This window comes from Pseudomonas morbosilactucae (assembly GCF_023241665.1).
GTDB lineage: Bacteria > Pseudomonadota > Gammaproteobacteria > Pseudomonadales > Pseudomonadaceae > Aquipseudomonas > Aquipseudomonas morbosilactucae.
The window spans coordinates 1-55,048 of the sequence record NZ_JALQCX010000021.1 but is presented as its reverse complement, the minus strand read 5'-3'; the positions used below and the strand labels follow the sequence as shown (position 1 = coordinate 55,048).

54 protein-coding genes and 2 pseudogenes (1 of these 56 cut by a window edge) are annotated in these 55,048 nt (G+C 64.9%); 26 read left to right on the top strand and 30 right to left on the bottom strand.

What is annotated here, in order from left to right:
- Nucleotides 1-43, top strand: the final stretch of a protein-coding gene (locus tag M1B35_RS12965; protein WP_268262113.1) for a L,D-transpeptidase family protein. It extends 1,691 nt beyond the left edge of the window; only the last 43 of its 1,734 coding nucleotides appear in the window; its start codon lies beyond the left edge, outside the window; the stop codon is at nt 41-43.
- A 63-nt stretch (nt 44-106) separates the two neighbouring features.
- On the opposite strand, the pseudogene M1B35_RS12960 reads toward M1B35_RS12965, so the two are convergent.
- From M1B35_RS12960 to M1B35_RS12950, 3 genes and pseudogenes are all read right to left on the bottom strand, one after another.
- A pseudogene (locus M1B35_RS12960) lies at nt 107-2,547 on the bottom strand (TonB-dependent siderophore receptor).
- Nucleotides 2,548-2,638: 91 nt separating this feature from the next.
- Entirely contained in the window at nt 2,639-3,616 is a 978-nt protein-coding gene (locus M1B35_RS12955; protein WP_268262112.1) for a FecR domain-containing protein, read from the bottom strand.
- Nucleotides 3,613-4,119, bottom strand: coding sequence for a sigma-70 family RNA polymerase sigma factor (locus M1B35_RS12950; protein WP_268262111.1), 507 nt, complete (start codon nt 4,117-4,119; stop codon nt 3,613-3,615). Before M1B35_RS12950 ends, M1B35_RS12955 begins: the two co-directional genes overlap by 4 nt.
- A 143-nt stretch (nt 4,120-4,262) precedes the next feature.
- Here M1B35_RS12950 and M1B35_RS12945 point away from each other — a divergent pair, with 143 nt between their 5' ends.
- The 4 genes from M1B35_RS12945 to M1B35_RS12930 all read left to right on the top strand — a co-directional run bounded on the left by M1B35_RS12945 (nt 4,263) and on the right by M1B35_RS12930 (nt 7,218).
- Nucleotides 4,263-4,634, top strand: a complete 372-nt coding sequence (locus tag M1B35_RS12945; protein WP_268262110.1) for a hypothetical protein — start codon at nt 4,263-4,265, stop codon at nt 4,632-4,634.
- Between the two features lie 3 nt (nt 4,635-4,637).
- The gene (locus M1B35_RS12940; protein WP_268262109.1) at nt 4,638-4,820 is read left to right on the top strand and encodes a DUF1289 domain-containing protein; all 183 of its coding nucleotides are present in this window, start codon (nt 4,638-4,640) and stop codon (nt 4,818-4,820) included.
- 214 nt (nt 4,821-5,034) lie between these two features.
- Nucleotides 5,035-6,204, top strand: coding sequence for a p-hydroxyphenylacetate 3-hydroxylase oxygenase component (locus M1B35_RS12935; protein ID WP_123331586.1), 1,170 nt, complete (start codon nt 5,035-5,037; stop codon nt 6,202-6,204).
- A 72-nt stretch (nt 6,205-6,276) separates the two neighbouring features.
- Nucleotides 6,277-7,218 (top strand): p-hydroxyphenylacetate 3-hydroxylase reductase component, encoded by a 942-nt coding sequence (locus M1B35_RS12930; protein ID WP_268262108.1) that lies wholly within the window; start codon nt 6,277-6,279, stop codon nt 7,216-7,218.
- Nucleotides 7,219-7,236: 18 nt separating this feature from the next.
- Here M1B35_RS12930 and M1B35_RS12925 read toward each other — a convergent pair whose 3' ends face one another.
- Nucleotides 7,237-8,889: a sensor domain-containing diguanylate cyclase gene (locus M1B35_RS12925; protein WP_123331590.1), complete on the bottom strand. Its 1,653-nt coding sequence runs from the start codon at nt 8,887-8,889 to the stop codon at nt 7,237-7,239.
- A gap of 230 nt (nt 8,890-9,119) precedes the next feature.
- On the opposite strand from M1B35_RS12925, the gene yfcF reads away from it, so the two are divergent.
- A complete protein-coding gene (gene yfcF / locus M1B35_RS12920; RefSeq protein ID WP_259740375.1) occupies nt 9,120-9,758 on the top strand; it encodes a glutathione transferase in 639 nt (212 codons plus the stop codon).
- A 30-nt stretch (nt 9,759-9,788) separates the two neighbouring features.
- Here the strand turns inward: yfcF and M1B35_RS12915 are convergent, their stop codons facing one another.
- On the bottom strand, nt 9,789-10,346 hold the full coding sequence (locus tag M1B35_RS12915) for a thioesterase family protein (RefSeq protein ID WP_268262107.1): 558 nt from the start codon (nt 10,344-10,346) through the stop codon (nt 9,789-9,791).
- 105 nt (nt 10,347-10,451) lie between these two features.
- On the opposite strand from M1B35_RS12915, the gene M1B35_RS12910 reads away from it, so the two are divergent.
- The gene (locus tag M1B35_RS12910; protein ID WP_268262106.1) at nt 10,452-11,417 is read left to right on the top strand and encodes a GlxA family transcriptional regulator; all 966 of its coding nucleotides are present in this window, start codon (nt 10,452-10,454) and stop codon (nt 11,415-11,417) included.
- 24 nt (nt 11,418-11,441) lie between these two features.
- Here M1B35_RS12910 and M1B35_RS12905 read toward each other — a convergent pair whose 3' ends face one another.
- Nucleotides 11,442-11,870, bottom strand: coding sequence for a GNAT family N-acetyltransferase (locus tag M1B35_RS12905; protein ID WP_268262105.1), 429 nt, complete (start codon nt 11,868-11,870; stop codon nt 11,442-11,444).
- Between the two features lie 139 nt (nt 11,871-12,009).
- Between M1B35_RS12905 and M1B35_RS12900 the strand changes: the two genes are divergently transcribed.
- Together M1B35_RS12900 and M1B35_RS12895 are read left to right on the top strand one after the other, a co-directional pair.
- Entirely contained in the window at nt 12,010-12,735 is a 726-nt protein-coding gene (locus M1B35_RS12900; protein ID WP_268262104.1) for a transporter substrate-binding domain-containing protein, read from the top strand.
- A gap of 260 nt (nt 12,736-12,995) precedes the next feature.
- Nucleotides 12,996-13,937 (top strand): Ppx/GppA family phosphatase, encoded by a 942-nt coding sequence (locus tag M1B35_RS12895; RefSeq protein WP_123331599.1) that lies wholly within the window; start codon nt 12,996-12,998, stop codon nt 13,935-13,937.
- A gap of 59 nt (nt 13,938-13,996) precedes the next feature.
- Here M1B35_RS12895 and M1B35_RS12890 read toward each other — a convergent pair whose 3' ends face one another.
- The 3 genes from M1B35_RS12890 to M1B35_RS12880 form a co-directional block, all read right to left on the bottom strand.
- Nucleotides 13,997-14,923: a sugar ABC transporter substrate-binding protein gene (locus M1B35_RS12890; protein WP_123331601.1), complete on the bottom strand. Its 927-nt coding sequence runs from the start codon at nt 14,921-14,923 to the stop codon at nt 13,997-13,999.
- 101 nt (nt 14,924-15,024) lie between these two features.
- Nucleotides 15,025-15,813, bottom strand: coding sequence for a TIM barrel protein (locus M1B35_RS12885; RefSeq protein ID WP_123331603.1), 789 nt, complete (start codon nt 15,811-15,813; stop codon nt 15,025-15,027).
- Complete coding sequence (locus tag M1B35_RS12880; protein WP_123331606.1) at nt 15,810-16,832, bottom strand: Gfo/Idh/MocA family oxidoreductase; 1,023 nt, start codon at nt 16,830-16,832, stop codon at nt 15,810-15,812. Before M1B35_RS12880 ends, M1B35_RS12885 begins: the two co-directional genes overlap by 4 nt.
- Nucleotides 16,833-17,028: 196 nt before the next feature.
- Between M1B35_RS12880 and M1B35_RS12875 the strand changes: the two genes are divergently transcribed.
- Both M1B35_RS12875 and M1B35_RS12870 read left to right on the top strand, forming a co-directional pair.
- Nucleotides 17,029-19,038, top strand: coding sequence for a sigma-54-dependent Fis family transcriptional regulator (locus M1B35_RS12875; RefSeq protein WP_268262103.1), 2,010 nt, complete (start codon nt 17,029-17,031; stop codon nt 19,036-19,038).
- An 86-nt stretch (nt 19,039-19,124) separates the two neighbouring features.
- Complete coding sequence (locus M1B35_RS12870) at nt 19,125-19,574, top strand: NUDIX hydrolase (RefSeq protein ID WP_268262102.1); 450 nt, start codon at nt 19,125-19,127, stop codon at nt 19,572-19,574.
- Nucleotides 19,575-19,626: 52 nt separating this feature from the next.
- On the opposite strand, the gene M1B35_RS12865 is transcribed toward M1B35_RS12870, so the two are convergent.
- Both M1B35_RS12865 and M1B35_RS12860 read right to left on the bottom strand, forming a co-directional pair.
- The gene (locus tag M1B35_RS12865; RefSeq protein ID WP_123331612.1) at nt 19,627-20,043 is read right to left on the bottom strand and encodes a GFA family protein; all 417 of its coding nucleotides are present in this window, start codon (nt 20,041-20,043) and stop codon (nt 19,627-19,629) included.
- Nucleotides 20,030-20,725, bottom strand: a complete 696-nt coding sequence (locus tag M1B35_RS12860; protein ID WP_268262101.1) for a YwqG family protein — start codon at nt 20,723-20,725, stop codon at nt 20,030-20,032. Before M1B35_RS12860 ends, M1B35_RS12865 begins: the two co-directional genes overlap by 14 nt.
- A gap of 166 nt (nt 20,726-20,891) precedes the next feature.
- Here M1B35_RS12860 and M1B35_RS12855 point away from each other — a divergent pair, with 166 nt between their 5' ends.
- Complete coding sequence (locus M1B35_RS12855) at nt 20,892-21,773, top strand: LysR family transcriptional regulator (protein WP_268262100.1); 882 nt, start codon at nt 20,892-20,894, stop codon at nt 21,771-21,773.
- A 15-nt stretch (nt 21,774-21,788) separates the two neighbouring features.
- Here the strand turns inward: M1B35_RS12855 and M1B35_RS12850 are convergent, their stop codons facing one another.
- The 4 genes from M1B35_RS12850 to M1B35_RS12835 form a co-directional block, all read right to left on the bottom strand.
- A complete protein-coding gene (locus M1B35_RS12850) occupies nt 21,789-22,409 on the bottom strand; it encodes a LysE family translocator (RefSeq protein WP_268262099.1) in 621 nt (206 codons plus the stop codon).
- A 115-nt stretch (nt 22,410-22,524) separates the two neighbouring features.
- On the bottom strand, nt 22,525-23,316 hold the full coding sequence (locus M1B35_RS12845) for a nucleotidyltransferase domain-containing protein (RefSeq protein ID WP_268262098.1): 792 nt from the start codon (nt 23,314-23,316) through the stop codon (nt 22,525-22,527).
- Nucleotides 23,317-23,336: 20 nt separating this feature from the next.
- Nucleotides 23,337-23,978, bottom strand: coding sequence for a LysE family translocator (locus M1B35_RS12840; protein WP_268262097.1), 642 nt, complete (start codon nt 23,976-23,978; stop codon nt 23,337-23,339).
- Nucleotides 23,979-24,141: 163 nt separating this feature from the next.
- Nucleotides 24,142-25,368 carry a DUF1444 domain-containing protein gene (locus M1B35_RS12835; RefSeq protein WP_268262096.1) on the bottom strand — a complete coding sequence of 409 codons (1,227 nt, stop codon included), beginning with the start codon at nt 25,366-25,368 and terminating at the stop codon, nt 24,142-24,144.
- Between the two features lie 236 nt (nt 25,369-25,604).
- On the opposite strand from M1B35_RS12835, the gene M1B35_RS12830 reads away from it, so the two are divergent.
- The 4 genes from M1B35_RS12830 (at nt 25,605) to argE (ending at nt 29,377) form a co-directional block, all read left to right on the top strand.
- Entirely contained in the window at nt 25,605-26,945 is a 1,341-nt protein-coding gene (locus M1B35_RS12830; RefSeq protein ID WP_268262095.1) for a flavin-containing monooxygenase, read from the top strand.
- Nucleotides 26,945-27,355 (top strand): RidA family protein, encoded by a 411-nt coding sequence (locus M1B35_RS12825; protein ID WP_123331628.1) that lies wholly within the window; start codon nt 26,945-26,947, stop codon nt 27,353-27,355. Before M1B35_RS12830 ends, M1B35_RS12825 begins: the two co-directional genes overlap by 1 nt.
- A gap of 120 nt (nt 27,356-27,475) precedes the next feature.
- Entirely contained in the window at nt 27,476-28,150 is a 675-nt protein-coding gene (locus M1B35_RS12820) for a DUF1028 domain-containing protein (RefSeq protein ID WP_268262094.1), read from the top strand.
- 69 nt (nt 28,151-28,219) lie between these two features.
- The gene (gene argE / locus M1B35_RS12815; protein ID WP_268262093.1) at nt 28,220-29,377 is read left to right on the top strand and encodes an acetylornithine deacetylase; all 1,158 of its coding nucleotides are present in this window, start codon (nt 28,220-28,222) and stop codon (nt 29,375-29,377) included.
- A 37-nt stretch (nt 29,378-29,414) separates the two neighbouring features.
- Here the strand turns inward: argE and M1B35_RS12810 are convergent, their stop codons facing one another.
- Nucleotides 29,415-30,338 (bottom strand): LysR family transcriptional regulator, encoded by a 924-nt coding sequence (locus M1B35_RS12810; RefSeq protein WP_123331635.1) that lies wholly within the window; start codon nt 30,336-30,338, stop codon nt 29,415-29,417.
- 314 nt (nt 30,339-30,652) lie between these two features.
- Here M1B35_RS12810 and M1B35_RS12805 point away from each other — a divergent pair, with 314 nt between their 5' ends.
- The 5 genes from M1B35_RS12805 (at nt 30,653) to M1B35_RS12785 (ending at nt 36,882) form a co-directional block, all read left to right on the top strand.
- Nucleotides 30,653-32,035 carry an aspartate aminotransferase family protein gene (locus M1B35_RS12805; RefSeq protein ID WP_268262092.1) on the top strand — a complete coding sequence of 461 codons (1,383 nt, stop codon included), beginning with the start codon at nt 30,653-30,655 and terminating at the stop codon, nt 32,033-32,035.
- Nucleotides 32,036-32,210: 175 nt separating this feature from the next.
- A complete protein-coding gene (locus M1B35_RS12800; protein WP_268262091.1) occupies nt 32,211-33,251 on the top strand; it encodes an ABC transporter substrate-binding protein in 1,041 nt (346 codons plus the stop codon).
- A gap of 204 nt (nt 33,252-33,455) precedes the next feature.
- Nucleotides 33,456-33,836, top strand: a complete 381-nt coding sequence (locus M1B35_RS12795; RefSeq protein WP_268262090.1) for a RidA family protein — start codon at nt 33,456-33,458, stop codon at nt 33,834-33,836.
- A 135-nt stretch (nt 33,837-33,971) separates the two neighbouring features.
- Nucleotides 33,972-35,972: a peptidase U32 family protein gene (locus M1B35_RS12790; RefSeq protein WP_123331643.1), complete on the top strand. Its 2,001-nt coding sequence runs from the start codon at nt 33,972-33,974 to the stop codon at nt 35,970-35,972.
- 208 nt (nt 35,973-36,180) lie between these two features.
- Complete coding sequence (locus tag M1B35_RS12785; RefSeq protein WP_123331645.1) at nt 36,181-36,882, top strand: DUF3053 domain-containing protein; 702 nt, start codon at nt 36,181-36,183, stop codon at nt 36,880-36,882.
- A gap of 68 nt (nt 36,883-36,950) precedes the next feature.
- Here M1B35_RS12785 and M1B35_RS12780 read toward each other — a convergent pair whose 3' ends face one another.
- On the bottom strand, nt 36,951-38,342 hold the full coding sequence (locus tag M1B35_RS12780) for an aldehyde dehydrogenase family protein (RefSeq protein ID WP_123331647.1): 1,392 nt from the start codon (nt 38,340-38,342) through the stop codon (nt 36,951-36,953).
- A 102-nt stretch (nt 38,343-38,444) separates the two neighbouring features.
- Here M1B35_RS12780 and ptrR point away from each other — a divergent pair, with 102 nt between their 5' ends.
- Nucleotides 38,445-39,326, top strand: a complete 882-nt coding sequence (gene ptrR, locus M1B35_RS12775; RefSeq protein WP_268262089.1) for a putrescine utilization regulator PtrR — start codon at nt 38,445-38,447, stop codon at nt 39,324-39,326.
- 67 nt (nt 39,327-39,393) lie between these two features.
- On the opposite strand, the gene M1B35_RS12770 is transcribed toward ptrR, so the two are convergent.
- The 12 genes from M1B35_RS12770 to M1B35_RS12715 form a co-directional block, all read right to left on the bottom strand.
- The gene (locus M1B35_RS12770) at nt 39,394-40,209 is read right to left on the bottom strand and encodes an HpcH/HpaI aldolase/citrate lyase family protein (RefSeq protein WP_123331651.1); all 816 of its coding nucleotides are present in this window, start codon (nt 40,207-40,209) and stop codon (nt 39,394-39,396) included.
- The gene (locus M1B35_RS12765; RefSeq protein WP_185039196.1) at nt 40,206-41,048 is read right to left on the bottom strand and encodes an HTD2 family dehydratase; all 843 of its coding nucleotides are present in this window, start codon (nt 41,046-41,048) and stop codon (nt 40,206-40,208) included. The genes M1B35_RS12770 and M1B35_RS12765 overlap by 4 nt, the downstream gene beginning before the upstream one ends.
- 26 nt (nt 41,049-41,074) lie before the next feature.
- Nucleotides 41,075-42,019, bottom strand: a complete 945-nt coding sequence (locus tag M1B35_RS12760) for an electron transfer flavoprotein subunit alpha/FixB family protein (RefSeq protein ID WP_268262088.1) — start codon at nt 42,017-42,019, stop codon at nt 41,075-41,077.
- A gap of 16 nt (nt 42,020-42,035) precedes the next feature.
- Nucleotides 42,036-42,785, bottom strand: coding sequence for an electron transfer flavoprotein subunit beta/FixA family protein (locus tag M1B35_RS12755; protein ID WP_268262087.1), 750 nt, complete (start codon nt 42,783-42,785; stop codon nt 42,036-42,038).
- Nucleotides 42,786-42,847: 62 nt separating this feature from the next.
- A complete protein-coding gene (locus M1B35_RS12750) occupies nt 42,848-44,050 on the bottom strand; it encodes a CaiB/BaiF CoA transferase family protein (protein ID WP_123331657.1) in 1,203 nt (400 codons plus the stop codon).
- Between the two features lie 66 nt (nt 44,051-44,116).
- Nucleotides 44,117-45,280, bottom strand: coding sequence for an acyl-CoA dehydrogenase family protein (locus tag M1B35_RS12745; protein WP_123331659.1), 1,164 nt, complete (start codon nt 45,278-45,280; stop codon nt 44,117-44,119).
- A gap of 65 nt (nt 45,281-45,345) precedes the next feature.
- Nucleotides 45,346-45,942, bottom strand: coding sequence for a thiamine pyrophosphate-dependent enzyme (locus tag M1B35_RS12740; RefSeq protein WP_123331661.1), 597 nt, complete (start codon nt 45,940-45,942; stop codon nt 45,346-45,348).
- Nucleotides 45,930-46,469 (bottom strand): thiamine pyrophosphate-binding protein, encoded by a 540-nt coding sequence (locus M1B35_RS12735; protein WP_123331663.1) that lies wholly within the window; start codon nt 46,467-46,469, stop codon nt 45,930-45,932. Before M1B35_RS12735 ends, M1B35_RS12740 begins: the two co-directional genes overlap by 13 nt.
- Before the next feature lie 262 nt (nt 46,470-46,731).
- Entirely contained in the window at nt 46,732-47,946 is a 1,215-nt protein-coding gene (locus M1B35_RS12730) for a pyridoxal phosphate-dependent aminotransferase (RefSeq protein ID WP_268262086.1), read from the bottom strand.
- Nucleotides 47,943-48,581 carry an RraA family protein gene (locus M1B35_RS12725; protein ID WP_268262085.1) on the bottom strand — a complete coding sequence of 213 codons (639 nt, stop codon included), beginning with the start codon at nt 48,579-48,581 and terminating at the stop codon, nt 47,943-47,945. Before M1B35_RS12725 ends, M1B35_RS12730 begins: the two co-directional genes overlap by 4 nt.
- Nucleotides 48,581-49,243, bottom strand: a complete 663-nt coding sequence (locus M1B35_RS12720; protein WP_268262084.1) for an RraA family protein — start codon at nt 49,241-49,243, stop codon at nt 48,581-48,583. The genes M1B35_RS12725 and M1B35_RS12720 overlap by 1 nt, the downstream gene beginning before the upstream one ends.
- A complete protein-coding gene (locus tag M1B35_RS12715) occupies nt 49,240-49,908 on the bottom strand; it encodes an RraA family protein (RefSeq protein WP_123331672.1) in 669 nt (222 codons plus the stop codon). The genes M1B35_RS12720 and M1B35_RS12715 overlap by 4 nt, the downstream gene beginning before the upstream one ends.
- A 105-nt stretch (nt 49,909-50,013) precedes the next feature.
- On the opposite strand from M1B35_RS12715, the gene M1B35_RS12710 reads away from it, so the two are divergent.
- Both M1B35_RS12710 and M1B35_RS12705 read left to right on the top strand, forming a co-directional pair.
- Nucleotides 50,014-50,907, top strand: a complete 894-nt coding sequence (locus M1B35_RS12710; RefSeq protein ID WP_268262083.1) for a LysR family transcriptional regulator — start codon at nt 50,014-50,016, stop codon at nt 50,905-50,907.
- A gap of 151 nt (nt 50,908-51,058) precedes the next feature.
- Nucleotides 51,059-51,877 carry an alpha/beta fold hydrolase gene (locus M1B35_RS12705; RefSeq protein WP_268262082.1) on the top strand — a complete coding sequence of 273 codons (819 nt, stop codon included), beginning with the start codon at nt 51,059-51,061 and terminating at the stop codon, nt 51,875-51,877.
- A gap of 78 nt (nt 51,878-51,955) precedes the next feature.
- Here the strand turns inward: M1B35_RS12705 and M1B35_RS12700 are convergent, their stop codons facing one another.
- Nucleotides 51,956-53,323 (bottom strand): MFS family transporter, encoded by a 1,368-nt coding sequence (locus M1B35_RS12700; RefSeq protein WP_123331678.1) that lies wholly within the window; start codon nt 53,321-53,323, stop codon nt 51,956-51,958.
- A 517-nt stretch (nt 53,324-53,840) separates the two neighbouring features.
- Between M1B35_RS12700 and M1B35_RS12695 the strand changes: the two genes are divergently transcribed.
- Nucleotides 53,841-54,782 (top strand): LysR family transcriptional regulator, encoded by a 942-nt coding sequence (locus M1B35_RS12695; RefSeq protein ID WP_268262136.1) that lies wholly within the window; start codon nt 53,841-53,843, stop codon nt 54,780-54,782.
- A gap of 40 nt (nt 54,783-54,822) precedes the next feature.
- A pseudogene (locus tag M1B35_RS12690) lies at nt 54,823-55,048 on the top strand (alpha/beta fold hydrolase); the annotation flags it as partial.

Below are 55,048 nucleotides of genomic sequence, written 5' to 3'. Positions count from 1 at the left end.
CCGTGACGGGCCGTTGCTCAGCGCCTTGGGCAGCGTCCACTGAGGCGGTGCCTCAAGAACGCTGAACGGCGCTCCTGGAGTCAGGGGCGCCGCTTGCGGGGGCGGTTCAGAACGTCGGTGTGTATTTCACGCTGAACATGAAATTGCGCGGGTCACCGAAGTTGTTGTTGCCGTTGAGCTGGTTGTAGGCCGAGACGTAGTAGTTTTTGTCGAACAGGTTGTTGGCGTTCAGCGCCAGGCTGATTTCCGGGTTCAACTGGTACGCCACGCGGGCACTCCAGACGGTGTAGCCCGGCACGTCGTAGAAGCGCTCGTAGCCCAGGGTATGGCTTTGGCTGGTAAAGCCCAGGCCGGTGCTGACCGCCTTCCAGTCGCCGTTGAACTGGTAATCACCCCACACCCGCAGCATGTGCTTGGGCGTCCATTGGCTGAACACGCGGCCTTTGTTGTCCGGGTCTTCGAGGTACTGGGTGGTGTTGTAGGTGTAGCCGGCAAAGAGTTGCAGGCCGCTGAGCACTTCACCGCTGATTTCCGCTTCCAGGCCCTGGCTGCGAACCTTGCCCGACGCCATGGAACAGTTGCTGCCGCCGCAGGCACCGTTGGAGCTAGGGTCTTCGATGGCGCGGTTTTCCTGGTCGTAGCGGAACAGCGCCAGGGAGGTGTTGACCTGGCCGTCGAGCAATTCGCCCTTGAGGCCCACTTCATAGTTGCTGCCGACGATCGGCTTGAGTATCGAGCCGCTGGTGCTGCGGTTGGTTTGCGGCTCGAACACATCGGTGTAGCTGGCGTATACCGCCCATTCCCGGCTCAGGTCGTAGACCACGCCCGCGTAAGGCGTGACCACCCCGGTCTCGGTCATGTAGCTCGGCTCGTTGACGCTGATGGCGTGGGTGATAGCCGTTTCGTTGCTGGCTTTGTAGCTGTAGTTGAACCAACTGACCCGTGAGCCGAGGATCAGGGTCAAGGGCTCGATGGGCTTGACCCGCCAGCTGCCGTACAGGCCTTTTTGCCGCACATCGTACTGGGAGTAGGTGGCGCGGCACCCGCGGTGTTGAGCAGGTTGTCGAAGCTGATCTCCGGACGGTTGTGGTCGATGTCGAAAATGTTATCGGTGCCGTCGTTGAAGGTCCGGGCAAAACGGTCGTCGGTGGTCAGCTTGGAGTAGTTGCCCCCCAGGGTGATTTCCTGGTCCATGGACAGGGCTTCAAAGCGCCCGGTGACGTTGACGTCCAGGCCGACCTTGGTGTTGCTGAAGTCGGTGACCCAGTCGGCATAGCTCACGCCGGAGCCGTCGGGGTTGAGCCCGTCATCCACGGTCTGCACCCGCTGGTGGGTGGAATCGTTGTCTTCGCTCATGCGCAGGGCGCCGACCTTCAAGGTCCAGTCATCGTTGAAGCGATGCTCGACATCGGCCTGGAGCGTGGTCACGTTGATCTGCGAGTGGTTCCAGCGCGAGCCGGTGAAGGTCGAGCGCGAGATGTCCACCGGTTCGCCGTTGGCGTAGCGCGGCAGGCCCCGCAGCATTGGCCGTGACTCGGCTTCGGTGCGGCTGACCGCCAGGCCCAGGGTGGTGGCATCGCTCAGGTCGAAGTCCAGGGCCCCGTACAGCGAGTGGGTCTTGCTCCATTCGTAGTCGATGAACGAATCGCTCTGGTCCTCATCGGCGACCAGGCGGCCGCGAATCGTGCCGCTGTCGTTCAGCGGTCCGCCGGCGTCCAGTTGCAGGCCGTAGTGGTCCCAGGACCCGGCCTTGCCGGTGAGGGTCACGGTGGGGGTGGCCTGGCCGCGCTTGCGCACCAGGTTGATGGCGCCGCCCGGGCTGCCGGTGCCTTGCAGCAGGCCGGAGGCGCCACGCAGCACTTCCAGGCGGTCGTAGAAAATCAGGTCCTGGGTGGCCCAGTTGCCCAGGGAATAGGTATTACGCGGGATCGGCACCCCGTCGTATTGCCAGTCGTCGATCTGGAAGCCGCGCGACGTCAGGATCATGCCTTTGCCCACACCCTGGACGCCCACCAGGCCGGTGGTCAGGTTGGCCGCGTCCTTGAGGTCGGTGATGCCCTGGTCGTCCATCTGCTTACGGGTCATGACGGTGATCGACTGGGGGATTTCCTTGAGGCTGTGGCTGCCCTTGCCGATGGTCACCGCTTTGGCCGCGTAGGAGCCCGAACCCTCGGTGGTGGCGTCGGCGCTGCGCTCGACGATGCTGGTCACCCCCAGTTGCAGGGTGTCACCGCTGCTGGTGGCCGGCTCCACGCTGAAGTTGCCTTGCTCGGTGACCCGCAATTGCAGACCGCTGCCCGCCAGGGCGCTGTGCATGGCTTGGGCGGGAGTCATCTGGCCGACCACTGCCGGGGCCTGTTTGCCCTGCACCAGCGCCGGTTCCAGGGACACAATTTGCCCGCTCTGACTGGCAATGGCATTCAACGTGGCGGCCAGGGGGCCGGCCGGCAAGTTAAAGCGCTGGGTCTGTTCCTGGGCCAGCACCGGGCTGGCCAGGGTCGCCAAGGCAACGGCGACGGAAAGGGCGTGGGGCCAAGGGTTGAACACGGCATTCTCCTGATTGTGTGAACTCGTCAGGAGATAGGTGGGACGAGAAATGAAAACCAGACACAAATAAGAAAGATTTCCAAAAAAAACTTCAACGGCTGTTTTTCGCGCGCACCAGGGTCAGCCAGGGGCTGTAGTGATCCACGCGAATGGGCAGGGTTTCCGCCAGGGCCGCCAAGGCCCGTTCCGGGTCATTGAGGGGAAACACGCCCTGGACCCGCAGCTCACGGATCTCCGGCGCCACCCGGACAAACCCGCGGTGATAAGGGCGCAAGGCGTCCACCACTTGCTCCAGCGGGTCGTTCAGTACATTCAGGCGGCCATCGAGCCAGTCGGCGCGGTGCCGCTGGTCGCTGCCCAGGCTGTCGATGCGCCGGGCATACAGCATGGCCGCCTGGCCTTGCGCCAAGTCCCGTTGCGTGCCGTCGAACAGCGTCGCCCGCACCGAGTGCTCCAGCACCACCACCCGGGTGGCGTCCGCTTCCTGGCTGACCAGGAAGCGCGTGCCCAGGGCTTGCACTTCACCCTGGGCGCTGCGCACCCGCAACGGCCGCAGAGGGTCGGCCGCGACCTGGATCACCAACTCGCCGTGGCGCAGGATCACCAGCCGCTGGCGGGCATCGAATTGCAGGTCCACCGCGCTGTTGGCGTTCAGGCTCAGGCGGCTGCCGTCGGCCAGGGTAATGTCCTGGCGCTGGCCGCGACCGGTGTGCAGGTCGGCCAGCAGTGAGTCGCCCAAGGGGCTGCGTGCAGCCAGCCACAGGCCGCCACCCAGCAGGCCCAGGCCGGCGAAGGCACGCAGCACCTCGCGCCGCGAACCCGCCGGCTTGAGCAGTAATTGGCGGGCTTCACCGGCTTGCCCGGGCACCCGGCGGTCGAGGTTGCGCACCGTTTGAAAGGCGCCGCCCAGGCGTTCCTGCAGGCGTTCCCAGGCCAGGGCGTGGGCCGGGTCCTGGAGCAGCCAGGCGTTGAAGCGCTTTTGCAGGGCGGCATCCGGGGCGTCGGCCCGCAGGCGCACCATCCAGTCGATGGCCTGCTCGCTGACCGGGTCCAGGCGCGTTTGGCTCACGGCGCCAGCTCGCTCAGGTAGCACTGGCGCAGGGCTTGTTTCATGTAGCGGCTGACCGTGCGTTCCGACAGCTCGAGCTTTTGGGCGATGGCCACGTAGCTCAGGCCGTCGAGCTGGCTGTAGAGGAACGCCGCCTTGACCAGTGCCGGCAAGCCATCAAGGGCGCGGTCGATGGCCACCAGGGCTTCGAGCAGTTGCAGCTGTTCTTCGGGGGAGGGCGCCAGCGCCTCGGGCAGCGCTGACAAGCGCTCCAGGTAGGCCAGTTCCAACTGGCGTCGGCGATGCCGGTCGAAGATCAGTCGGCGGGCGATAGTCGAAAGGTAGGCGCGCGGTTGTTCGATGGTGTCGGGATCCACCCGGGCGCTCAGCAACTGGCAGAAGGTATCGGCCGCCGTGTCCTCGGCGTCGGCGCGATTGCGCAGGCGCTTGTGGATGTGCTGCAGCAGCCAGCGGTGATGGTCGCTGAAAAAAAAGCCGAGCTTATGGCTAGCGGAGGGTTGCACCGGTGGATTTTCCAGTTGTGAGTGTGAATCGTTCGCAATAGTACCTGTGCAGGCTTTGTCCCCGCAATCGGTGTTTGCTCGCCGGTAGCCGCACGGGTTGGCGTATGATTGCGGCCCTTTTTCAGCCCCTTCAAGGACCCCGCATGTTGTTGAGCAAGCGTGAGCAGGCGCAGATCGAGCGCCGCCTGGCCACCACCCTGACTGAGGCCTGTGAAACCGCCAAGGCACAGATCGTCGGCTTCAGTTGGCTGACCCACGAGGTGGATTACGCGGCGTTTCCATCGAGCCTGCGGGTGGTGTGGATATTCGACACCCAGGCCCATCAGGAGCAGGCCCTGGCCGCTGGGCAGGGCGAGCACATGCTGGCCCTGACGGCCACGGCCCTGGATCAGGCCGACATTTCGCTCAACCCGTTGGCGCGGCATGTGCTGTTCGACAATGAAGAGGCTTGCCGCCGTGCCAACGGCGGCGATTGGCAACAACGCCTGGCGCGCCTGCGCCCGGGGCGGGGCTGATTCGTGGCCAAGGACATCGAGAACCCCTGTGTTGCCTTGTGCCAGTTGAGCGGTGACCTGTGCGTCAGTTGCGGGCGGACCAAGGACGACATCCGTAAATGGAAGCGCATGAAGCGTCCGGAGAAGATGGCCGCCGTGCAGCGTGCCAGCGAGCGCATGAAGCGCTTGAAAAAGAACAAAGGGTAAGCGGCGCCCGTGGCGCTCATGGACGGTAGGCACTTGCTTGCACAGGCCATGAAAAGTGCAATCTTCTATCTGGAACGTGCATTTTTCGGCGCGCACCGGTTACGCATACTGGGCTGGCTCAGAGCATTGATCCCCGACACTCCCTAGCCGCTCAGCGATCAGCAGCGCCAGGGTCGGCAGGGTCAGCAGACGCCAATAATAAAAGAGTCCGCCCATGAAAAAGCCAAACCCGCTGCTCGAAGACCTCAAGTCCCTTCTGCCCGCCATCGCCGCCAATGCCTTCCAGGCGGAGAGGGACCGGACCGTCCCCGCCGACAATATTGCCTTGCTGAAAAGCATCGGCCTGCACCGGGCGTTCCAGCCGAAGAAATTCGGCGGGATGGAAATTTCCCTGCCGCAGTTTGCCGACTGCATCGCCCTGCTGGCCGGGGCCTGCGCCAGCACCGCCTGGGCCATGAGCCTGTTGTGCACCCACAGTCATCAGTTGGCGATGTTTTCCGCCCAGACCCAGCAGGACGTCTGGGGCGATGACCCGGACGCCACCGCCAGCAGCAGCATCGCGCCGTTCGGGCGCACTGAAGAGGTCGAAGGCGGGGTGATGTTCAGCGGCGAAATGGGCTGGAGCAGCGGGTGCGACCACGCCGAGTGGGCCATCGTCGGCTTTCGCCGCAAGAACGCCGAAGGCACTCAGGACTATTGCTTTGCGGTATTGCCGCGCCGGGATTACCAGATCCGCGATGACTGGTACGGCGTCGGCATGCGCGGCAGCGGCAGCAAGACCCTGATCATCGATAACGTGTTCGTCCCGGAACACCACATCCAGAAAGCCAAGGACATGATGGAAGGCAAGTCCGCGGGCTTTGGTTTGTACCCCGACAGCAAGATTTTCTACTCGCCGTATCGTCCGTATTTCGCCAGTGGCTTTTCCACGGTGAGCCTGGGGGTGGCCGAACGCATGCTCGAGGTGTTCCGCGAGAAAACCCGCACCCGGGTCCGCGCCTACACCGGCGCGGCGGTGGGGGCAGCGACCCCGGCCCTGATGCGCTTGGCGGAGTCCACCCACCAGGTGGCGGCGGCCCGGGCCTTTCTGGAGAAAACCTGGCAGGAGCATGCCGAGCACAGCGAGCGCCAGGTCTACCCGAGCCGGGAGACCCTGGCCTTCTGGCGCACCAACCAGGGCTATGCCACCAAGATGTGCATCCAGGCCGTGGACCGCTTGATGGAGGCGTCTGGCGGCGGCGCCTGGTTCGAAACCAATGAGCTGCAACGGCTGTTCCGCGATGCCCACCTGACCGGCGCCCATGCCTACACCGACTACGACGTCTGCGCGCAGATCCTCGGGCGCGAGCTGATGGGCCTGGAGCCCGATCCCAGCATGGTTTGAGCCCCTTCGCCGGGATTCGCTGCCCCTTACAACAATCGAGGCCGTCCACGCACGATGGCCCAGGAGTCTTGTATGCCCACTGTTTCTGATCACGCTTTCGACACCCATGCCTTTCGCCGCGCCCTGGGCAATTTTGCCACCGGTGTGACCGTGGTCACCGCCGCCACGGAAGACGGGCGCAAGGTCGGGGTGACCGCCAACAGCTTCAACTCGGTGTCCCTGGACCCGCCGCTGATTCTCTGGAGCATCGACAAGCGCTCCAGCAGCCACGAGGTGTTCGAGGCGTCCGGCCATTTTGCGGTCAACGTGCTGGCGGCCGACCAGATCGATGTGTCGAACAACTTCGCCCGGCCCAGCGATGACCGCTTTGCCGCCATCGACTTCGTTCCCGGCCCCGGCGGTGCGCCGCTGCTGGCCGACTGCTCGGCGCGTTTTCATTGCGAGAAATACCAGCAGGTGGACGGCGGCGACCACTGGATCATGATCGGCAAGGTGCTGGCCTTTGACGACTGTGGTCGCTCGCCGCTGCTCTATCACCAGGGTGCCTATTCCATGGTCCTGCCCCACACCCGCATGACCCGCCGCGGGGAAGGGCAGGCCCCCAGCAGTCACTTCCAGGGGCGCCTGAGCCACAACCTGTATTACCTGATGACCCAGGCGCTGCGGGCCTATCAGGCCAGTTACCAGCCTCGACAACTGTCCACCGGGCTGCGCACCAGCGAGGCGCGCATGTTGATGGTGCTGGAGAATGACGCCGGGTTGAGCCTCAACGATCTGCAGCGTGAGGTGGCGATGCCGGCCCGGGAAATTGACGAAGCGGTGGCCAACCTCAAGCGCAAAGGCCTGGTCAGCGACGAGGGCGAGCGGGTGCGCTTGACGGTCAAGGGCATCGACGAAACCGAAGGCTTGTGGGCCATTGCCCGAGAGCAGCAGGACAAGGTGTTTGGCGCCTTTGGCGAGGCCCAGCTGGAGCATTTCAAAAACGTGCTCAAGGGGGTGATTCAAGGCGCCTGAGCTGCGCTGGTTGCGGCCTCAGGCGACCCGGTTGCGGCCCGATGATTTGGCTTGATACAGCTGTTGGTCGGCACGTTTGATCAGTGCCGTGCTGTTGCTGTCTGCCGCGTCGGCCACGCTGATGCCGATGCTCACCGTGACTTGCCCGACACCGGGGAAGGTGCCATCGGCGACGGCGGCGCGGATCTTTTCGGCCACCACTTCCGGGCTGTCCGGGGCCGCGATGTTGGGCAGCAGCACGGCGAATTCCTCGCCGCCATAACGGGCGACGAAGTCGGTGGCGCGGGTGTGCTGTTCGATCAACTGCGCCAGCTTGTACAGCACCTCATCGCCCACGGCATGGCCGTGGTTGTCATTGATTTGCTTGAAGTGATCGGCGTCGATAAACAACAGGCCGAAACGGTGCCCGGTGCGTTGGAACGACAGGCTGCACTCGCTGAGCTTTTCATCGAAGCGTCGGCGGTTGTAGACCCCGGTGAGCGCGTCGTGGGTCGCCAGTTTCAACAGTTCGGCATTGGCCTCGCTGAGGGCCGCCGTGCGCAGGGCGACGGTTTTTTCCAGGGACGCATTGGCGTCTTGCAACTCGCGCTCCTTGAGCAGCAGGGACTCGGTCATGCTCTGGATCGATTGGCCCAGTTGGGCTATTTCCCGCACCGAATGCTCCCGAGGGAAGGTCACCCCCGGCTGCTGGGCCTGGACCTGTTGGGTCAGCCTGGCCAGTTGCTCGATCGGGCGGCTGAGGTTCAGCGCCAGGTAGTAGGCCACCAGGCCGAACACCAGCGCGGCGATCACCCCCAGCACCAGCAGTTTGTACAGCAGCAGGCGCGCCGGTTGCAGCGCGATGTCCAGCGGTTGGCGCACCGCGATGTACCAGGCCAGGCCGCTGCTCGACGGCGTTGGCACCGCCACCACGCTGGTCAGGTAGTCGTTGGCGGTGGTCCACCCGGGGTGCCCGCCGTTGGCGTCAAGCAACAGCAGGCTGGGTTGCTGTTGCCCCGTCAGGCTTTCCGGGTACAGCACCTTGCCGTCGTGGTCGATGATCAGCGCTTCAAGGTCCTGGCTGTCTTTGCCCAGGACCGCCGATTCGACAATCCGCGTGACCCAGCTCCAATGCGCATGGGCCCCCAGCACCCCGATGACCTGGCCCTGGGCATTTCGAATCGGCGCGGCAAAGTCGATAAAGCGCAAAGGCTCACCCCCGGCGTTGCCCGGCAGCAGCTTGGCCAGCAACAGCGCTTCGTGGGGGTCGCCGGTGTAGTCACCGCGCAGCCCCGCCTGGAACCAGGGGCGTTGTTGCACCGACTGGCCCACCAGCAGGCCGTTCACCGCCTGGCGCACACGCCCCTCGGCGTCGGCCACGCCCATCCAGGCGTACTCGGCACGGGACTGAGTGCGCAACTGCATCGACGCCAGGATATCCGGGTCATCCAGGTTGCCGTGCTCCAAGTAGGGCGCGCGGCTGAGGAGGTAGGTTTCCAACTGCCGTTCGCGCAGTTGCGATCCCAACAGCGCCGCGGTGGATTTGGCAATGCTCAACAAGGCATTGCCACGGGACTGCCTGATTTGCTCGGTGGCGATATGGCCGACATAGAAACCCACGCTGACCAGGGTGAGCAGCGACAATCCGGTAAACCAGAGGGTCAGGTGGCTACGCAGGCTGGCTTTGATCATGAGGGGGCTCGGCAGGTTTGGCGTGGCGGCATGGTATGCCCAAAAGCGGCAAGCTGTAAGCCGCAAGCTTGACGCTTGCCACTTGGAGCTTTCCGCTTGCCGCTTGAAGCTTTTCTTCAACTATTCCTCTACGGAATGCCGGCATGAAAATCATGAATTTTATTTATGGCGGGGGATCTCGTAGCGTGGCCGCAGTTGCCTGTTTTTCAGCCCTTGATGGAGTATGTGCCGTGACCCAGCCTTCGCCCCTGCGTTTGTATGTCGATGCTCAATTCACCAGCCCTTACGCCCTGTCGGTGTTTGTGGCGCTGCGGCACAAGGGCCTTGAGTTCGAGGTCATTCCCCTCGATCTGGAGGCCTGCGAGCACCAGGCGCCGGCTTACGCCAGCCTGTCGCTGACCCGGCGTGTACCGACCCTGGTGCAGGGCGAGTTGGCTTTGTCCGAGTCGTCGGCCATCACCGAGTACCTGGACGAAGCCTTCCCCGGAGCGGCGCTTTACCCTGAGGATTGGGTGCAACGGGCGCGGGCCCGGCAAGTCCAGGCCTGGTTGCGCAGTGACTTGCTGCCGATTCGCCAGGAGCGTTCGACCCTGGTGGTGTTCTATGGCGTCAAGGCCGGGCCGTTGTCGCCGCAGGCCGCGTCGGCAGCACAGAAACTGATCGAGGCTGCCCAGGCGTTGCTGGTCGGGAATGCCGAGTACCTGTGTGGCCAATGGTCGATTGCTGATGTCGACCTGGCGCTGATGCTCAACCGGCTGATCCTCAACGGCGACCCGGTGCCGCCGGCCCTGGTGGCCTACGCGCAGCGCCAATGGCAGCACCCGGCGGTGCAGGAATGGGTCAACCTGACGCGGCCGCCGATCGGCTGAAACCCCAGCCTGTCGCTACGGCGGCCGGCATCAGGGCAGGGTGGCTGCGGGGGCTTCTTGAGCGCGCAGCTGCTGGCTCATGTCGTCGCAGCTTTGCGACCAGTCCTTGAGCCACTGCGGCATCGGTGGCGATGCTTCGGACAGGCCCAGCTCATGCAAAAACGCCCCCGGCGCCACCGTGCCCTTGGCCGAGCGGAACAGGCCGCGCATCACCACCACACCGATCACCCGTCCACGGCTGACAAAACGGTGCTCCATAAAACTCCACTTTTCGTCCCAGCCAAGCATCCGCGTGTGAATCTCGAAGCCTTCGAAGAGCTTCAGCTCGCGGCGGAACTTGCCCCACACATCACCGACGATGGGCACGGCCCGGTGCCGCAAGGCCACGCGAAAGGCCCCGGTGCGCAGGACGAAATCCATGCGCCCGACATCGGCCAGGGTGAAGTAGCGGCCATTGGTTACGTGGCGGTTGAGGTCCAGGTCCAGCGGCCACACGCGCATGCGGGTAACCGTGGTGGCGAGGCCGTCGACGGGCTTGAGCCAGGGACGACGAAAAAGCATGAGCAAAAGTCGGAACCAGAGATTCATAAGCACGCCGATCAATGAATGAGCGTTGCACTCTAAGGATCCGGCTTCAGTTACAGTAGGTGCGTAAATGACTTATTTCATGCGAAAAGCGCAATAGGCCGGGTTATGCACATCACCTTGTTATTGGCGGACCAATGTTCCGCCGCCAGCGCCACCCTGGCCCTGGAAATGCTCAGCGCCGCCAACCTGTTTGCGGAGGGCTCGGGGCAGCCGTTCGAGGTGGTTTGCGCATCGCTGGACGGCGCCGATGTGGCGGCGTGGGGCGGGCAGGTGCTGCGGGTCGACGTGGCGCTCACCGAAGCCGTGCACACCGATCTGGTGCTGATCCCCGGCTTCCTTTTCACCCTCAAGGACGCCTTGCCGGCTTTTGCCGCGTACGGGCCATGGCTACGCCAGCAGCATGCCCGGGGCGCGGTCCTGGCCTCCATGTGCACGGCGGCGTTCATGCTGGCGGAAACCGGGCTGCTGGACGGGATGCGGGCCACCACCCACTGGGCGTTCGCCGACCTGTTCCGGCGCCGTTATGGCACGGTGCGTCTGGACGCCGCGCAGATTCTCTGCGAGGACCAGCGGTTGATCACCAGCGGCGGGGCGAGTGCGGCCATGGACCTGTTGCTGCACCTGGTGCGGCGCTTCGCGTCCCTGGAACTGGCGCAGAAATGCGGCAAGTACCTGCTGGTGGATAACGTGCGCACCCAGCAATCGGTGTATGCCCTGTGGTCGCTGCCCAAGCACCACGGCGATGGTGAAATCCTGCGGGTCCAGGACTGGCTGGAGGAGCATTTCCAGCAACCGTTGCTGATCGACGACGTGGCCCAGCGCTTCGCCTTTGGCACCCGCAACTTCAAGCGGCGCTTCAAGGACGCCACCGGCTACACCCCCCTGGCGTACCTGCAGGCGTTGCGCCTGGAAAAGGCCAAGCAACTGCTCGAATCCACCCGCATGACCCTGGACAGCATCACCTACGCCGTGGGCTACGAAGACAGCAACTCGTTCCGCCGCCTGTTTCTACAGCGGGTCGGCCTGCTGCCGGCGGCGTACCGCAAGCAGTTCCAGCCGAGCGGCAGTTGAGGCGCCCGCTGGCCCGCCAGCGCTTTACGCCGGCAAGTGCTTTTTCAGGTAGAAGCGCTGGTGGCCCGGCGGGCAATCCTCCAGCACCCCCATGATCTGATAGCCCTGTTTCTGATAGAACCCCGGCGCCTGGAAGCTGTAGGTGTAGAGAAACACCCCTTTGCAACCCAGGTCGAGGGCGTACTCTTCGGCCCGCTTGAGCAACGCGCTGCCCAGGCCGTGGCTGCGCTTTTCATCGTTCAGCCACAGGTAGTCGATGTACAGCCAGCCCATGCCGACATTGCCGAACAGGCCGCCGATGACCTGGTCTTCTTGATCGCGGGCGTAGAGCTGGAAGTCCTCATATTGGGAGTGACCGATGCTCTGCGCATTGAAGCGCTCCAGGCCCTGTCGCACCTCGGCCATGGCTTCGGCGTCGGCGCCCAGGGTCAAGCGGTAAGGGGTGTCGTTCATGGGCGCTCCTGTGGGGCAATTTGAGGTGGGCGGTATCCTACAGGCTTGGCGGACGGATGGTCAGGGGCGGCTTGATCCTTTCCTGATCCCTGCCTTTCTGGTAAGGGTGCTTGCGCCATTTCCCGATCTGGAGCCGATGATGAGTGTGATTTCCCCCGCAGTCCTGGCCGACCTGGCCCCCCAGGGCGTGTTGCGCGCCGCGATCAATTTTGGCAACCCGGTGCTGGCCCAGCCGGGCGCGGACGGCAAGCCCCAGGGCGTGTCCGTAGCCCTGGCTAAGGCGTTGGCCGAGGAACTGGGCGTGGGCCTGGAGTTGCAGACCTTCGACGCGGCGGGCAAGGTTTTCGCGGCATTGGAGCAGGGCGCCTGGGACTTGGCGTTCCTGGCCATCGAGCCGGTGCGTGAAGAGCAGATCGCCTTCAGCGAACCCTATGTGATCATCGAAGGCACTTACCTGGTGGCGGCCGACGCGCCTTATCAGGCGGTCGCGGATCTTGACCAGCCGGGCCTGCGCCTCGCGGTGGGCAAGGGTGCGGCCTATGACCTGTTCCTCAGTCGCACCCTGCAGCATGCGCAACTGGAACGTGCAGAAACCTCGGCCGCGGCGGTGGACCTGTACATTGCCCAGGGCCTGGATGCCGCCGCCGGGGTGCGCCAGCCGCTGCAAAAAGTGGCCGACGCGGACCGCCGTTATCGGGTGCTGGACGGTGCCTTCACCGCCATTCGCCAAGCCATGGCCGTGCCCCGCGAGCGCCAGGCCGGTGCGGCCTACGTGCGAGAGTTTGTCGAGCGCAAGAAAGCCGATGGCCTGGTGCGTGCGGCGCTGACCGCCACGGGTCAGGCGGACGTGCCAGTGGCCCCTTGATGACCGGTGCCCGGCTGGCGCTGGGCAGGGGCTGAAAAAAAGGCAAAAAAAAGCTGCCATAACCCTGGCAGCCAGAACAACGAGCACGCGTTGCTCGCCACAGTATCGGGCTGGCGTATGACGTTTTGATGACATGTTCCAGCGTTCAAATACCTGGGCACTGTCATCCGGACGTCATCTTTCGAGTGGCAAAATCCCCTCCAACCCTCTGCCGGCGCAGGGGTGCTTGCCAACGGATGAACTTGCCAGGAACACAGCCCATGAAAGGCGAAAGCCCCCTGTATGCCGCCATCGACCTGGGCTCCAATGCGTTTCGCCTGATGATCGGGCAACCCCTCAAGCGCGATCGGCAGTGGCAGGTCCAGGCCGTCAAGACCCTGCGTGAACCGGTGCGCCTGGCCGAAGGCTTGCAGGGCGGGGCGCTGGATGAGTTGGCCCTGGAACGCGGCTGGCAGGCCCTGGCGCGTTTTGGCAAACGCTTGCGGGGCTTCGAGCCCGGACGGGTGCGTGCCGTGGCCACCAGCGCGGTGCGTGAAGCCGACAATGCACGGCTGTTTCTCCACGGTGCCGAGCGCCGCCTGGGCTTTCGCATCGATGTCATCAGCGGTCAGGAAGAGGCCCACCTGGTGTACGCCGGGATCGCCCATGCCGACCCCTTGCAACAGGACCGGCGCCTGGTGGTGGACATCGGCGGTGGCTCCACCGAATTGATCATCGGCCAGGGCAGCCAACCACTGCTCACCGAAAGCCTGGCCATCGGCAGCGGCACCTTCGGCACTCGCTATTTCCCGGGTGGTGTCATCAGCGCCACCGGCCTGTTGGAAGCCGAACGCGTGGCCTGTCGGCAATTCGAACGGGTGGCCCAGCGCTACCGCGAATTGGGTTGGCAGCAGGCCATTGGTTCATCGGGCACCGCGCGCATGCTGGCCAAGGTGCTCAAGGCCAACGGCCTGAACGATGCCGGGGAGGAGGGCATCACCTACGGCGGCTTGCTGCGTTTGTCCCTGCGCCTGCTGCAGGTCGGGCACGTTCGCCAGCTCAGGCTGCTGGGGCTGCAACCCCAGCGCCTCGGCAGCCTGCCCGGTGGCCTGGCGCTGATGCTGGCGGTTTTCAAGGTGTTTGGCGTCGAGCGCATGGCGCCTTCGGAGCCCGGGTTGCGGCTGGGCGTGCTGCATGGGTTGATGAGCCAGCGCCTGAACTGATGCGGGTCGAAGAGGCCTTCGAGGGCCGGTATTGACCCTCGATGCCGATTAACCGGCTGCTACTTGAAGTGCTGCTCGAAGCTCGCCACCTGCTCCGGGCGGATCAACTGGTAGGGCACCCAGACAAAGGTCTCCACCGGCTCACCCTTGATCAGCTTCAGCGCCGCTTGCATGGCACTGGCCGCCTGAGCCTTGGGGTCCTGGAACACTGAGGCGGCCAGTTGCCCGCGCTTGATCGCGTTCAGGCCGTCGGGCAGACCGTCGATGCCCACCACCGGCACTTCGCCCTTGGCCTTGCCGGCCTGTTGCAGGGCCATGGAGGCACCAATGGCCATCTCGTCGTTGTTGGCGACGATGGCGTCGATGTCGACCCCGGCCAGCAGCCAGTTGCTGGTCAGGTCCATGCCTTTGCTGCGTTGCCATTCGGCGCTTTGCTCGCCCACCACTTTGATGCCCGGGTAGTCCTTGAGCACCTGCTTGGCGCCCTCGGTGCGACCCTGGGTAGCGTTCTGCGCGAGGTCGCCCATGATGATCGCGACGTTACCCTTGCCGCCCATTTTCTCGGCCAGGAAGCGCATCTGCAGTTGCCCGGCCTCGATGTCGTCAGAAGCCACCGCCACCACGCCCTTGGGCAGTTCGGGCTGGTCGGGGCGGCGGTTGACGTAGACCAGCGGGATTTTTGCGGCCACGGCAGCACGGGTGATGTTGGTGGCAGCGGCGGTGTCCACGGGCAGCACGATCACCGCGTCGACCTTTTGCGCGAGGAAGTTCTCGACCTGGCTCAACTGGCGCACCACGTCGCCCTGGGCGTCCTCGAACTGGACCTGCACCTGTTGTTGCTTGGCCGCATCGGCCAGGCCGCTGCGCACGTAGGTCATGAAGTTGTCGTCGACCTTGGCGATGCTCACGCCAATGCGGTAGTCGGCCAGGGCCAGGTGGCTGAACAGGGTCAGGGCCCCGGCAAGCAGAAATGAGTAGCGACGCATGATGGTTTTCCTTTTGTTGTTATGGGATGAAATTCATCAAGATCCATCGGTGCTGCAGTGGGCTCTCGGGGCCGGGCGGCCCGCCGAGAGCCCGGTGCTGTTCACGCCAGTGTGAAGGCGTGGCGGAAGCGTTCCAGGGCCTGTTCGGAATCCCCCGAGGCCCAGCCTTCAAGGCCGACCACCCCCTTATAACCGATGCCGTGCAAGGCCCTGGCAATCGCCGGGTAATGAATTTCGCCGGTGCCCGGCTCCTTGCGCCCAGGCACGTCGGCCACCTGGATTTCACCGATGGCCGCACCGGCGCGCTGGATCAATTCGATCAGGTTTCCCTCACCGATTTGTGCGTGGTACAGGTCCAGGTTCATTTTCAAGTGGGCGCTGCCCACGGCTTCCACCAGGGCCAAAGTGTCGTCGGCACGGGCGAACGGGGTGCCGGGATGATCCACCGCGGTGTTGAGGTTTTCCAGGAGAAACACCTTGCCGGCGTCTTCGCCCAGGCGGGCGATCTGCTCCAGGGTCTTGCACGCCCGCAGCCACTGGGCGCCGCTGCTGCGGGCCACGGGCCGTACCGGCAGACCCCGGTTGTCCAGGCCGGTGCCGTGCAGGTTGAGGCTCGGGCAGTTCAGGCGGGCGGCCACACCGAGGGATTCCCGGGCGCTGTCCAGCAGATTGCGGATGCCTTCGGGCTCGGTCAGGTTGCCGCTGATGTAGCCGGTCATGGAGGTGAAATCGGCGCCGGTGGCGGCCAGGGCGACGATGTCCTTTTGCGTCCAGTCCCAGATTTCCGCGCTGAACCCCAGGGCGTGGATGCGCTGCACCCGCTCCACGAACGGCAGTTCTAGGAACACCATTTCGGCGCTGACCGCCAGTTTGAACGGGCAGTGGCTCATGACCGGGCTCCTTCCACGCGCACCGCCTTGCCTTGCTGGAACGAATCGATGCAGGCCCGGGCGATGGCCAGGGCAGCCCGTGCATCGGCGCCGCTGGCCAGGGGTTGCTCGCCGCTGCGCAGGCAGTCGACAAAGTGGTTGAGTTCGGCGATGTAGGCATCGCGCAGCAGGTCGGTGTCCAGGCGCAGGGTATCGGCCTGGATGCCCGTGGCGGTGTAGCGCAGCAGGTCGCTGTCGCGGATCTCGCCCATGGTCAGCATGCCGGCGCTGCCGAACACTTCGCCGCGCACGTCGTAGCCGTACAGCGCCTGGAAGCTGGCTTCGGCGGTGGCCAGGGCGCCGTTGTCGAAGCGGATGCTGACCACCGCGGTGTCCAGCAGGCCCTTGGCCTTGTATTCGGGGGCGATCAGGGCGTCGGCCATGACGTGGACTTCAACCGCCTCGGCGCCCGGGTTGAGGTAGCGCAGGGTGTCGAAGTCATGGATCAGGGTTTCCAGGAAGATCACCCATTGCGGCGAAGCGGCGGGGTTGTTCAGGGCCGGGTCGCGGGTCAAGGAGCGCAGCAGTTGCGGGGTGCCGATGCGCCCGGCGAGCACGTCCTGGTGAGCGGCGCGGAAGCTGCGGGCAAAACGCCGGTTGAAGCCCACCTGCAACGGCACCTGGGCATCGGCGGCGGCCGCGATGGCGCGGTCGGCTTCCTCCAGGGTGATGGCCATGGGTTTCTCGCAGAAGATGCCTTTGCCGGCCCGGGCGGCACTGATCACCAGTTCGGCGTGGCTGCGGGCTGGGGCGGCGATCAGCACGCCATCGACTTGCGGGTCGTCGAGCAGTTGCTGCGGGTCGGTGTAGACCCGTTCGACCCCCAGTTCCGCCGCCAGGCGCGCGGCTTGGCCGGGCGTTGGGTCGGCGATGGCCACCAGGTGCGCGCCGGGAATGTGCCGGGCAGCGGTCTGGGCATGGAAGCTGCCCATGCGACCGGCGCCGATAAGGCCGAGGCGGATGATCTTGGGTGCTGGCATAAGGTGATTCCTTGTTGTTGTGGGTCGGGCTCGGGGCGCATCGCAGCGCCGTCCCTGACCCTTCAGCAAGGCCTGTGCCAGTTTTTAAGTGATTGATATTTATGGCTATTTTATGAATTCACACGCTTGAAGTGTGCATGTCGATGACATGTCTATAATGACATGTCAAAAATATGAACATGGTCAGGAAGCCCTCATGCCCCTCACGTTGCTGCCCACCGCCATCGGCCCGGACGACCTTGATTACATCACCGCCCTCGGCCCGGTGGCGTTGAACGAGGGGCCCATTCCCCAGGTGCAACAGGCCTGGCACCAGTGCCTGCAGGGGCATCTGGAACGGCCGGCCGGTGTGCGGCAGGTGATCTGGGCTTCGTGGCGGCGCAGCGTCGAGGCCGGGTTGGACCCGCAGGACGCCGCCTACCGTTTTGTCAGCCCTGAAGCCCTGGCGGCCACGCTTTCCGCCAACCGCCAACTGATCGCCACCGCCGAACAGATCATGGGCGGGCTGCTGGCCTATAACCCCCGGGGCCATATCAACCTGACTGACGCCGAAGGCACCACCCTGGCGTTCTGTGGCCTGGACCTGACCCCCGTGGGCAGTCGCTTGCTGGAGTCGGTGCAGGGCACCAATTGCACCGGCCTGGCCCTGGCCGAAGACCGCCTGGTGTATGTGCTGGCCGAGGAAAACTTCGCCAGTGGCCTGCGCCAGCGGCGCATGCATTGCGCTGCCGCGCCGATCCGCGATGCCCAGGGCCGGACCCTGGCCATGCTGACCCTGACCGCCGAACCCGGCTGGTTCCATTTTCATACCCTGGGCACGGTGCAGGCGGCAGCCGAGGCGGTGTCACGGCAGATGGCCCTGCACACCCTGCTGGAAGAACAGCGCACGGTGCTGGAAGTGCTCAACGAAGGCTTGGTGGTGCTGGACCAGGAGGGCCGGATCAAGGCCCTCAATCGTTATGCCCGGCAACTGTTCCGGGTCGGTTCGGAACTGCTCGGGCAGCCCTTCCAGCAGTTGGGGCAGAGCGAACTCAAGGAGCAGGTATTGCTGCGTGCGGGCGAAGGGCTGCGGGACCTGGATTGCACCTTCGAACTGCACGACCGCACCCAGCTGGCGTGCCTGGTGTCGGTGTGCGCCCTGGAGCAAGGTGGGCGCATTGTTTCGCTGCGGGAGAACCGGCGCATCCGCGAAATTACCCGGCGCCTCATCGGCACCCAGGCCAGCTACACCTTCGACACCATCCAGGGGAACTCCCGGGTGATCCAGGATGCCTTGCGCCTGGGACGGATCGCCAGCCGCAGCGATTCCACCACCCTGATCCTCGGCGAAAGCGGCACCGGCAAGGAGCTGTTCGCCCAGGCCATTCACAACGCCAGCGATAGGGCCAGCGGGCCCTTTGTCGCGGTCAACTGCGGGGCCATTCCCCGCGACCTGGTGCAGAGCGAATTGTTCGGCCACGTGGAGGGCGCCTTCACCGGTTCGGCCCGGGGTGGCTCGGCCGGCAAGTTCGAGCTGGCGGACGGCGGCACCATTTTCCTCGACGAAATCGGCGACATGTCCTTCGACGCCCAGGTCAGCTTGCTGCGGGTGTTGCAGGAGGGCGAGGTGACCCGGGTCGGGGCGAAAAAGTCCCAGCGGGTGGATGTGCGCATCATCGCGGCCACCCACCGCAACCTCAGCCAGGCGGTGGCCCAGGGAGCGTTTCGCGAGGACCTGTATTACCGCCTCAACGTGCTCAACCTGACGGTGCCACCCCTGCGCCTGCGCCGCGAAGACATCGCCCTGCTGGCCTGGCACTTTCTCCAGCGTTGCGCCCAGTCGTTGCGCAAGACGGTGCAGGGCATCGCTCCTGCAGCCATGGAAGCCTTGGCCGCCTACCCCTGGCCGGGCAATGTGCGCGAGCTGGAAAACACCATCGAACGGGCCACCAACCTGGCCAGCGGCGCGCAGATCCAACTCGGCGACCTGCCTCTGGAAATCCTCCAGGGCCCGCGTCGGCCAGGCCTGGCCATCAGCGCCGAGCCCCGGGCGGCGCTGGACCTGAGCACCCAGGAAATGCAGGCAATCATCGCGGCCCTGCGCGCCAGCGGCGGCAATATCCGCCTCGCCGCCCGCCAGCTCAATGTCTCTCGCGGCGGCCTGTACAACAAAATGAACCGCTTCGGCCTGAGCGCCGACAGCTTCCGTGGGGGCGCGGAGGGCTAGGTGCCGGGCTGCTGGAATCATCTCGCGCCGCCCCCATCAACCCCGATCATGCGGCGCTTTTTTTACTCATGGAAAAGGATGGCCTTATGCGCGAACGTCAATCGGCCCGGTGGCTGGTCTTGAACCCCGACCGGGCGCTGCTGTTGTTCCACTTCCGGCACCATGACGATGCCCTGGCCGGGCGCAGCTATTGGGCCACGCCCGGTGGTGGTGTCGAACCCGGCGAGAGCTTCGAGGCCGCGGCGATTCGCGAGCTCTGGGAAGAGACCGGGTTGCGTATCGAGCACGCGGGGGCATCGGTGGGCGAGCGCAGTTTCCCCATGCTTTTGCCCAGTGGTGAAGAGGTGCGGTCCGTCGAGCGCTACTACCTGCTGCAGGTGAGCGATGCCCGGCTGTCCCGGGAACAATGGACTGTCGAGGAACAGCGGGTCATGGCCGACCATCGCTGGTGGTCCAGGGCTGAACTGGAAGCCACCCACGACACGGTTTATCCCCTGGGCCTGCTGGAAATGCTGGAGCAAGCGGGGGCGTTCTGACGGGCCGCGGCGTGGTTTTTCTGCCCGTCAGTCTGTTGGCGATGCCAGGGCTTCAGTCGTGCTGCGGCCAGGCGTCGGTGATGCTGTGCCACGGCGCCTTGTCGGCCACGTAAAGGTGTTTTTGTCGGGGGGCGAGGAAGGGCGTGTCCAGGCTGCCGAGGGCGATCGAGACCCAGTCGGCGTAGGCGCCCTGGGTGTTACTCCAGAACAGTGAGGCACCGCAACGGCCACAGAACTGCCGGGCCACACCGGGGGAGGAGGCGTAGCTGTTCAGCGCCTCTGGCTCACCACTGATGTGCAGGCTTGAGCGCGGCACGCTGGCGTAACTGGCAAAGGCTGCGCCGTGACCTTTGCGGCATTGGCTGCAATGGCAATGGGTCACGGCTTTGGGTGGGCTGCTCAGCCGATACTGCACGGCGCCGCACAGGCAACGGCCGTGGTAATCGGCGGGGGCTTCAGTAGAAGTCATAGTAGATCGCCCATTCGCCGCTCTCCCGGTGCTTCCAGAACATCAGGCTGCCGCTGTGGATCACGTTGAGGTTGATCTTGGCGTCGGACGAGATCTGCATGACAAATTCAAAGCCGTCGCCGGGGTCGATGCCGGCCTGGCAAAAGGACGGGTAGCCCCCCAGTTTGTGCTCGTAGCAGTGGCTCACCAGGTCGTAGTAACAACTGATGGTGCCGTCTCGTTCGAGGCTGAGGACTTCCAGTTCCAGGTCCCGGGGGATACCGCCGCCGTCCCACAAGGGATAGTCCTCGGCAACGACTTCGGCTTTCAAAGGAAAGGGTTTTAGGAAGGCCTTGGGCGCCGTCAGCTCCTTACGCACCAGCACGTCGTCGGCGCGGTATTCGCGAATCACCCAGTTGTTGCCCATGGGTTCCAGCTCATCGGGGAAGGGGTTGCCGACGAACAGGGTCAGGACTCGCACGCCTTCCAGCCATGGGCTGCTGAAGGGCAGGGCCGGCAGGTAAAACTGGGCGAAGGGCAGCAGCGGCTCACCCTGCGGGTTGCAGGGCAGTTCTTCGTCGGGGCCGTACAGAAAGACGCGACCCAACCAGCTTTCTTCATCGCTGTGGGTGGGGCGAAAACCGCCGGCGCTGAACTTCACGGCCGGCTTGGCCAGGCGTTGCTTGAGCTCCTGAATGTCCATGGTCAGGTGGTCTATCCCTATCGGTCAGTCGTGGAAAAGGGCGCTACTGTGGGCGGTTTTGCACGTGCTTGGCAAGCCTGGCGGCCATGGAAAACAGGTCACGCCCGGGGCGCGGTTTGGCATAAGATCCGCCCCAGCATTTTTGCATTCAGGGACAGGCAGCACCGTGAACTGGGACGATCTGAAGTTTTTCCTGGCCGTGGCCAAGGCCCACAACATCACCGATGCCGGGCATGCCCTGAAGGCCTCGGCGTCCACCGTTGCGCGCAAGGTGGCCGCCCTTGAACAGGCCCTGGGCCAGGGCCTGTTCGTGAAGAACACCACCGGCTATTTCCTCAGCGAAGCCGGGCAGGCGCTGTTGCCCCTGGCCCTGGAGACCGAGGCGCGCTTCCTGCAGATGCAACGTCAAGTGGCCCATCCCGGCAGCGGCCTGGAAGGCAGCGTGCGCATCGAGTGTCCGGAACTGATGGGCACCCACTTGATCATTCCCGGCTTGCTGGGCTTTCGCGAGCGCTACCCGCAGATCCGTTTCGACCTGGTCAACGCCGCACGTTCCAGCAAGCTGGCCCACAGCCAGAGTGACGTGATCCTGCGGTTGCGCCGAGCCGAGAGCGGCCCGTTCACCCAGCGTCGGGTGGGCCGGCTGGCCCAAGGGCTGTTCTGCTCCGACGCCTACGCCGCACTTCAGGGGCTGCCCGGGTCGGCGGCCGATCTGCCGGCCCATAGCCTGATCGGCTGGAGCGAGGACATGGCCCACATGCCCCTGGCGCTCTGGCTGGCGCAGATCAGCGACGGGCAGGGCTTGTGGTTGCGGGTGCCGACCCTCAATGCCCAGCTCCAGGCGGTGCAGGCCGGCCTGGGGATCGCGGCCTTGCCGGCCTATGTCGGGCATCGCCTGGGGTTGTGCCCGGTGCTGCCGATGCTGACGGCACCGGGGGCGGAGATCTGGCTGCTGCGCAATCAGGCGAGCCAGGGGCTGGCGCGGGTCGACCGGGTAGTGGAGCACCTCGACCAGTGGCTGCAGCAGCACGCGGCCGAGTTGCAGTAAGCGCGGCGGTCTGGTTCAGATCGACCAGGCCCTGAACAACATCCATCCGGCCACGGCCAACAGCAGCAGCCCGAACACCGCATTCTGCAGCACCAGCCAGCCGGGCCGGGTGCGCATCAGGCGTTGCACCGTCGCCCCCAGGGACACCCACAGCAGGTGGGCGCAGAAGTTCAGGGCGATCAGCGCCGTGCTGAGCATCAGCACCTGGGTCGGGCGCGCGTCGTCCACGGGCAAAAAACTCGCGAACATCACCAGCAACATCACCAGCCCCTGGACATTGCCCAGTTGAACCACCACGCCGTCGCGCCATTGCAGCGGCCTGGAGGGCTCGGCGCTGGCGGTCGGCGGGCGGCGCAGCAGGCGCAGGCCGCGCCAGAAAATGTAGGCGCTGCCGGCTATTTGCAGGCCGCGCATCAGTGTCGGGTAGGCACTCAGACTGTGGTACAGCCCGAGCCCCATCAGCAGCGCGAGCAGCAGGTAAGTGAGGTCCAGCCCGGCGATAAACCTCAGGGAATGGCGCACGCCACTCTGCGCCCCGGAGGTGGCGACCATCAGGTTGCCGGGGCCGGCGCTCAGGGCCAGGGGCGCCATGGTGGACAGCCACAAGGCCCAGTTGATGTCGACGATGGCCTGCACAGGCGCTTCCTTGTTGGCAGCGCGGAGTGCGCCGCAGGCAGTCTATGGCGGGTGATGGCGGGTGGTTAGCACCAGGAATGGAAAACGATTTTCCACAAGTGAGTGTCGCTCGGTGTCAGCGAGGCGCGGTGCTGGGGTCTTGATGGGCGGCTTGCAGCCAACGGGTGAACTCACGCAGCCGTTGGCTGAACCCCGGGACCGCTGCCGCACTGTGCCGAGCGTGCTGCAGGAAAAAAGCGCTGGCCGCCGCCATGGCCGGGAAGCCTTCGACAAACAGCTCGGCATGCTCTTCCAGGCTGGCCGGCCAGCGCTGCTCCTGCTCCGTGCGCAGCAGGTTGGTCGAGCGTATGAGCTTGCGTGCGGCCTCGCGCTGCCAGCGGGGCACGTCCACGGATTGCCCGGCGCCATCGATGCGATCGGCGTACCCCAGGAGGACGCTGGCGAAGTCGCCATTGACCGCGATGGCAATGGCCCGGGACGGCTTGAACGGCGTGAAGTGTGTGCTCAGGTCGTTGCCCCACAGGCAGCGGCAGTGGTGCTTGAGCCAGTAGCCCCAGCTCGCCCGATACTCGGGGGCCAGCACCTCGGCGCGCAGGCCGATGTCGAAATCGATCTTCAGCACTTCCGGATGTTGCGCCGCCAGGGTCTGCCGCAGGCATTCCAGGTCTGCTTGTTCTTGGGCACTGGCCGGGCGCTGCAGCACCAGGGTCAAGTCCAGGTCCGACGTCCCCGCTTTGGCATCGCCCCGGGCCACGCTGCCGTACAGGTACAGGCCGTCGAGCAGGTTCGGGAATTGCTGGCTCAAACGGTGGCTCACCTGCGCCACCAGCCCCCGGAATTCGGCCTGGATCGGGCCGTTGGGGGCGGCGGTGATAAAGCCGTCAGCGGGGGGCGAGGCGGGGGCCATGGGCGCTCCGGAGTGGGCGTTTACGCCGTTTGCCGGCGCATGGTCAGGATCGCGCTGCCGAAGAAGATAAAGGTGGAACCGACCACGCGATTGACCCACTTGGAAAACGCCGGGCGCGTCAGCACGCCTTTGGCCCGCGAAGCGAGCAGGGCGTAAGCGCTGAGGGAGATCAGCGACAAGGCCATGAAGATCAGGGTCAGGATCAGGAACTGTGGAACCAGCGCCGCCTGTTGATCGATGAACTGCGGGAATAGTGCGGTGAAGAAAATCGTCGCCTTGGGGTTGGTTGCCGCGGTCAGGAAAGCCGACTTGTACAGCTTGACCGGCGAGGGCATGGCCTCTTGCGGCTGGCCGTCGCTGGTCACCGCCAGGGTCGGGGTTTTCCTCAACAACTGCTTGGCGCCGAGGTAGAACAGGTAGCCGGCACCGGCGATCTTCACCGCGTTGAAAATCAGCTCAGAGCTGGCGATCAGCGCCCCCAGCCCGAGCATGGCAGCGGCCGACATGCAGAACAGGCCGCTGACGTTGCCCAGCGATGACCAGAGGGTCGACTTGGCGCCGTACGCCACGCTGTTATGCAGGGCCATCAAAGTTGCGGGGCCAGGGCTGGCGATGGAAATGGCAGCGACCAGGGTGTAGGTCAAAACCGAGTGAACATCCATTTTTCGTGCTCGATAAACAGGGGGAGGAGGGCGCGATTCTAACGAGAATAATGGCGGCGCGTCAGCCTGCGCTTTTTCAATTCGGCGCCGAGCATGCGGCCGGCAGATTCTGCGCGGCCTGTTTCTGCGGGCCATTGTTCCAGCAACGTGGGGGCGACGCGTGTCAGTTCATCGGCGTTAGCCGGCTCAGTTGTTCGCTGCTGGGAAAGCCCAGGGTACGGTAGCGCGGGGGGTAGTGCTCGCGGTCCGGGGCCAGCAGTTCACCCAGGTGGGTTTCGACGTCGTGCCAGGCGACCACCTGGGTGTCGGTGGCGCCCTGGTGGTTGGGACGCACCAGGATGATTCGGTCGGCCTTCGGCAGCGAGGTGTCGACGCCTTCGGTCCAGGTCGCCATCGAGAAGGTCTTGTTGGGATCGCTGGTGTGCTGGTAGAGCAGGTGGGTGGCGACGAACAGGTCGTCGTTGAAGGTGTCATGGATTTTTTCCAGGGTTTCTTTCTGCACGCTGTAGAGGCTGTGCCACAGCCTGCGCTGCAGGTCGTCCAGGCGTTCCTGGAGCGCGGCCTGGGCCACATTGAAGGGCACGATCCGCCGGTCATCGTAGGTGTAGACCTGGCTCGACAGGGCGCGGCCGTTGTCCATGGCCTGGAAGCTCAATTCGATCATCTCCTGCTGGCCTTCTAGGTCCTTGTCGCCGGTCACCAGCAGCACGTCGTGGGTGGGCATCATGAACACCGGCCGGCCTTTGATCGGCGCCCGTTGTAGCACGTCGGGGAGCAAGGCGCGGCTGGCGTCGTAGCCGTCCTTCCAGGCGCCCAGGTAGAGCCCGGGGATGATTTCCTCGAAGGCTTCGGGGGTGCTGTCGCGCAGGTTGTCCAGGGCCATGGCCAGGCCCTGTTCCAGGGTGATGCCCCAGTCGTTCTGGGGGCCCTGGGTCAGGGTCGAGGTGGCGTCGGGGTAGTCCACTGCCAGCAGCAATACGCAATCCTTGCCCAAGGGCTGATGAGCCAAGGTGAGGGGCGAGTCCCAGCCCTTGCTGCGCACCTGGAACAGCCGAACTTCTTCGAGCATGCCGAGGCTGCGAATCACCGGCCGCAACAGCGGGCGGACCTCTTCGAAGGGCTGGGGGGCCTTGTCCTGGGTGCCCAGCAGAATGTTCACGTAGTGGGTCAGCACCTGGGGGCGCTGAGCGGGGGCGGCTTGCTGGTACTCGTGGTAGGCATTGTGCAGATTGAAGTAGCACTGATCGCCGTAACCCACGCGAAATTCGTCCGCCTGGTAGTCGAGGTCACTGCGGTAGCCGCCTTCGCGAGCGGCCTGGATGATCTTCTGGGCAAAGGCATCGGGTGTCGGCGGGCGGTTGAACAGTCTGTCGAATAATGCCTTGAACATGTACCGGGTCCTCCATGGGGGCGAGTGGCGCATGATGCGGGTCCTGGCAGGCGGGGTAAAGCCGCACGCGCCCTGGAGGCTCGCGAACCCGGCATCGGGCACGCCCAGCTTTTTCCTCGCCAGCGACGACAAAAATCATAATTTCGCTATTGCCCGGCTCCGAACAGAATGCGTCCAACCCCCACCTTTCGAGGCACTCCCGGGGCAGCCATGATCCGCATCTGTAGGGGCAAGCCATGATCGACCTGAACCAAGCCGGCACCAGCGCCGCATCGTCATTTATCGACACGCTTATCGTAGGCGCCGGTCAGGCCGGTGTGGCCATGAGCGAGCACCTGAGCAAGCTCGGCGTGCCGCACCTGGTGCTGGAGCGCGAGCGCATCGCCGAACGCTGGCGCACCGGGCGCTGGGACTCCCTGGTGGCCAACGGACCGGCCTGGCACGACCGCTTTCCGGGGTTGGAATTCGACGGCCTGGACCCCGATGCCTTCGCCTCCAAGGACCAGGTGGCGGATTACTTCGAAGCCTACGCCAAGGCGTTCAACGCGCCGATTCGCACGGGCGTGGAGGTGCACCGGGTGCAACGCAATGCCGACCGCCCGGGCTTTACCGTGACCACTTCCGAGGGCGTGATCGAGGCCCAGCACGTGGTGGTTGCCACCGGCCCGTTCCAGCGCCCGGTCATCCCGCCGATTGCCGCGCAGGCCGGTGCCATCAGCCAGATCCACTCGGCCGACTACCGCAACCCGCAGCAGTTGCCCGAGGGCGCGGTGTTGGTGGTCGGGGCCGGGTCGTCGGGGGTGCAGATCGCCGACGAGCTGCAACGTTCCGGGCGGCAGGTGTACCTCTCGGTGGGCGCCCACGATCGTCCGCCGCGCTCCTATCGCAACCGTGATTTCTGCTGGTGGCTGGGCGTGCTCGGTCAATGGGACGCTGAAGGCGTGGAGCCGGGCAAGGAACACGTGACCATCGCTGTCAGTGGTGCCCGGGGCGGCGAGACCATCGACTTCCGCCGTCTGGCCCAGCAGGGCATGACCCTGGTGGGGCTGACCCAATCCTTCAGCAACGGGGTGGTGAACTTTGAGGCCAACCTGGCCGAGAACTTGGCGCGGGGCGACGAGAACTACCTGGCGCTGCTGGATGCCGCCGATGCCTACATCGCCCGCAATGGCCTCGACCTGCCCTTGGAGCCTGAAGCCCGCGACATGCTGCCGGACCCAGTCTGCGTCAGCCAACCCATTCTCCAGCTGGACCTGGCCAAGGCCGGCGTGACCTCGATCATCTGGGCCACCGGCTACGGCGTGGACTACCAGTGGCTGCAGGTCGATGCCTTCGACGCCAACGGCAAGCCTCGCCACCAGCGCGGCGTGTCCAGCGAGCCCGGGGTCTATTTTGTCGGCCTGCCATGGCTGTCGCGGCGCGGTTCGGCGTTTATCTGGGGCGTGTGGCATGACGCCCGGCACATCGGCGAACACATCGCCAAGCAACGCAAATACCTGGATTACCGTGACGCCTCGCAACGCCAGGCCGAGCGTGATTCCTCACCCGTAACCACCCGCCTGATGGGAGCCCGTTGATGCCTACTCATACCCGCATTCGTATGTTCAACACCAAAGACACCTACCCCAACCAGAGCCTGGACAACGACCTGTGCCAGGCCGTGCGGGCCGGCAATACGGTCTATGTTCGCGGCCAGGTGGGCACCGACTTCGAAGGGCGCCTGGTGGGCCTGGGCGACCCGCAGGCTCAGGCCGAGCAGGCGATGAAAAACGTCAAGCAACTGCTGGAAGAGGCCGGCAGCGACCTCAGCCATATCGTCAAGACCACCACCTACCTGACCGACCCGCGCTACCGCGAGCCGGTCTACCAGGAAGTCGGCAAATGGCTGAAAGGGGTGTTCCCGATCTCCACTGGCCTGGTGGTGTCTGCCCTCGGCCAGCCGCAGTGGTTGATGGAAATCGACGTGATCGCGGTCATCCCGGACTGAACCCTGGTGCGCCGGCCGTGCCATACAGGCGGTCGGCGGCGGGCTTGACTGATTGCACGTCCCCCTTTTGTGCCTGGCCCTTGCCGGCTGGGCCCCAGCCCTTGAGTCCAAGGAGGTTTCATGACCTTTTCCATCGTTGGCCGTTGTGCCGAAACCGGCCAGTTGGGCATTGCCATCAGCTCTTCGAGCATCGCCGTGGGCGCCCGTTGCCCCTGGCTGCGGGCCGGGGTCGGCGCGGTGGCCACGCAGAACATCACCCTGCCGGCACTGGGCCCGCAGATCCTCGACCTGCTGGCCGCCGGCCTGGAGCCCGGCGCCGCCCTGGACAGGGCCTTGAACAGTAATGGCTACAGCCAGTACCGCCAGGTTGCGGTGCTCGACAGCCAGGGGCGCAGCGCGATGTTCAGCGGCACCCAGGCGCTGGGCAACAGCCAGGTGCTGGCGGGCGAGCAGTGTGTGGCCGCTGGCAATTTATTGGCGAGCACCGAGGTGATCGGCGCCATGGTCGCCGCTTTCGAACACGCCGAAGGCAGCCTGGCCCAGCGCTTGCTCGCCGCCATGCACGCCGCTGTGGCCGCTGGCGGTGAAGCCGGGCCGGTGCACTCGGCGGCGCTGTCGGTGGTCGAGGAATTGACCTGGCCGATTGTCGACCTGCGTGTGGACTGGGCCGATGACGACCCGATCGGGCAACTGGACCGGCTCTGGCAGGCCTACCAGCCGCAGATGCAGGACTACCAGACCCGCGCCCTGAACCCCACGGCGGCCCCCAGTTATGGCGTGCCAGGCAACGAGTAATGCGCTTCCTGGCCGGGTGCGATTCATCGCCCGGCCGCTTTTTATCGCCATGCCCCAGGAGCCCCGTCCATGCCCACCAGTCGTGAATTGCTGGCCAAGCTGATTGCCTTTAACACCGTCAGTCGCGAGTCCAACCTGGCGCTGATCGCGTTTGTCTTCGACTACCTCAAGGCCCAGGGAGTGGACGCCGAGTTGGTCTACAACCCCGAGCGCACCAAGGCCAACCTGTTCGCCAGCATCGGCCCCAGCGACCGCGGCGGCCTGGTGCTGTCGGGCCACACCGACGTGGTGCCGGTGGCTGGGCAGGCCTGGACCGTCGAGCCGTTCCAACTGACCGAGCGCGACGGCAAGTTGTACGGGCGGGGCAGTGCCGACATGAAAGGCTTTATCGCCTCGGTGTTGGCGGCCGTGCCGCAGTTTCTTGCGCAACCGCTGCAAGTGCCGGTGCACCTGGCGTTCTCCTACGACGAAGAGGTCGGTTGCCTGGGGGTGCGTTCGCTGCTGGCTGAACTCGCACAGCGGCCGCACCGGCCCATCGCCTGCCTGATCGGCGAGCCCACCGAGCTCAAGCCGGTGCTCGGTCACAAGGGCAAGCTGGCCATGCGTTGCCAGGTCAAGGGCGCGGCCTGTCATTCGGCCTATGCGCCCCAGGGGGTCAACGCCATCGAGTACGCGGCGCGCTTGATCGGCAAGCTGGGGGACATCGGCGAGCAACTGGCCCAGGGGGCGTTGCATGACCGGCGGTTCGACCCGCCATTCTCGACAGTGCAGACCGGGATGATCCAGGGCGGCCGGGCCTTGAACATCGTGCCGGCCGAGTGTCAGTTCGACTTTGAGGTGCGGGCCTTGCCCGATTTCGATGCGCAGCAGGTGGTGGATCAGTTGGCCGACTACGCCGAACACCAGCTGTTGCCGGCGATGCGCGCCCGCAGCAGTGCCAGCGATATTGCCTTTGAGCCCCTGTCCGCCTACCCGGGGCTGGCCACCGACCCCCAGGGTTCGTTGGCCGAGTTGCTGGCGCGTATCAGCGGCAGCCGGGCATTCGGCACCGTGGCCTTTGGCACCGAGGGCGGGCTGTTTCACCAGGCCGGCATTCCGGCCGTGGTCTGTGGCCCGGGCAGCATGGACCAGGGGCACAAGGCCGATGAGTTCGTCAGCCAGGAGCAGCTCGACGGCTGCGACGCCATGCTCGCGCGCCTGACCGATTGGCTGCGCAGCGGCGCCTGAGGGCGTCCTCACTCGCACCGCGCCCAGCCGTTGTCGCTTAGGGGCAGACGCCGGCAGCCCCGGCACTCAGTTGTTCCTTGCAATAGGCCACGAACAGTTGGGCGGGCTTGGTCGGCTGGGCGCGTTTCAGCCAGGCCGACACCAGCCCCGAGGTCGACACCTGCTCGGCCAGGTTCACGGCCACCACTTTCTTGCCGTCGTAGGTGCATTCCGAATGGGGCCGGGTGACCAGCAGGGAGAAGCCGAAGCCCTGGCCGACCATGCCCCGGACCATTTCGATGGAGGGCGAACTGAAGACAATGTTCGGCGTCAGCCCCAGCTCAGTGAAGATGCGCACGAAGTAGGTGCGGCTGGGCAGCACGTCGAGCAAGATCATCGGCTCCAGGCACAGGTCGCGCAGGGACACCTCGGCCTGCTCGGTGAAACGGTGCCCCTCGGGCAGCAGCGCATAGGGCTTTTGCGGCGGCATCAAGGGCTCGGTCTCGATGGTGTTGTCCAGGTCGTGCTCGTACAGAAAAGCCAGGTCGAAGGTGCCGGCGGTCAGGCCCTGCACCAGTTCCTGCTGGTCGCCGTCGCGGATGCGGATGTCCACCCCGGGGTAGCGCTGGCGAAAACCGGCAATCAGGCGCGGCAGGTACAGCGGCGCCACCGTCTCGAAACAGCCGATATCAATCTGCCCGGAAACAATGTCGTTGTCGGCCATGGCGTTCTGCTCGAACTCATGGGCCATGCGCAGCAGCTCCTGGGCTTTGCGGTAGAAGCGTGTGCCGCTGGGGGTGAGCGACACCCCTTGGGCGTGGTGGCGGATAAACAGCTGCACGCCGAAGCTTTCTTCCAGGCCCTTGATCGCAGTCGAGATCGACGGCTGGGCGATGTACAGCTTGCGCGAAGCCTCGGCCACGCTGCCGGCCTCCACGGTGGTCACGAAATACTTGAGTTGGCGCAAGGTGTAAGTAGCCACGGGAACCTCTGTCGGGTGATGGCGGCGCAGTTCATGGGCGGCGTTTGGCCAGTGGGCGAGCGGCGGTGCTGGAGGCTGGGATCAGGCGCCAGGACGGTGCCCGTCGAACCTGCACCATACCTCAGCCGGGCGCGTCGGGCGTGTGCCCTCTGGCGAGCTTTTTTATCGCTCCCAAGCATATTTTTACTAATTTTCCTCGGTCCGGGGATGTCGCACTATCGAACCTCACTGAACGCACCAGGCGGTCGGCGTGATCGGTTGGCCCCTACAGCGCCCGCCGCACCCTGCCGCCAAGAGCCCAGGAGAAACCTGCAATGACCGCGCCATCGAGTAACCGCCGTGACACCGCCGAGTACCAGGCGCTGGATGCAGCCCACCACATTCATGCCTTTCTCGACCAGAAAGCGCTGAACGAGGAGGGGCCTCGGGTGATGGTGCGTGGCGAAGGCCTGGTCCTGTGGGACAACGACGGCAAGCGCTACCTCGACGGCATGTCGGGGCTGTGGTGCACCCAGCTCGGTTACGGCCGCAAGGACCTGGCCGCTGCGGCCACCCGCCAGCTGGAGCAACTGCCGTACTACAACTTGTTTTTCCACACCACCCACCCGGCGGTGGTGGAACTTTCGGAGCTGCTGTTCAGCCTGTTGCCGAGCCACTACAGCCACGCGATCTACACCAACTCCGGCTCCGAAGCCAACGAGGTGCTGATCCGCACGGTGCGCCGTTACTGGCAGATACTCGGTCAACCGCAGAAGAAAATCATGATCGGCCGCTGGAACGGTTACCACGGCTCGACCCTGGGGGCCTCGGCCTTGGGCGGCATGGCGTTCATGCATGAGATGGGCGGGATGATCCCGGATGTGGCGCACATCGACGAGCCCTACTGGTTCGCCCACCCAGGCGACTTGAGCCCGGCCGAGTTCGGGCTGCGTGCGGCGCGGCAACTGGAAGACAAGATTCTTCAACTGGGCGCCGAGAACGTCGCCGCCTTTGTCGCCGAACCTTTCCAGGGCGCCGGCGGGATGATTTTCCCGCCGGACAGTTACTGGCCGGAAATCCAGCGCATCTGCCGCCAATACGATGTGCTGTTGTGTGCCGATGAGGTGATCGGCGGTTTCGGACGCACCGGCGAATGGTTCGCCCACCAGCACTTCGGCTTCGAGCCGGACACCCTGTCCATCGCCAAGGGCCTGACCTCGGGCTATATCCCCATGGGCGGGCTGGTGCTCTCCCAGCGCATGGCCCAGGTGCTGGTGGAGCAGGGCGGTGTGTTCGCCCACGGCCTGACCTATTCCGGGCACCCGGTGGCGGCCGCCGTGGCCATCGCCAACCTCAAGGCCCTGCGTGATGAAGGCGTTGTCACCCGGGTCAAGCAGGACACCGGCCCCTACCTGCAAAGCTGCCTGAGGGAAGTGTTCGGCAATCACCCGTTGATTGGCGAGGTGCAGGGCACCGGCCTGGTGGCGGCCCTGCAGTTCGCCGAAGACAAGGCCACGCGCAAGCGCTTCGCCAACGAAAACGACATGGCCTGGCGTTGCCGCACCCTGGGCTTTGAGGAGGGCCTGATCATCCGCTCTACCCTGGGCCGGATGATCATGGCGCCGGCCCTGGTGGCCGGGCGCGCCGAGATCGACGAACTGATCGACAAGACCCGCAAGGCCGTCGATCGCACGGCTCGGGAGTATGGCCGCCTCTGACCTGCCGACCCTGCTGAGCGTCGCGCGCATGACGCGTCGGTCCGGCTTTCCTGGACGAAAGCATTTACCCATAACGATGCCGGGCCCAAGAGCCCGGCACGATGGAACTTAATTGGCCTCTGGCCAGCACTGCCCCGCCATAAATCCTTTAAAAAACCAGCTGTGGGAGCGTTCCATGTCCATATCCTTGCGTACCTGTGTTCCTTTTTCATTGGCCCTGTTGTGCACCGGCGTGTTCGCCGAGCCTCAGTCCCTGACCGTCATCTCCTTCGGCGGCGCCACCAAACTGGCCCAGGACAAGGCCTATTTCCAACCCTTCAACGCCAGCGGCGCCGGGCGCATCGTGGCCGGCGAATACAACGGCGAACTGTCGAAGATCAAGGCCATGGTCGATGTCGGCCACACCAACTGGGACGTGGTCGAAGTCGAGAGCCCGGAGCTGTTGCGCGGTTGCGATGCCGGCCTGTTCGAGCGCCTGGACGCCAGCCGCTTTGGCGATCCGGCGCAGTACGTGCCGGGCACCTTCACCGAGTGCGGGGTGGCCACCTACGTCTGGTCGATGGTCATGGCTTTTGACCAGGACAAGCTGGCCAAGGCGCCGTCGTCCTGGGCCGACTTCTGGAACCTCAAGGACTTCCCGGGCAAGCGCGGCCTGCGCAAGGGCGCCAAGTACACCCTGGAAATCGCCCTGCTGGCCGATGGCGTCCCGGCCGATCAGTTGTACAAGGTGCTGGGCACTCCTGAAGGCGTGAGCCGGGCCTTTGCCAAGCTCGACAAAATCAAGTCGAGCATCCAGTGGTGGGAGGCCGGTGCGCAGCCGGCGCAGTGGCTGATTGCCGGCGATGTGGTGATGAGCGCCGCCTACAACGGGCGTATCGCCTCCGCGCAGAAAGAGGGCATGAACCTGGGCATCGTCTGGCCGCAGAGCCTGTACGACCCGGAATACTGGGCCGTGGTCAAAGGCACGCCGAACAAGGCCCTGGCCGAAAAATTCATTGTCTTTGCCAGCCAGCCGCAGACCCAGAAAGTCTTCTCCGAAACCATCCCCTACGGGCCGGTCCATCGCGAAGCCCTGGCGCTGCTGCCGGCCCAGGTGCAACAGCAATTGCCGACCGCCGAAGCCAACCTGGCCAAGGCCCGGGCGGTGGATGCGGAGTTCTGGGTGGACCATGGCGAGGAGCTGGAAGAACGCTTCAATGCCTGGGCGGCTCGCTGATCGTCGGGCATTGATCCAAAGGGTTCGGTGGCAGTTTTTCCATTCGATTGACCACCGACCAGGCCCGCGGACGGTAAACTGACCGCCCACAGGGTGGCCTCATCGATGCCCCTTGCGGTGTTGGCTGTCCGCGGCGACCGACGATGTCGGCGCGGCGGCCTGACCGAGCAGCGCTTTGCCAACCCCTTCAGCAAGAGATTTTTCATGGCCAACCACGACCTGACCTTTATTCCCGACCCTGACGCCGACTCCATCTCTTCCGATGTGGCCGGCTTCGGCGGCCTGCTGGTCTCGACCCAGATCCCCACCCATGCCGATGGCAGCCTGGAACTGGGCGACATCACGCTGCAGAGCGAATGCACTTTGCAGGCGCTCAAGGTGGCGCTGGAGAAGGCCGGCAGCTCCATGGACCGGGTACCGCACCTGACCATTTACCTCACTGACATGGCCGACCGTGCCGCGTTCAACGAGGTCTACCAGCGTTTCTTTGCCAAGCCCTGGCCGGTGCGTGCCGCCGTCGGCGTGGCCGCCCTGGCGGTCGAAGGCATGCGTGTGGAAGTCACCGCGATGGCCGCCAAAGCCTGATTTTCGGGCATGCCCGGGCGTTTATCCGGCGGCCTCGCACAACGCGCGGTCGCCACCGGGCAGCGCACGGGTGCCGGTCACGCGTTTCGCCGCTACAATGCGCGCCTCGACCGTGACAAGCCTGACTAAAAAAATATGTCTCTGCCCAAACATCACCTGGAATTGCTCAGCCCCGCCCGCGACGTGGCCATTGCCCGTGAGGCCATCCTGCACGGCGCCGATGCCGTGTACATCGGTGGCCCCAGCTTCGGCGCCCGCCACAACGCCTGCAACGAGGTGAGCGAAATCGCCGAATTGGTGGAGTTCGCCCGGCGTTATCACGCGCGGGTCTTCACCACCATCAACACCATCCTCCACGACAATGAGCTGGAGCCGGCACGCAAGCTGATCCACCAGCTCTACGACGCCGGAGTCGATGCGCTGATCGTCCAGGACCTGGGCGTGATGGAACTGGACATTCCGCCGATCGAGCTGCACGCCAGCACCCAGACCGATATCCGCACCCTGGCCCGGGCCAAGTTCCTCGATCAGGCCGGCTTCTCCCAGCTGGTTCTGGCCCGCGAGCTGAACCTGCAGGAAATCCGTGCCATCGCCGACGAAACCGACGCGGCCATCGAGTTCTTTATCCACGGCGCTTTGTGCGTGGCGTTCTCCGGGCAGTGCAACATCTCCCACGCGCAGAATGGCCGCAGCGCCAACCGTGGCGACTGCTCCCAGGCCTGCCGCCTGCCGTACACCCTGAAAGACGAAAAGGGTGGGGTGATCGCCTACGAGAAGCACCTGTTGTCGATGAAAGACAACAACCAGAGCGGCAACATCCGCGCCCTGGTCGAGGCTGGCGTGCGCTCGTTCAAGATCGAGGGCCGCTACAAGGACATGGGCTATGTGAAGAACATCACGGCCTATTACCGCCAGCGCCTGGACGATGTGCTCGAAGACCGCCCGGACCTGGCTCGCGCTTCCAGCGGCCGTACCGCGCACTTTTTCCTGCCCGACCCGGACAAGACCTTCCACCGTGGCAGCACCGACTACTTTGTCACCGACCGCAAGATCGACATCGGCGCCTTCGATTCGCCGACCTTCACCGGCCTGTTGGTGGGCGTGGTGGAGAAGGTCGGCAAGCGCGACCTGCAGGTGGTGACCCACGAGCCGCTGTCCAACGGCGACGGCCTCAATGTGCAGATCAAGCGTGAGGTGGTGGGCTTCCGCGCCAACATCGCCGAGCCCAAGGGCGAGTTCGAGGAAGACGGTGAAAAACGCTACCGCTACCGCGTCGAGCCCAACGAGATGCCCGAGGGCATGCACCGCCTGCGCCCGAGCCACCCGCTGAGCCGCAACCTCGACCACAACTGGCAGCAAGCCCTGCTCAAGACCTCCGCCGAGCGCCGGGTCGGCGTGTCCTGGTTGGCCCGCCTCAGCGAGCAGCGCCTGGAACTCAACGTCACCAGCGAAGAAGGCATCCGTGCCAGCGTCGCCCTGGACGGTCCGTTCGGCGTGGCCAACAAGCCGGAGCAAGCCCTGGAACAGCTGCATGACCTGCTTGGCCAACTGGGCACCACCCAGTACCACGCCACGGACATCAAGCTCGATGCGCCCCAGGCGTTTTTCATTCCCAACTCGCAGCTCAAGGCCCTGCGCCGTGAAGTTATCGAGGCCCTGACTGCCGCGCGTATCGAGGCGCATCCACGGGGTGGGCGCAAGGCCGAGACCAACCCGCCGCCGGTCTATCCGGAATCGCACCTGTCGTTCTTGGCCAACGTCTACAACCAGAAGGCCCGGGACTTCTACCACCGCCACGGGGTCAAGCTGATCGACGCGGCCTTCGAGGCCCACGAGGAAACGGGCGAGGTGCCGGTGATGATCACCAAGCACTGCCTGCGTTTCTCTTTTAACCTGTGCCCCAAGCAGGCCAAGGGCGTGACCGGGGTGCGGACCAAGGTGGCGCCGATGCAACTGGTGCACGGCGATGAAGTGCTGACCTTGAAGTTCGACTGCAAGCCTTGCGAGATGCACGTGATCGGCAAGATCAAGGGCCACATCCTCGGCTTGCCGCTGCCGGGCAGCGCGGCAGAACAGGTGGTCGGCCACATCAGCCCCGCCGATCTGCTGAAGACCATCCCCCGCGCACCGCACTGAGTGCGGGACGAGCGCGACGCCGGTGCGTCGCGCTCGTGCCTTGGGCCCGTGGCGCACGGGCCTGCTCCGCGTTATCGCCGGTGCGCCTTGCACAATGGCTGAATTCTGATTGAAACCGGTGGTCTCACGGCGGTCGAGTCTATAAGCTCGCGGGCGCTTTTCAGGGCGTGACCCTGCCTGGCGCTTATCTTTTTTGGAGATCAATGACATGAAGTCCCTGTTTCGTCCCGCTGCGCTGCTGGTCCTGGCCCTGCCTTTGGTCCTGGCCGCTTGCGGCGACAAAGAACCTGAGCAGCGTGCCGCGTTCAGCCAGTTCCTGCAGACCCGCATCCTCGACAAAGCCGGCCTGCGGGTTCCGCAACTGACGGCGGATGAAAGCAAAGCCTTTGGCGACTACAGCACCCACTACGCCGTCATTACCGATTTCTCGACGAGCATGGACAACTCGGTGCAGCCCTTGGGCGAGCTGGTGAAAAAAGGCTCGATGCGTACCCTGGACGATGTGGTTGCCCGGCGTGACGAAATCCGCGCCATCCAGACCGGGCTTGGCGATATCGCCACCCAACTGACTCAGGAACAGGCCAAGGCCGACGCCGCCCACGCCCAGCTCAAGCAGCCCGAGGACCTGAAGGCGGTGTATGACAAGGCCTACGACAGGACGGTCAGCGTGCCGGCGCAGACCTTCCGCGAAGTGCTGCCGCAGCTCGCCGCGACCTTCGACAGCAGCCTGAAAGTGGCCGATTACGTGACCGCACACAAAGCCCAGATCCAGATCTCCGGTTCGATGCTGACGGTCAGTGACCCCAAGGTTCAGGCTGAATTGAACCGGCTGCTGCAGGACCTGGGCGAGCAGGGTAAAAAGGCCCAGCAGGCACAGGTCCGCTTGCAGAAGCTGAAGTTCGGTCGCTAAGCCGAAGCCAAAAAAAACGCCACTCGACTGAGTGGCGTTTTTTTATCGGCCGTTGGGGCCCGGGTCACTTAGTGGCGGTCCAGCCACACGGTCTGGGCGTTGCAGAACTCGCGCACGCCGAAGTGCGACAATTCACGGCCAAAGCCGCTGCGCTTCACACCGCCAAAGGTCACTCGCGGGTCGCTGGCGCAGTAGCCATTGATAAACACCCCACCGGTTTCCAGGCGCTCGGCAAACTGCTCGGCCAGTTCGACGTTGCGAGTGTAGACCGTGGCGGCCAGCCCGAACTCGCTGTCGTTGGCCAAGGCCAGGGCATGCTCGGCATCGCGGGCGGCGATGATCGAGGCCACGGGGCCGAACAGCTCCTGTTTGAACGAAGTCATCTGGTCAGTGACGTCGCCCAGCACTGTCGGCTGGTAGAAGTTGCCGGCGCCGTCGGCCTTGCCGCCACCGAGCAATAGGGTCGCGCCTTCTTCCAGGGTGTCGCGCACTTGTTGGTCCAGCTCGTCACGCAGGTCAAAGCGTGCCATGGGGCCGATGTAGGTCTCGGTCAGCAGCGGGTCACCCACGGCCAGTTGACGGGTGGCCTCGACGAATTTGCGGGTGAACTCCTCAACGATCCCTTGTTCGACGATCAAGCGCTTGGCTGCGGCGCAGACCTGACCGGTGTTCTGATAGCGGCCGATCACCGCTGCTTTGACGGCGGCGTCGAGGTCAGCGTCGTTGAGCACGATAAACGGGTCGGAACCGCCCAGTTCCAGCACGCATTTTTTCAGCGCAGCACCGGCTTGGGAACCGATGGCGATGCCGGCGCGCACGCTGCCGGTCAGGGTTACGGCGGCAATCCGACGGTCGGTGATGGCGCTGGACACGCCGTCCGGGGTGACGTTGATCAGTTCGAACACACCTTCGACAAAACCGGCGCGCTGGAAAGCGTCGCGCAGCAGGTAGGCACAGCCCATGACATTCGGCGCGTGCTTGAGCACGTAGGTGTTGCCAGCGATCAAGGCCGGCACCGCGCCGCGCAGCACTTGCCAGATCGGGAAGTTCCACGGCATCACCGCCAGGATCGGCCCCAATGGGCGGTATTCGATGCGGGCCTTGCCGCCTTCCACCAGGGTCGGTTCGGCGCTGAGCATGCCGGGGCCCTGGGCCGCGTACCACTCGCAGAGCTGGGCGCATTTCTCGACTTCGCCACGGGCCTGGGCAATCGGCTTGCCCATTTCCTGGGTGATCATGGTCGCCAGTTGTTGCGCGTCGTTGCGCAGCTCACGGGCCAGGGCAATCAGGGCGGCGGCCCGTTGTGCCACTGGGGTGTTGCGCCAGGTGGCAAAGCCACTGGCCGCGCGGGTCAGGGCGGCGTCCAGGGCCGAGGCGGATTCAAAGGCGTATTGGCCGATCTGCTCGCCCGTGGCCGGGTTGATAGAGATGGCGTGGGTGACGCTGGAAACCTGAGTCATGGCACCGTCCTGCTGGGTGGGGGAATGGATGCAGGTTACGGGGATGTTTATTTTCTGAAAACTGAATAATACTGAGTCAGTCGTTCACGTTTGGAGAATGAAGTGGATCTGGTCCAGTTGGAAATATTCAAGGCCGTGGCCGAGCACGGCAGCATCAGCGCCGCCGCCGCGCAGATTCATCGGGTGCCTTCGAACCTGACCACGCGCATCAAGCAACTGGAACAGGACCTCGGCGTGGACCTGTTTATCCGCGAGAAAAGCCGCTTGCGCCTGTCGCCCGCCGGCTGGAGCTTTCTCGACTACGCCCGGCGCATCCTCGACCTGGTGCAGGAGGCCCGCGCCACGGTGGCCGGCGAAGAGCCCCAGGGGCCATTTTCCCTGGGCTCCCTGGAAAGCACGGCGGCAGTGCGCATTCCCGGGTTGCTGGCGGCCTATAACCAGCGCTACGCCAAGGTCGAACTGGACCTGACCACCGGGCCCTCCGGCACCATGATCGACGGTGTGCTGGCCGGCCGCCTGGCCGCCGCCTTTGTCGACGGTCCGGTGTTGCACCCGGCCCTGGAAGGCGTGCCGGCGTTTGAAGAGGAGATGGTCCTGATCGCGCCCCTGCATCACGCGCCGATCCATCGGGCCCGGGAGGTCAATGGCGAGAACATCTACGCCTTTCGCGCCAACTGCTCCTACCGCCATCACTTTGAACGCTGGTTCACCAAAGACGCCTCGGTGCCGGGGAAAATCTTCGAGATGGAGTCCTACCACGGCATGCTCGCCTGCGTCAGTGCTGGCGCCGGCCTGGCCCTGATGCCCCGCAGCATGCTCGACAGCATGCCTGGCTGCAGCACCGTCAGCGTCTGGCCGCTGTCGGAAGATTTCCGCTACCTGCGCACCTGGCTGGTCTGGCGCCGCGGCACCGTATCGCAAAGCCTGACCATGTTTGTGCGCCTGCTGGAAGAACGCGGGGTGGTGCCGGAGGCGGGGCCGTGAGGCAGGTAATAAAACGGGGCGTCGAAACGCCCCGCAACAACGCCCAGGGTGTCAACCTCAAGCCGGGTTAGCGGCCGCGCTGGACAATGCCCTGGGCCCGGGCAATCACCGGGGCGTCGACCATCTGCCCGTCCAGGACAAAGACCCCTTCGCCTGAGGCGGCAGCCTCGATGATGCGTCGCGCCCACTGCAGTTCTTCGGCGCTCGGTTGCAGTGCCTGATGGATGATCGGCACCTGGCTCGGATGGATGCACAGCGCGCCGCCAAACCCCATGTCCCGGGCGAACTGCACGGCACCGAGCAGGCCGCGGTGGTCGTCGATGTACGGGAATACACCGTCCAGCGCCGGGGCCAGGTTGGCCACGCGGGTTGCCAGCAGCACGGCGTAGCGGGCATGGCTGAGAAACGCCTCGGCGGCCCGGCTGCCGCTGCTCAGGTTCAGGTCCAGGCCCAGGTCGAGGCTGCCGAACGACAAACGTTCCACCCCCTCGGCGTCGGCAATCGCCTGCAGCGCCGCCAGGCCCTTGGCACTTTCGATGATGGGCCAGACTGCTTTGCCGGTCAGCCACGCGGCGTGCACCTGGGCCGGGCTTTCGGCCTTGGGCAGCAGGATGCCGCTGACCCCGGCGTGGCGTCGGCACAGCGCCAGGTCGTCGTGGTGAGCCCAGTGCCCCGGGCTGTTGACCCGCACCAGCAGCCGGGCTTCGGGGTGTCCGCTCAAGTAGCGATCGAGGTTATCGCGGGCTTGCTCCTTGAGGGTTTCCTGTACCGCATCTTCCAGGTCGACGATCACCCGGTCGGCGCCGCTGGCGAGGGCCTTGGGGATGCGTTCCGGGCGGGTGGCCGGGACAAACAGGGCCGAGCGCACAAGGGTGAGGTTCATGCCGAGGCTCCTAGGCTGTATTCGATCTCGCCGAGCTGTGCGCTGCCGTCCTGGTTCCCGGCCCAGACCTGGGCCTTGCCGGGCTCCATAAGCCGCCCACCGACCTCGAATGGCTGGGGTGAAATCAACGGGCGCAAGCCCCGGAAACTGAAGCGCCGCACCTGTGCCGTCGGGTGCGCGCGGGTGAAGGCGCGCAGGTTCAGGGTGGCGATCAAGGGGCCGTGGACCACCAGGCCCGGGTAGCCCTCGACTTCGGTCACATAGGGCCAGTCGTAGTGAATGCGATGGCCGTTGAAGGTCACCGCCGAGTAGCGAAACAGCAAGGTCGCGTCGGGCTCCACGGCTTCGCGCCATTGGCCGGGCGGCAGCGCCTCGGTGCCGCCGAGCTTGGGCGGGGAGGGCTCGCGGTAGACGATGTCTTGCTCGTCCTGCAGTGCCAACTGGCCGTCCTGGAAGTACTCATGGCGCAGGGTGACAAACAGCAAGGCGCCGGTGCGTCCGTGTTTTTCCTCGACCTTGATAATGGTCGATACGCAGGCCACCTCGGCTTCGACCCGCAGCGGCTGGTAGAACGCCAGGCGGCTGCCGGCCCACATGCGGTTGCGGTTGTCCGCCGGGGGCAGGAACCCACCGAGGGCCGGGTGGCCGTCGCGGCCCAACTCCCGGGCGGCGACCGGCTCCTGGAAAAATGCCCAGTGCCACAACAGCGGCAAGGCGTCGCCCGGTTGCGGGGCCACCTCGCCCAGGGTGGCGGCGATGCGCTTGACCAGGTTGAAACTGATGCGGTCCTGGCTTTCCTGGCGGCGGCCAATCCAGGCAGAAAAATCGACATTGCTCATCATCAACACTCCTAATCGAGGGGGGATCAGATCTGTGCGGTCAGTTCCGGCACCGCATCAAACAAATCCGCCACCAGGCCGTAATCGGCCACCTGGAAGATCGGCGCTTCTTCGTCCTTGTTGATCGCCACGATCACCTTGGAGTCCTTCATCCCGGCCAAATGCTGGATCGCCCCGGAAATGCCGACGGCGATGTACAGCTGTGGCGCGACGATCTTGCCGGTCTGGCCGACTTGCATATCGTTGGGCACAAAGCCTGCGTCGACCGCCGCGCGGGAAGCGCCGACTGCCGCGCCCAGCTTGTCAGCCAGGGCGTACAGGTGCTTGAAGTTGTCGCCGTTCTGTAGACCGCGGCCGCCGGAAACGACGATCCTGGCCGCAGTCAGTTCTGGGCGGTCGGAGGTGGCCAGCTCTTCACCAACGAAGGACGACGTACCTGGGTTGTGGACAGCTGCAACGGCTTCAATCGCAGCTGAACCACCTTCAGCCGCCACCGGATCGAAACCGGTGGCGCGTACCGTGATGACCTTCACCGCCGCCGAGGATTGCACGGTGGCGATGGCGTTACCGGCGTAGATCGGGCGCTTGAAGGTGTCAGCGCTTTGCACCGAGATGATCTCGGAGATCTGGTCAACGTCCAGCTGCGCAGCAACGCGCGGCAGGATGTTTTTACCGTTGGAGGTAGCGGCAGCCAGGATGTGGCTGTAGCCAGCGCCCCCCGCCTTGCAACCCAGAGCCGCTATCAGAGGGGCGACGTTTTCCGGCAGTTGGTGAGCGTAGGCGGCGTTATCGGCAACCAGTACTTTGCTCACGCCAGGGATGTTTGCTGCGGCTTCAGCCACGGCGCCGATGTTGTGGCCAGCCACCAGAACGTGGATGTCACCACCGATTTTAGCGGCAGCGGCCACGGTGTTCAGGGTGGCTGGGGCCAGCACTTTGTTGTCGTGTTCAGCGATTACCAAGACAGTCATGATCACGCTCTTCAATTCAAAGCACCTTCGCTTGGTTTTTCAGTTTCTCGACCAGTTCAGCCACCGAGTTGACCTTGATGCCTGCGCTGCGGGCAGCCGGCGCTTCGACGTTCACGGTCTTGTGGGTGGAGGCGGTGGAAACGCCCAACGCATCCGGAGTCAGCACTTCAAGCGGCTTCTTCTTGGCTTTCATGATGTTCGGCAGGGACGCATAACGCGGCTCGTTCAAACGCAGGTCGGTGGTCACGATTGCGGGCAGTTTCAGGGAAACCGTCTGCGCGCCGCCGTCGATTTCACGGGTCACGGCAACCTGGCCGCCACTCACTTCGACGTTCGAAGCAAAGGTGCCCTGGCCGTAACCGGTCAGGGCAGCCAGCATCTGGCCGGTCTGGTTGTTGTCGCTGTCGATGGCTTGTTTACCGAGGATCACCAACTGCGGCTGTTCCTTGTCGACCACGGCCTTGAGCAGCTTGGCCACGGCCAGGGCGTTCAATTCATCGGCGGATTCGACCAGGACGGCGCGATCGGCACCCAGGGCCAGGGCGGTCCGCAGTTGTTCTTGAGCCGCTGCAGGACCGATGGACACCACGACAATTTCGGTGGTGATCCCCAGCTCTTTGAGGCGTACGGCCTCTTCCACGGCGATCTCACAGAACGGGTTCATCGACATCTTGACGTTAGCGAGGTCGACGCCGGAATTGTCCGCCTTGACGCGAACTTTCACGTTGTAATCGACCACGCGTTTCACAGCTACCAGGGTCTTCATGGGGCAGTGTTCTCTCGACAATCTTTAATCGTTGCAGGCGGGTTGCCTGTTGGCCGGGGCGGCTAGATCGCTCCGCTGGCGCGCATTTGCCGGATGCTGTCGGCGGACAGGCCCAGCTCATGCAGGACCTGCTCGGTGTGCTGGCCCAGGCCTGGCACGGCGTCCATGCGTGGCTGGAAGGCGCTGTTGCTGGCCGGTGGCAGCAGGCTTGGCACCGGGCCGGCGCTGGTCGCGACCTGGCGCCAGCGCTCGCGGGCCTGCAACTGTGGGTGGTCCCAGACGCCTTGCATGTCATTGACCCGGGCGTTGGCGATCTGCGCCTGATCCAGGCGCTGCATGACCCCGTCGAAGTCCAGTGTGGAAAAGGCCGCCACGATCAGCTCGCGCAGGGCGTTGCGGTTTTCCACCCGCTTGAAGTTGGCGGCGAAGCGCGGGTCTTGGGCCAACGTCGGTTGCAGCAGGACTTTTTCGCAGAACAGCTGCCACTCCCGCTCGTTCTGCAAGCCCAGCATCACCGTGCTGCCGTCGCCGATGGGGAAGGGGCCGTAGGGGTAAATGGTGGCGTGGGCCGCGCCGGCCCGGGGCGGCGGCGGTGCCCCTTGGTAGGCGTAGTACAGCGGGTAGTTCATCCACTCCACCAGGGCTTCGAGCATCGACACGTCGAGGTGGCTGCCCACCCCGGTGCGCCCACGCAACAGCAGGGCGGAAAGAATGCCGGTGTAGGCGTACATGCCGGCGGCGATGTCGGCGATCGAGCAACCGGCCTTGGCCAGGTCTTCGACGCCGGGTCCGCCGGTCACCGATAGAAAGCCGCCCTCGCTCTGGATCAGCAGGTCGTAGGCCTTTTTCTTCTCGTAGGGCCCGCCGGCGCCGTAGCCGGAAATGTCACACACAATCAGCCGTGGAAAGCGCGCGTGCAGGGCCTCGAACGACAAGCCCATGCGTGCCGCTGCACCGGGGGCCAGGTTCTGCACCAGCACATCGGCGTCGGCCAGCAGGCGGTCGAGCACCTCGGTGGCGGCGGTCTGCTTGAGGTCCAGGGTCAGGCTTTCTTTCGAGCGATTGGTCCACACAAAATGCGAGGCCAGGCCGTTGACGCGCTGGTCGTAGCCACGGGCGAAATCGCCGCTGCCGGGGCGCTCGACCTTGATGACCCGGGCGCCCAGGTCGGCCAGTTGGCGGGTGCAGAAGGGTGCGGCAATGGCGTGTTCCAGGCTGACCACGGTGATGCCGTCGAGGGGGCGTACAGGGGAGGGCTGGCTCATGTTTTATCTCTCTTGTCAGGCTGTGCGCAGCAGCGCCGACCAGTGCCGGCGCGGTGGACGACGGGCTCAGAAGGAGCGGGGCAACTCCAGCAGGTGCTCGGCCACGTAGGACAAAATCAGGTTGGTGGAGATCGGCGCCACCTGGTACAGCCGGGTCTCGCGGAACTTGCGCTCGACGTCGTATTCGCAGGCAAAGCCAAAACCGCCGTGGGTCTGCAGGCAGGCGTTGGCCGCCTCCCAGGACGCCTTGGCCGCCAGGTACTTGGCCATGTTGGCGCTGGCACCGGCGTTCTGCCCGCTGTCGTATTCCTCGCAGGCACGCCAGCGCATCAGGTCGGCGGCCTCGATTTCGATATGGGCTTCGGCGATGGGGAATTGCACACCCTGGTTCTGCCCGATCGGCCGGCCAAACACCACGCGGTCGCGGGCATAGGCGCTGGCTTTTTCGATAAACCAGCGGCCGTCGCCGATGCATTCGGCGGCAATCAGGGTGCGCTCGGCATTCAGGCCGTCGAGGATGTACCGGAAGCCTTTGCCTTCTTCGCCGATCAGGCTGTTGGCGGGGATCTCCAGGTTGTCGAAGAACAGCTCGTTGGTCTCGTGGTTGACCATGTTGGCGATGGGCTGCACGGTCAGGCCGTTGCCGATGGCCTCGCGCAGGTCGACCAGGAAGATCGACATGCCTTCGGATTTTTTGCTGACTTCGGCCAGGGGCGTGGTGCGGGCCAGGAGGATCATCAGGTCGGAATGCTGGACCCGTGAGATCCACACCTTCTGCCCGTTGATCACGTACTTGTCGCCGCGCTTGACCGCGGTGGTCTTGATTTTGGTGGTGTCGGTGCCTGTGGTGGGTTCGGTGACCCCCATCGATTGCAGGCGCAGTTCGCCGCTGGCGAGTTTGGGCAGGTAGTAGCTTTTCTGCGCCGCACTGCCGTGGCGCAGCAGCGTGAACATGTTGTACATCTGCCCGTGCACGGTGCCGGAGTTGCCGCCGCAGCGGTTCACTTCCTCAAGGATCACCGAGGCTTCGGCCAGGCCCAGGCCGGAGCCGCCGTACTCTTCGGGGATCATCGCCGACAACCAGCCAGCGTCGGTCAGGGCCTTGACGAAGGCCTCGGGAAAGCCCTTTTCTTCGTCGATCCGGCGCCAGTAGGCTGCGTCGAATTCGGCGCACAGGGCACGCACGCCCTCGCGGATGGCATTGAGTTCTTCTGCGTTGCGATCAGTCATTATTGTTTTCCTCAACGAGCCACCCGGGGTCAATCACCCCGGGTGGGCAGGGGGCAGCGGGGCAATCAGATCGGGGCGAAACCCAGGGCCGCGCGGAAGCGGTTCTTGATGTAGTGACCGTCACGCGGAGGCAGGACCCGTGGCGGGTTTTCCGCCTTGATCTTGATCGTCGCCAGCTTGACCCCGGCACGACCGGCAAAACGCTCACGCAGCTCATGCACACCCTGCATGTCGCGGATTTCCGCAGTCCAGCTGAAACCGCACGTGTTGGCCACCTGATCCAGGCTGATGCCGAAACCGGCGTGGCTGACTTGCATGCCGGTTTCACCGAAGTGGCCGTTGTCGAGCACGGCGATGGTCAGGTTCGCCGGTTTTTGCAGGGCCACCGTGGCCAGGGCGCCGAAGCCCATGAGCAATTCACCGTCGCCGGTGATCACCACCACGCTCTTGTCCGGCTGGGCATTGGCCAGGCCCAGGCCCACGGTGATCGCGCTGCCCATGGCGGCCCACAGGTAGTAGTTGCCGTCGTGATCGCCGGCGGCCATCACGTCGTAGGAAGCCGAGCCCAGGCCGGTCACCACCAGCAGGTCTTTGCGGTCGGCCAGCAGGGCCTTGACCACTTCACGGCGGCAGAGGGTGTGGTGAGCGCTTACTTGACCCATTTCTTTTCTCCAATCAGACGCTGGCCCAGCAACAGGGCGCAGGAGGAATCACCGTTGAATGCCATGGTGGCGGCACCGTGCAGCAGCGGGGCGACGTCTTTCGGGTCATCGGCGCGCCAGGTCATGACCTTCATCAGGTTCAGCGAGGCTTCGGTAACTTGGCCCATGGGGTTTTGCCAGGCGTTGAACTCGGCCCAGTCGCCGCGCATGGTCACCACCATCAGCAGCGGGAAGCCGGCGCAGACTTGCAGTGCCAGGGTGTTGATGCAGTTGCCGACGCCGCTGGACTGCATCAGCAGGGCGCCGCGTTCGCCGCCCAGCCAGGCACCGGCCAGGTAGCCGATGCCTTCTTCTTCAGTGGTCAGGACCACTGCCTTGATGTCCGGGTCTTCGTAGGCCATGCGAATTGCCGCCGAGTGCCCCGCGTCAGGCACGAACACCAGGTGTTTGACCCCGGCGGATTTGAGGACGTGGAACACATCCTCCTGCCAATCGATGCCCATGCTGTGTTCAGCTGCTGTTGACATGCCAATCTCCCAAGCCGTGCTGCTTTTGTGTTTTCAGCCATTCTGGGAGGGCGGGGCGCGCACGACGACTACCGTTTTTGTCTTTGAGATATGCCCATTTTGTATAGCCCGGCGGTGAACCGGCGAGGCTTCTGGCCGTGGCGATAACGGGGGGGTATGGCTGGGAGCAATGACGGTCGCCAGGCAGGAAACGAGGGGTGCACGCCTTCCCTGGCGTGCACTGATCTGGCGGAGGGATGGCCTTGTACTAGGCGCCTGCCTGTCAGGCCAGGTCAGTACAGAAGCGGCGAATGGCCTCGCAGGCCTTGCGCAACGACGCATCATCCAGGGCATAGGCGATGCGGATGTAGGGCCCCAGGCCAAAGGCACTGCCATGCACCACGGCGACATTCGCTTCATCGAGCAGGGCATGGGCGAAGTCTTCGTCGCTGTGCAACACCCGACCGGCCGGCGAGGTGCGGCCGATGACCCCGGCGCAACTGGCGAAGGCGTAGAACGCCCCGGCCGGGACCCGGCACTCCAGCCCCGGGGTGTCGTTGAGCAGCGCCACCATCAGGTCCCGCCGTCTCTGGAACACGTCGCGGCTGTCCTGGATGAAGTCCCTGGGACCTTCGAGGGCGGCGAGGGCGGCCTGCTGGGAAATCGAGCAGGCGCCGGAAGTCTGTTGCCCCTGGAGCTTTTCCATGGCGTCCAGCAGCCAACGCGGCCCGGTGGCAAAACCGATGCGCCAGCCGGTCATGGCATAGGCCTTGGACACGCCGTTCATGGTCAGGGTGCGTGGGGCCAGGCGTGGCTCGACCTGGGCCAGGGTGTGGAACGGCTGGTCGTCGAAGATCAGATGTTCGTAGATGTCGTCCGCCAGGATCAGCACCTGGGGATGGGCCAGCAGCACCTCGGCCAGGGCCTGCAGCTCGTCGCGGCTGTACACCGCGCCGGTGGGATTGGACGGCGAATTGAGGATCAGCCAGCGAGTCTGCGCGGTGATCGCGGCGGCCAGCGCGTCAGGCGTCAGCTTGAAGCCGTCCTTGGCCTCACAGGTCACGACCCGGGTTTGAGCGCCGCACAGTTGCACCATCTCCGGGTAGCTGACCCAGTACGGCGCCGGCACGATGACCTGGTCGCCCTCGTTGAGGGTCGCGGCCAGGGCGTTGTAGATCACCTGCTTGCCGCCGTTGCACACCAGGGTGTCCTGCCAACTGACGTCGAGGCCGTTTTCGCGGCGGAACTTGGCGGCCACCGCTTCGCGCAGGGCACGTACCCCGGCCACCTGGGTGTAGCGCGTGTGGCCCTGTTCGATCGCATTGATCGCGGCCTCGCGGACATGCCGCGGGGTATCGAAATCCGGCTCGCCGGCGCACAGCGAAATGATCTCGGCGCCCTGGGCCCGGCGCTCGGCTACCCGGTCCATGATGCGGTAGGTGGCCGAGGGCCGGGCGTCGGCCAGGCGCTGGTTGAGGCGTTGCAGGTCGGCGCTCATGCCCGGGTTCTCCAGTCGGTCAGGTTCATCAGTTCCAGGGTCGAGCGGCCTTCGCTGAGGGCCTGCATCATCTGGGCTTCCTTGTGCGCCCGGGCTTCGCCTTCGGCCAGGGTGCGGGCGGCATCAGCCTTGGGGATCACGATGACGCCGTCGTCATCCGCCACCAGCAGGTCGCCGGGGGCTACCGGCACGCCGTTGAAGTTGAAGGCTTGCCCCACCGACGGCGCGCTGGCCTTGAGGGTGCCTTTGACCGAGACGCCTCGGGCGAACACCGGGAACTGGCGTTTTTTCAGGGCGGCGATATCCCGCACGCCACCGTCGATCACCAGGCCCACCACGCCCGCGGCTTCGGCGGCCACGGTCAGCACCTCACCCCAGTAACCGGCGATAAAATTGCCGGTGCCCACCACCAGCACGCTGCCTCGGGGCGCGCGTTCCAGAGCCAGGTGCAGGGCCAGGTTATCGCCGGGAGAGCACTCCAGGGGGTAGATCGGCGCGGCGATAAAGGCTCCGTCCCAGACTGGGCGGATCGCGCTATCGACTGCACAAGGCAGGTGGGAGGCTTCATACAGGGTCGAACTGCCCAGGACTTTGGCCCGTGCGTGGAAATCCAGGGGAAGCGGCAGCGGGGTCATCAGACTTTCCTTTGCAGGTTGTGGTAACCCAGGGCAGCCCGGGCTTCCTTGAGGGTTTTGCCCTGGGCGATCAGGGCGCGAATATCGGCTTCGATGGTCTCGATCTGCCGGGCGGCGGCCGCCACTTCAGCGGCACGCTGGCGGGGCACCACCACCACGCCGTTGGCGTCGGCGACCACGATGTCCCGGGCACAGACCCGGACCGCGCCGATGGACACCGGCTGGTTGAGTGCCTGTACCTGCACCCGGTCCTTGCCGGTGCGCATGAAACGACCCTTGCTGAACAGTGGGTAGCCATCGCCCAGGGCCTTGCTGACGTCGCGGCATACGCCGTCGATCACCGTCGCGGCGATCTGCCGGCTGCCGGCGTATTGGGTCATGATGTCGCCCCAGACGGTGCAGTCGGTACGGCCGCCGTTGTCGATCACCACCACATCACCGGGGGCCACGTCGTCGATAAAGTCGCCCACGGTGCCGGGTGGCACGCTGGCGCTGACGTACTGCACGGTGAACGCCGGACCGACCACCACCTCGCGGTAGTTGTCCAGGGGCGCCAGGCCCAGGCATTGCCCGGGCAGGCCGAGCTTGTCCAGGGCGTCGGACACGCCGGGGGTATCGAGGCCGGCAAACAGGGCCACCAGGGCCTGGTCTTCAAGGTTCATCGGGCGTGCTCCACGTGGATGGCTTCGAACTGGGTGTCATGCATCACCTCGGCCACCGAGCGCCCGCTGCGCACGGCCTCGACCATGCCTTCCTGGCGCCGGGCGATGCGCTCGCCGAGGTCGAGGACCTTGGCGATCTCGGCCTGGGCCACAAACACCGTGCCGCAACGGTCGGCGATCACATAGTCGTCCTGGCTGACCTCGACCCCGGCCACCTGGATCGGCACGGCGGCAGCGATCTGCACCAGCCGATTGCGTGCACTGATCATGGTTACGCCACGCCCGTACACCGGGTAGCCGATGGACTCGCTGCCTTCGATGTCGCGGCTGTAGCCGTCGATCACCGTGCCGCGCACGCCCTTGCCAAGGGCGGCGTTGGCCAGGATGTCGCCCCAGCAGGAAATGCCCGGCAGGCCGCCGGCGATGACCAGCAGCCGATCGTCACTGGCGATCTGTTCGACCACCGGGGTAATCAGGTGCACGGTAGGCTGGCGGTCGGACTTGGCTGCCAGCAGCACCGTGCTGGCGCGGCCGACGATCTTCGGGCAATCCCACAGTGGGCGCAGGCCCACGGTGGCGCCGGGCAGGCCGAGGAAATCGAGGGCATCGGAGACCGTGTTGGTGTCCAGTGCTGCCAGGCGTTCAAGCAGACTCTCATGGGTCATGGGGGCAAGCCTCAGGGGATGGAGGCGCCCAGTTTCAGCGAGCAGGTTTGATAGGTATATTACGAATCGCATAAGCCTTACATACGATTAACCTATGGATCTGCCATGATCAATTTCCGCTTGATTCGCCACCTCTGGTTGTTCCTTGCCGTTGCCGAAGAGCAGAACTTCGGTCGGGCCGCCAAGCGCCTGGGCATGTCCCAGCCGCCCCTCAGTGAGCAGATCCAGGTGCTGGAGCAGGCACTCAAGGTCAAGCTGTTCGAGCGCTCGCGGCGCGGCGCCCAACTGACCCCGGTGGGCGCGGCTATCCTGCCGGCGGTGCGCAATTTCGCCGAGCAGTTGCAGCGCCTGGAGCTGGCGGTGGAGGAGGCGGTGGCCGGGCAGTCGGGCCTGTTGACCATCGGCGCGATCTCCAGCGCCATGTTCGACCTGCTGCCGGGGCTGATCGAGCGGCTCAAGCTGGCCCATCCGCAGTTGACGGTGTCGGTGCGCGAGATCGACAGCGTCGAAGCGGTTCCGGCCCTGGAAGCGGGGGACATCGACCTGGCGTTCGCTCGGCTGGACGGTGATCTGGGCGCGTCGATCCAATCCCTGGCGCTGACCGAGGACCGGCTGATGGTGGCCTTGCCCAGTGACCACCCGCTGGCCTCGCGCAAACGCATCAGCCTGTCGAGTCTGGCCAGCGAGCCCCTGGTGATGTTCTCGCGCAAGGTCAGCCCGGTGTATTTCGATAATCTGATCGCCACCTGCCGGGCCAGCGGCTTCTCGCCACGGGTGCTGCACGAAGTGCGCTCGGTGGCTTCGCAGATCGCCTTTGTCAGCTGTGGCCAAGGCATCGCCCTGGTGCCGGCAGCGCTGAAAAAGCTGGCGCCGGATAACGTGGTGCTGCGGCCCTTGAGCCAACCGTTGAATGTGGTCACCACGGCCCTGGCGTGGAACGCCGCGCGTGCCAATCCGTTGGTGGCGGAAGTGGTGGCAGGGTTTCGCGAGCGCACCTGAGGTGGCATCGACCCGGGGCGGACCATAGGTTTGAGCTATGGAAACCTTCGCCAATCCGTTATTTACAGCGGGCCGCAGGGCGGGGAGATTATGCGCCCGTTCGCCGGCTCACCCGCCCGGTGCCACGCCTTTTGTGCCAGGAGCCCTCGCCGTGCCTTTATCCGCTCGCTTCACTCAATACCCACTGCCGCTGCTGGTGGACGGGGTCCGATTGCAACTCGACACCCTGTACCGCGACGGCTCCCTGGCGCCGATTCTGTTCCTCCATGGTTTCGGCTCGACCAAGGAAGACTACGCCGACATAGCCCTGCACAGCGCCTTCGACGGGCATCCGGTGCTGGCCTATGACGCACCGGGTTGCGGTGCCAGCCACTGCAGCGACCTGGAGCGGATCGACATCCCGTTGCTGCTGCAGACCGCCTTGCAGGCACTGGAGCACTTCGGCATCCAGCGTTTTCATCTGGTGGGTCATTCCATGGGCGGGCTGACCGCTCTGTTACTGGCCCATCATTGCCCCGAGCGGGTGCTGAGCTTTGTCGACATCGAGGGCAACATCGCCCCGGAAGACTGCTTCCTCAGCCGGCAGATCGTCGAGTACCCCGCGCAAGACCCCGAAGCATTCTTCAGCGCCTTTATCGAACGCACCCGGCAGGCGCCGGCCTATGCCAGTGCGCTGTACGCCGCGAGTCTGCGGCACAAGGTCCGGGCCGGCGCGGTGCGGGGGATTTTCCAGTCCATGGTCGAGCTGTCCGACCACGGCGCGCTGATGGATAAATTCCTCGGTCTGCCATGCCCGCGGCTGTTTATGTATGGCGAGCAGAACGCCTCGTTGTCCTACCTGGCCCACATCCAGGCCCAGGGTGTGCAACTGGCGCCGATTGCTGCGTGCGGGCACTTCCCCATGTACTCCAATCCGACTGCGATGTGGCAGCAGATCGCTGACTTCCAGGGGCGCGCTCCGGTGCAATAAGGCGCCCTGCGCAAGCCGTAAAAAAGGGCCCCTGAATCAGGGGCCCTTTGCCGTGGGGCAGTGTTCAGCGTTGCGGCTTCAGACGCTGGCGGCCTGCGGTCGGGCGCTGCCCTTGAAGCCAGTGCGCTGCTCGACTTCGCCCGAGCCGCTGATGTAGCCGTGGCGCGACAGGTTGGGCATCAGCATCGAGGCGATAAAGGTCACGCTCACCACTGCCGCGACGTAGAAGAAAAAATATTCCTCGATGCCCTGGGCACGCAGGGACAGGGCGACGTATTCCGCCGTGCCGCCAAAGGCGGCGTTGCCCACCGCGTAAGGGAACCCCACACCCAGGGCACGCACCGCCGGGGGAAACAGTTCGGCTTTGACGATCCCGGCAATGGGCGTGTACAGCGAGGCAATGACCAGCCCGCCGAACACCAGCAGAAACGCCACGAACGGGTTATTGACCGACTGCAGGGCGTAGAGCAGCGGGACTGCCAGCAGCAGGGCCAGCCCGGAGAACAACAGCATGTGGGTCTTGATGCCGATGCGATCGGCCAGCAGGCCGAACAGCGGTTGGCAGAACATAAAGCCCACCAGGGCTGCGGTCATGATGAAGCTGACGGTCTCCGGGGAGAAGCCGGCGGAGATCACCAGGAATTTCTGCATGTAGGTGGTGAAGGTATAGAAGTACAGCGAACCGCCAATGGTGAAAGCCAGGACCAGGGCCACCGCGCGCTTGTGTTTGAACAGGCCCCGCAGCGAGCCGGCGTCTTTGCGCTGCATGTCTTTTTTCGACGCGGTTTCATGCATCGACCGACGCAGGTAGACCACCACCACCGAACTCAGGGCGCCGATGAAGAACGGAATTCTCCAGCCCCATTCGCGCAGCGCCTCGGCACTCAGGGTTTGCTGGAGGATGACCACGGTCATCAGGGCCAGGAGTTGCCCGGCGATGATCGTGAAGTACTGGAAGGAACCATAGAAACAGCGCCGGCCGGGGGTGGCGATTTCACTGATGTAGGTCGCGCCGGTGCCGTACTCGGCACCCACCGACAGCCCCTGGATCAAGCGCGCGATCACCAGCATCACCGGCGCCGCGACGCCGATGCTTTCGTAGGTCGGCATCACCGCGATCAGCAGGGAGCCGGCGCACATCATGAACACCGAGATGATCATCGACACCTTGCGACCGCGAGTGTCGGCGATCCAGCCAAAAATCCAGCCGCCCAGGGGCCGCATGAAAAAGCCCACGGCGAACACCCCGGCAGTGGCCAGGAGTTGGCTGGTGGTGTCGCCCTTGGGGAAAAACGCGGCGGCAAAATAGATGGCGGTGTAGGCGTAGATAAAAAAGTCGTACCACTCCACCAGGTTGCCCGAGCAGGCCCCCATGATGGCTTTGACCCGGTTCGGCGGGCTCGCTGGATCAGGCACGACACTGTGGTTGGTGGGGGATGCAGACATGGGGTTCACCCTGTGTTCTAGGCGAGACGAAACGAGGAACACGCTGAGGCGTTTCCGACGTGGTGGGCTCGCTGGGTTGACGGGCTGGACGCGACAGCGTCAGCCGGCTGGGGGCTGATTAATCCGCGGCGCAGAGGGCCGGTGGATGAACGCGGCAGGCCGAAGGGGGATGGCTCGGGCAGCCTTGATGGCCTGGCGGGTAACGGTAGGCAGTGGGGTGAAACGCAGGGATGTAACCCATGGTGCAGGCCCTCGTATCTTATTGTTGTAGTGAGTCGTGCGCTCTGGGCGCCGACGGTGGTTGCACGCTACCCCAGAGTCCTGGAGGGCATAAGCCGTCGGCCTGGCCTAACTGATATACCTAAATTTTATAGCTGGCCCCGCAGCCCCGACCCACAGGGCGGTACAGCCGCTTGCAGGCTCCCGGAGCCGCGGTTTACGCGGTTCTGCCGGCACTCACCGGCGGGCAAATCGGATTACACTCACGCCACTGTCGACGCATCTCGCGCCGCGCACGATTCTGACTGGCCTGGTAATGGATGTCGTTCAACTCAAAACCCTGATTCATGTGGCCGAGCTGGGCAGCCTCAGCAAGGCCTCGGACCGTTTGCATATCGCCCAACCGGCCCTCAGTCGACAAATCCGCTTGCTGGAAAAAGAGCTGGGCGCCTATCTGTTCGAGCGTCATGGCCGGGGCATGGTGATCACCGAGGTGGGCCGCGAAGTCCTGGCCCATGCCACGCGCATCATGGAAGAGATGGAGTCGATCCGCAGTTCGGTGGTGGGCGGGCGCTCAGCGTTTCGCGGCACCGTGGTCATTGGCACCACGCCGACGGTGGCGGAAATCGTCACCGTGCCCCTGGTGCGCAAGATCCGCGATGCCCACCCGAACCTGGCCGTGCGCTTCTCTTCGGCATTCAGCGGTTACCTGCTGGACTGGGTGCAGCGCGGCGAGTTGGAACTGGCCATTTCCTACGACCCCCAGCCCTTGCACACCCTGCGAATCGTTCCGGTGATGATGGAGAACCTGCTGCTGGTGGGCCCCGCCAGCGCCGGGTTGCGCATGGACACGCCGGTGAGCTTCGCCACCCTGGCTGAGCAACCTCTGGTACTGCCCAGCGCGCGCCATGGCTTGCGGGTGATCCTCGACCAATGTGCCCGTGACGTCGGGATCAAGCTCAAGACCAGCGTTGAAGCGGATTCCTTCGGGGCCATGATCGACCTGGTGCGCAACGATTTTGGCTTGACCGCGTTGCCGCTGGCGTCGATCTACAGCCAGGTCGAGTCGGGTGTCTTGTGCGCGGCGCCGCTGGTTGACCCGGTGCCCATGCGCAAGTTGGTCCAGGTATTTCCCGCGGATCGGCGGGTCAGCCCGGCTGCCAAGTTTGTCGGCGACGCCTTTATAGAAATCGCCGCCGACCTGGTGACTCGCCATATCTGGGCCGGACACCTGCTCTGATCTCGACCCTTTCCACCTGAGCGTTTCACGGAGGCTCGCGTTGCCTGTCCACCCAACACCCTTGCTGCTGATCCCCGGATTGCTCTGCGATCAGCGCTTGTTCGCCGCACAGACGGCGGCCCTGGAACCCGACCGGGTTGTCTGCATCGCCGACCTGAGCCTGGATACCAGCATCGTCGCCATGGCCCGGCGCACTCTGGACGCGGCGCCGCCGCTGTTCGCCCTGGCGGCCCTGTCCATGGGCGGTTACGTGGCCATGGAAATCA

What these genes read in the sequence shown, in the direction of transcription:
- M1B35_RS12945 (WP_268262110.1), top strand. Translation starts at nt 4,263, where the DNA reads ATGTTGTTGAGCAAGCGTGAGCAGGCGCAGATCGAGCGCCGCCTGGCC.
- M1B35_RS12935 (WP_123331586.1), top strand. Translation starts at nt 5,035, where the DNA reads ATGAAAAAGCCAAACCCGCTGCTCGAAGACCTCAAGTCCCTTCTGCCC.
- M1B35_RS12930 (WP_268262108.1), top strand. Translation starts at nt 6,277, where the DNA reads ATGCCCACTGTTTCTGATCACGCTTTCGACACCCATGCCTTTCGCCGC.
- M1B35_RS12925 (WP_123331590.1), bottom strand. Translation starts at nt 8,889, where the DNA reads ATGATCAAAGCCAGCCTGCGTAGCCACCTGACCCTCTGGTTTACCGGA.
- M1B35_RS12915 (WP_268262107.1), bottom strand. Translation starts at nt 10,346, where the DNA reads ATGAATCTCTGGTTCCGACTTTTGCTCATGCTTTTTCGTCGTCCCTGG.
- M1B35_RS12910 (WP_268262106.1), top strand. Translation starts at nt 10,452, where the DNA reads ATGCACATCACCTTGTTATTGGCGGACCAATGTTCCGCCGCCAGCGCC.
- M1B35_RS12905 (WP_268262105.1), bottom strand. Translation starts at nt 11,870, where the DNA reads ATGAACGACACCCCTTACCGCTTGACCCTGGGCGCCGACGCCGAAGCC.
- M1B35_RS12900 (WP_268262104.1), top strand. Translation starts at nt 12,010, where the DNA reads ATGAGTGTGATTTCCCCCGCAGTCCTGGCCGACCTGGCCCCCCAGGGC.
- M1B35_RS12895 (WP_123331599.1), top strand. Translation starts at nt 12,996, where the DNA reads ATGAAAGGCGAAAGCCCCCTGTATGCCGCCATCGACCTGGGCTCCAAT.
- M1B35_RS12890 (WP_123331601.1), bottom strand. Translation starts at nt 14,923, where the DNA reads ATGCGTCGCTACTCATTTCTGCTTGCCGGGGCCCTGACCCTGTTCAGC.
- M1B35_RS12885 (WP_123331603.1), bottom strand. Translation starts at nt 15,813, where the DNA reads ATGAGCCACTGCCCGTTCAAACTGGCGGTCAGCGCCGAAATGGTGTTC.
- M1B35_RS12880 (WP_123331606.1), bottom strand. Translation starts at nt 16,832, where the DNA reads ATGCCAGCACCCAAGATCATCCGCCTCGGCCTTATCGGCGCCGGTCGC.
- M1B35_RS12875 (WP_268262103.1), top strand. Translation starts at nt 17,029, where the DNA reads ATGCCCCTCACGTTGCTGCCCACCGCCATCGGCCCGGACGACCTTGAT.
- M1B35_RS12870 (WP_268262102.1), top strand. Translation starts at nt 19,125, where the DNA reads ATGCGCGAACGTCAATCGGCCCGGTGGCTGGTCTTGAACCCCGACCGG.
- M1B35_RS12865 (WP_123331612.1), bottom strand. Translation starts at nt 20,043, where the DNA reads ATGACTTCTACTGAAGCCCCCGCCGATTACCACGGCCGTTGCCTGTGC.
- M1B35_RS12860 (WP_268262101.1), bottom strand. Translation starts at nt 20,725, where the DNA reads ATGGACATTCAGGAGCTCAAGCAACGCCTGGCCAAGCCGGCCGTGAAG.
- M1B35_RS12845 (WP_268262098.1), bottom strand. Translation starts at nt 23,316, where the DNA reads ATGGCCCCCGCCTCGCCCCCCGCTGACGGCTTTATCACCGCCGCCCCC.
- M1B35_RS12840 (WP_268262097.1), bottom strand. Translation starts at nt 23,978, where the DNA reads ATGGATGTTCACTCGGTTTTGACCTACACCCTGGTCGCTGCCATTTCC.
- M1B35_RS12835 (WP_268262096.1), bottom strand. Translation starts at nt 25,368, where the DNA reads ATGTTCAAGGCATTATTCGACAGACTGTTCAACCGCCCGCCGACACCC.
- M1B35_RS12830 (WP_268262095.1), top strand. Translation starts at nt 25,605, where the DNA reads ATGATCGACCTGAACCAAGCCGGCACCAGCGCCGCATCGTCATTTATC.
- M1B35_RS12825 (WP_123331628.1), top strand. Translation starts at nt 26,945, where the DNA reads ATGCCTACTCATACCCGCATTCGTATGTTCAACACCAAAGACACCTAC.
- M1B35_RS12820 (WP_268262094.1), top strand. Translation starts at nt 27,476, where the DNA reads ATGACCTTTTCCATCGTTGGCCGTTGTGCCGAAACCGGCCAGTTGGGC.
- argE (WP_268262093.1), top strand. Translation starts at nt 28,220, where the DNA reads ATGCCCACCAGTCGTGAATTGCTGGCCAAGCTGATTGCCTTTAACACC.
- M1B35_RS12805 (WP_268262092.1), top strand. Translation starts at nt 30,653, where the DNA reads ATGACCGCGCCATCGAGTAACCGCCGTGACACCGCCGAGTACCAGGCG.
- M1B35_RS12800 (WP_268262091.1), top strand. Translation starts at nt 32,211, where the DNA reads ATGTCCATATCCTTGCGTACCTGTGTTCCTTTTTCATTGGCCCTGTTG.
- M1B35_RS12795 (WP_268262090.1), top strand. Translation starts at nt 33,456, where the DNA reads ATGGCCAACCACGACCTGACCTTTATTCCCGACCCTGACGCCGACTCC.
- M1B35_RS12790 (WP_123331643.1), top strand. Translation starts at nt 33,972, where the DNA reads ATGTCTCTGCCCAAACATCACCTGGAATTGCTCAGCCCCGCCCGCGAC.
- M1B35_RS12785 (WP_123331645.1), top strand. Translation starts at nt 36,181, where the DNA reads ATGAAGTCCCTGTTTCGTCCCGCTGCGCTGCTGGTCCTGGCCCTGCCT.
- M1B35_RS12780 (WP_123331647.1), bottom strand. Translation starts at nt 38,342, where the DNA reads ATGACTCAGGTTTCCAGCGTCACCCACGCCATCTCTATCAACCCGGCC.
- M1B35_RS12770 (WP_123331651.1), bottom strand. Translation starts at nt 40,209, where the DNA reads ATGAACCTCACCCTTGTGCGCTCGGCCCTGTTTGTCCCGGCCACCCGC.
- M1B35_RS12765 (WP_185039196.1), bottom strand. Translation starts at nt 41,048, where the DNA reads ATGAGCAATGTCGATTTTTCTGCCTGGATTGGCCGCCGCCAGGAAAGC.
- M1B35_RS12760 (WP_268262088.1), bottom strand. Translation starts at nt 42,019, where the DNA reads ATGACTGTCTTGGTAATCGCTGAACACGACAACAAAGTGCTGGCCCCA.
- M1B35_RS12755 (WP_268262087.1), bottom strand. Translation starts at nt 42,785, where the DNA reads ATGAAGACCCTGGTAGCTGTGAAACGCGTGGTCGATTACAACGTGAAA.
- M1B35_RS12750 (WP_123331657.1), bottom strand. Translation starts at nt 44,050, where the DNA reads ATGAGCCAGCCCTCCCCTGTACGCCCCCTCGACGGCATCACCGTGGTC.
- M1B35_RS12745 (WP_123331659.1), bottom strand. Translation starts at nt 45,280, where the DNA reads ATGACTGATCGCAACGCAGAAGAACTCAATGCCATCCGCGAGGGCGTG.
- M1B35_RS12740 (WP_123331661.1), bottom strand. Translation starts at nt 45,942, where the DNA reads ATGGGTCAAGTAAGCGCTCACCACACCCTCTGCCGCCGTGAAGTGGTC.
- M1B35_RS12735 (WP_123331663.1), bottom strand. Translation starts at nt 46,469, where the DNA reads ATGTCAACAGCAGCTGAACACAGCATGGGCATCGATTGGCAGGAGGAT.
- M1B35_RS12730 (WP_268262086.1), bottom strand. Translation starts at nt 47,946, where the DNA reads ATGAGCGCCGACCTGCAACGCCTCAACCAGCGCCTGGCCGACGCCCGG.
- M1B35_RS12725 (WP_268262085.1), bottom strand. Translation starts at nt 48,581, where the DNA reads ATGACCCCGCTGCCGCTTCCCCTGGATTTCCACGCACGGGCCAAAGTC.
- M1B35_RS12720 (WP_268262084.1), bottom strand. Translation starts at nt 49,243, where the DNA reads ATGAACCTTGAAGACCAGGCCCTGGTGGCCCTGTTTGCCGGCCTCGAT.
- M1B35_RS12715 (WP_123331672.1), bottom strand. Translation starts at nt 49,908, where the DNA reads ATGACCCATGAGAGTCTGCTTGAACGCCTGGCAGCACTGGACACCAAC.
- M1B35_RS12710 (WP_268262083.1), top strand. Translation starts at nt 50,014, where the DNA reads ATGATCAATTTCCGCTTGATTCGCCACCTCTGGTTGTTCCTTGCCGTT.
- M1B35_RS12700 (WP_123331678.1), bottom strand. Translation starts at nt 53,323, where the DNA reads ATGTCTGCATCCCCCACCAACCACAGTGTCGTGCCTGATCCAGCGAGC.